Here is a 41148-nt window from a genome sequence, read left to right on the forward strand (position 1 = left end):
ACGTCGAGCAGCGTCGGCAGGCCCGCATAGGGTGCGACGCGTGTGCCCTTCGGATCGAACAGGCGGTCGGCGACGGCGGCAAAGCCTTCGTCGTAGATCCTGCACTCGTTGTCGCCGGCAAAGCGCTGGCGGAGTGCGGTGAGCTTGTCGTCATCCATCGGTCGAAACCTCCTTGGCGGGGGCTGTCTGGTCGCTCGCGCCGCCGAGCGCCAGCCGCCGCATGACCTCCCGGATGCCGTCCTCCGGCACGTTGGCGAAGGCGATCCGCAGATGTCCGTCCTGATCCGGCCCGAAGAACGAGCCGGGCAGGGCGAGGATGCCGAAATCGCGGGCGAGTTCGGCCGCCACGGTCGCGGCCGGGCGGTCGGGGAAGGGATGGCGGACATAGGCGAAATAGGCGCCGATCTGGTCGAGCGTCCAGCCGGGAACTTCGCCGATCATCGCCGCGAAGAGGCGAGCCCGGGAAGCGATCGCGGCGGCGTTCTCGGTGCGCCAGTCGGCGAGCGCGTCGATCGCCCATGGCAGGGCCGCCTGGGGCGGGCGCGGGGCGCAGATCTGCAGGTTGTCGACCACCTTCTCGATTTCGCCGACGATGGCCCCGCCGCCGATCAGCGCGCCGAGCCGGTGACCGGGGATCGCATAGGCCTTGGAGAAGGAGTACAGCCCCACGAGATTGGTCTCGGCGCGCGGATCGGCGAAGAGCGCGTGCGGCGTGCCGGCCGATGGCGGGAGAAAGTCGCGGTAGGTCTCGTCGAGCACGAGATAGAGCCCGCGGCGCACGCAGACCCGGAAGAGCTCGGCGATCAGCGTCGGCGGATAGACGGCCCCGGTCGGATTGTTCGGGCTGACGAGAACCAGCGCCCGGGTCCGCCCGTCGATCAGCGCCTCGAAGTCCTCCGGATCGGGCAGGAAGCCGTTCTCGGCCTTCGTCGCCAGCGCCCGCTTCTCGATGCCGAGCATGTCCAGCGTCATCTGGTGGTTGAAATACCAGGGCGTCGGCAGGACGACCGCGTCGCCCGCGCCGGCGACGGCGATCATCGCCGCGAAGAAGGCCTGGTTGCAGCCCGCGGTGATGGCGATCTGGCGGGCCTCGATCGGCGCCCCGTAGATCTTCGAGACGTGTCCGGCATAGGCCGCCCGAAGCGCCGCGTCGCCGAGAATCTCTCCGTAGCGCGCAGCGGCCGGGCTGCCCGCCGCCTCCGCGAGGCGCGCCGAGAACGCTGCCGGCGGCGCATGGTTCGGCACCGCCTGGCTGCAGTTGATCAGCGGGCCATGGCGCCCGTCATAGGCGCCCGTCCATTTGTCGGCCTGCGCGATGGGCGGCGAGGAGACGGCCGTCAGCAGTGGATTTGGCCGAGGCGGGGTCATGGACGCTCCTTTGCATCGGGCATTGCCCGGACGAATGTCGGTGGCGTTCGGCGCCGGGCAGTCCGAACGGCCGCCAGGATCGAGGCGAACGGGCAGGGCCGGCGGTGGCAGGGTCGAGGCGATCTCGTCCCGACGTCGGTGCGCTCGCCGCTTTCCATCAGCGCGCCCTCTTAGACGATGCCGCCGCAAAACAGAATGCCGACCGACCCGTCGACCGGCGCTCCAGCGCAGGGGATGGGCGACGAGCACCTCGCCGGTCGAAGAGATTCGGGTCCGCGCCGACGATCGACCGGAAAAGACGTGCGATTCGAAGCGGCTCCGGCGACGCGATTCGATCGTGCCCGTCGTCTCGAAGTCTGCGAAAACCGCCTCCGGAGCCCGCTCGTGACGCTTTCGTGTCGGCTCGCGGGGCGGCCGCGAAACGTTTGGCCCATGTCGCTTGACAGCGCCCCCGCTTCTCCGTAAACGACCGCCTCACAAGCCGCGGCGAGCGGCGAAGCGCGGGTGTAGCTCAGTCGGTTAGAGTGCCGGCCTGTCACGCCGGAGGTCGCGGGTTCGAGCCCCGTCACTCGCGCCATTTCTTCTCTCGATTTCCGCAAATCAGATCGGGCGATACCGGCCGCAAGCCGCCATTCGCGAATGCGGCGGATCGCACCCGGCCTCGATCTTGCCCGTCGACCGCTCCGCGCGCACTTCATGGTGTGCACTCCATGTCGCGGCGGCGTGCGCGAGGATGCTCCCGGGCCTCCGGCGCTCAGATTCCCGACCCCGAATCCTCGAAGTCCGCCATGTCGGCCGGGGCGGGGAGATCGAGGGCGGGAGAATGCGCCGTCGGCTGCGGCCAGGGCATCCAGGCGACGAGTTCGTCCTCGTCATAGGTGACCAGCAGGTCGTGCCCGGTATCCGTCGCCACCCAGCCGCGCTCGGCCGATCCGCGGACGGTCTGGTAGCGCACGGTGTCGACCTCCGCCGGTCCCTGTTCGCCGCCACGCACCGTGACCAGGATGCGCTCGCCGTCTCGCCGCGCCGTCGCCATCGGCAGCCACCCGCCTCTCGCCGAATCCGCCATCGGATCGTCTCCCGTGCGTCGCCCGGCACCCGTGGCCGGGAGGGAGGTGATCTTGCGGCGATCGGCCGCGACTGGCAAGCCTCGCAAACGGGGCGTAAACGTCTGGCGGTCATCGCAAATCATCGGCCGGGCTGGATAAAACCGATTGCTCTCAGATCCTTGCGCCAGAGAACGCCTTGCACACATTCTAAGAAGGGGATAACCCTCGCCGCAATGCGGCATGGCGGTTCGCCCTCCGGCCGCCGATCCTTGCGGCGCGGACGTCTCGTCCGCCGCCTCGACCGTCACCGGGGATGAAATGGTCCGATGAGCGCACTCCTCGCATCCTATCTGCCGATCGTGATCTTCGTCGGCGTCGCGCTGGTCATCGGCCTGGCGCTTCTCGTCACGCCGTTCCTCGTCGCCTTCAAGGCGCCGGACGACGAGAAGCTCTCGGCTTACGAATGCGGCTTCGACGCCTTCGACGATTCCCGCATGAAGTTCGACGTGCGCTTCTACCTGGTGTCGATCCTGTTCATCATCTTCGACCTCGAGGTCGCCTTCCTGTTTCCCTGGGCGGCGAGTTTCGGAACCCTCGGCTGGTTCGGCTTCTGGTCGATGATGGTGTTTCTCGGCGTCCTGACGGTCGGCTTCGTCTACGAATGGAAGAAAGGCGCACTGGAATGGGACTGATCATCGGCGACAAGCCGTTCGCTTCGTTCGCCCCCGAGGCGGGGACGGGTGCGGCCGCAGCCGCGCCGGGCCTGCCCATCGCGCAGCGGCAGGATCCGTTCGTCACCGAGGTCAACGAGGAGCTGGCCGACAAGGGCTTCCTCGTCACCTCGACCGACGAACTGATCCAGTGGGCGCGCACCGGCTCGCTCATGTGGATGACCTTCGGCCTCGCCTGCTGCGCGGTCGAGATGATGCAGGTCTCGATGCCGCGCTACGACGTCGAGCGATTCGGCTTCGCGCCGCGCGCCAGCCCGCGTCAGTCGGACGTGATGATCGTCGCGGGAACGCTGACCAACAAGATGGCGCCGGCGCTGCGCAAGGTCTACGACCAGATGCCGGAGCCGCGCTACGTCATCTCCATGGGCTCCTGCGCCAATGGCGGCGGCTATTATCACTATTCCTATTCGGTGGTGCGCGGCTGCGACCGCGTCGTGCCGGTCGACATCTACGTGCCGGGCTGCCCGCCGAGCGCCGAGGCGCTGCTCTACGGCATTCTTCTCCTGCAGAAGAAGATCCGCCGCACCGGCACGATCGAACGGTAGGAAGGCCGCGTCATGCGTGAATTCGCCACCACCGACATGGCCGACTATCTGGCCGAGGCCCTCGGCGAGAGGCTCGATTCCAGCGAGCATCGCTTCGGCGAGCTGACCATCGTCGTCGCACCTCAGGACATCGTCCGGGTCATGACCGTCCTGCGCGACGATCCGCAGACCCAGTTCGTCAATCTGATCGACATTTGCGGCGTCGACTATCCCGGGCGGGTCAAACGCTTCGAGGTGGTCTACCATCTGCTGTCGCCCCGGCAGAACCAGCGCATCCGCGTCAAGGTCCGCACCGCCGAGGACGATCCGGTTCCCTCGGTCTCCGAAGTCTTTCCCGCCGCCGACTGGTTCGAGCGCGAGGCCTACGACTTCTACGGCATCCTGTTCACCGGCCATCCGGATCTCCGCCGCATCCTGACGGACTACGGTTTCGAGGGCCACCCGATGCGCAAGGATTTCCCGCTGACAGGCTTCGTCGAAGTCCATTACGACGAGGAAAAGAAGCAGGTGGTCTACGAGCCCGTGGAACTCAGACAGGAGTTTCGCAACTTCGACTTCCTGTCGCCGTGGGAAGGCACCGAATACGTGCTGCCGGGCGACGAGAAGGCGAAGCGACAGTAAAGAGCGGAGAGCCCCATGGCTGGCAAGCAACTCCAGGCCAAGTGCCTTTGCGGCGGCGTCCGCATCGATGCCGACATCGAAAACCAGGAAGTCGGCGCCTGCCACTGCGACATTTGCCGGCGCTGGGCCGGCGGGCCGTTCATGGCGGTCGAGGCCTCGGAGAACGTCGTCCTCGCGGGGACCGATCTTCTCGGCATCTACGAGTCGTCCGGCTGGGGCGAACGGGGCTTTTGCACGGCCTGCGGCTCGACGCTGTTCTGGCGCTCCAAGGACGCGGCGCATTACGCCATCTCGGCGATGGCTTTCGACGATCTGAGCGAGGCGGTGCTGACGAAACAGATCTTCATCGACTCCAAGCCCGACTGGTATGCCTTCGCCAACGAGACGAAGTCGATGACCGGGGCGGAGTTCCTCGCGCAGTTCTCCTCCGAAGAGGACAAGCCGAATGGCTGAGATCGACGTCCGCAACTTCAACATCAACTTCGGTCCGCAGCACCCCGCCGCGCATGGCGTTCTGCGCCTCGTGCTGGAACTCGACGGCGAGATCGTCGAGCGGGTGGATCCGCATATCGGCCTGCTCCACCGCGGCACCGAAAAGCTGATCGAGCACAAGACCTATCTCCAGGCGATCCCCTATTTCGACCGACTCGACTACGTCGCGCCGATGAACCAGGAGCATTCCTTCTGCCTCGCGATCGAGCGGCTGGCGGGGGTGACCGTGCCGCGGCGCGCCCAGTTGATCCGGGTGCTGTACAGCGAGATCGGCCGGATTCTGTCGCACCTTCTGAACGTCACCACGCAGGCGATGGACGTCGGCGCCCTGACGCCGCCTCTGTGGGGGTTCGAGGAGCGCGAGAAGCTGATGGTGTTCTACGAGCGCGCATCGGGCTCGCGTCTCCATGCCGCCTATTTCCGGCCGGGCGGCGTCCATCAGGACATTCCGCAGGCGCTCGTCGACGACATCGGGGCGTGGTGCGATCCGTTCCTCAAGGTCTGCGACGATCTCGAGGAGCTTCTCACCGACAATCGCATCTTCAAGCAGCGCAACGTCGACATCGGCGTCGTCCCGCTGGAAGACGTGTGGGCATTGGGCTTTTCCGGCGTCATGGTCCGCGGTTCGGGCGCCGCGTGGGACCTGCGCAAGTCGCAGCCCTACGAGTGCTACGACGAAATGGAATTCGACATTCCCGTCGGCAAGAACGGCGACTGCTACGACCGCTACCTGATCCGCATGGTCGAGATGCGCGAAGCCGCCCGGATCATGAAGCAATGCGTGGAAAAGCTCTCGAGCGCGGACGGGCAGGGTCCCGTCGCCGCGACCGACGGCAAGCTGGTGCCGCCCAAGCGGGGCCAGATGAAGCGGTCGATGGAAGCCCTCATCCACCACTTCAAACTCTACACCGAGGGCTTCCACCTGCCGGAAGGCGAGGTCTACGCCGCGGTCGAGGCGCCGAAGGGCGAATTCGGCGTCTATGTCGTGTCGGATGGAACGAACAAGCCGTATCGCTGCAAGATCCGGGCGCCGGGATTTGCCCATCTCCAGGCAATGGACGGCCTGTGCAAGGGCCACCTGCTGGCGGACGTTTCGGCCATTCTCGGCACGCTCGACATCGTCTTCGGCGAGGTCGACCGCTGACGTTGCGGCCGACCCGACGAAGTGTCAGGTTGGAAAGATGAACACCCGAGCCCTGCCGACGGCCCTGATGAGCGTTGACGAATTTCTGGTCTGGTCGCAGGACCTGCCGGAGGGCGAGCGCTACGAACTGGTCGACGGCAGGTTGTCGCGAATGCAGTCCGAGCGGATCATCCACGCCGAGACGAAGGCCAACGTCTGGCTGGCGTTGCGCGGTGCTCTTCGCAGCGCCGGCAAAAGCGACTGCCACGCCTTCATCGACGGCGTCAGCGTCCGCATCGACGAAACGACCCTGCGCGAGCCCGACGCGCTGATTCACTGCGGGACCTACGACCCGAACGCGCTCCTCGCCGACAACCCGGTGGTCGTGGTCGAGGTCGCATCTCCGCAGCGCCCCGAGATCAAGAAGACGCTCGACTACTTCTCGCTGGAATCGGTCGAACACTACCTCGTCCTGTTTCCGGCCGAGGGGAGGGTGCTTCACCAGTTTCGCTCCTCGACGCCGGGCGAGATCGTCAGCCGCATTCTCGGCAAGGATGCGCGGATCGACCTCACGCCACCCGGTATCACCGTCGCCGTCGAGGCGCTTTTCGCCGGCTGAACCCCCGCCTTTTCCGGCATGGGAGCCAATCTTCAACTGCGGTCATCGGCCACTGGCCTTTTGTCCGTCTTGTGATAGAACGCGCCGCAACATCGCGTGTTGAAGCGCTCTAAGATCGAGGTCCGATGTCTGTCAGACGTCTCGCGGAAGAGGCCGTGCAACCAGCCGGCTTCGCGTTTAGCGAAGAGAACGCCGCTTGGGCTGAAGCGACGATCAGAAAGTATCCCGAAGGTCGACAGCAGTCCGCCGTCATCCCGCTGCTCATGCGGGCGCAGGATCAGGACGGCTGGGTGACCAAGGCGGCGATCGAGCATGTCGCCGAGATGCTCGACATGCCGCTGATCCGCGTTCTCGAAGTCGCGACGTTCTATACGCAGTTCCAGCTCAATCCGGTCGGCACCAAAGCTCACGTTCAGGTCTGCGGGACGACGCCCTGCATGCTGCGGGGCGCCGAGGATCTGAAGTCCGTCTGCCGCAAGAAGATCCATTCCGAGCAGTTCCATCGCAACGAGGCCGGAACGCTGTCGTGGGAAGAGGTGGAGTGCCTCGGTGCCTGCGTCAACGCGCCGATGGTGATGATCTTCGAGGATACCTACGAGGATCTGACTCCCGAGCGGCTGGAGGAGATCATCGACCTCTTCGAGGCGGGGCGCCGTGACGAGGTGAATCCCGGCCCACAGAACGGGCGCCACCTGTCGGCGCCGCTCGGCGGCCTGACCTCGCTGACCGGGGACTACGACGATCTGGCCGCCGAGCAGAAGCGGGAGGGCGCGCACGGACCGGCCAACGGCTCCGCGCCGCAGGGCGAGGGCGCCGGGCGATCGGTCTCGACGCCGCCTTCGGAGGCCGGCCGTCCGGACACGGAGTCCGAGCAGACCGACCCGACGCTTCCGACCCCCGGCGCCGCCACGGACGCCAAGGTGGACGAAAGCGTCGAAGACCGCGAGAGCGACGAACTGGCCGCCGAGGGCCACAAGCCCGGTGCCGGACAGGAAGGCGGCACGCGCCAGGGTTCGACCGACGCCGAGGAAGGCAACGTTCCCGACGAGGTCGACACCAAGACGAGCGGGAATTTCCGCCGCGCCGAGGCGGCCGCCGAGGATGCGGTGATCCCGTCCGGGAAGCATCTCGACGATGCCGGCGGCGGGCAGCCGTCGCGGCTCGGCGAAGGCGAGACGCCGACCGAGGTTCTGACCGGTCGGCGCGAAGGCGATCTCACGGAAGGTGAGCGGACCGAAACGTCCGACGTGAGGACCGGCCCCGGCCATGCCGATCATTTCGAGAGCGAAGCCGAAGAGGCAACGCCGGAACGGCGGCCGGGTGACAAGCCGGCCGACCTGCTCGACGCGCCGCGAGGCGAAAAGGACGATCTGAAGCAGATTCGTGGCATCGGCCCGGTGATCGAGGGCAAGCTCAACGACCTCGGCGTCTATCATTTCTGGCAGATCGCCGAGTGGCGCGAGACCGAGCTGATCTGGATCGACGACTATCTGAATTTCCGCGGCCGGGCCGTTCGCGAACAGTGGATCGAGCAGGCGAGGGGTATGCGGTCCGGGTCGGCCGCAAGGCCCGGCGAGGGTGAAGGAGAGGCGTGATGCTTCAGGACAAGGACCGGATCTTCACCAACATCTACGGCCTGCGCGACAAGAGCCTGAAGGCTGCGCTCAAGCGTGGCCATTTCGACGGCACGGCCGACATCATCGGCAAGGGCCGCGACTGGATCATCAACGAGATGAAGGCCTCCGGCCTTCGCGGGCGTGGCGGCGCGGGCTTCCCGACCGGTCTCAAATGGTCCTTCATGCCGAAGGAAGTCGGCGAGCGGCCGCATTACCTCGTCATCAATGCCGACGAATCCGAACCCGGGACCTGCAAGGACCGGGAGATCATGCGCAACGATCCGTTCACGCTGATCGAGGGCTGCATCATCGCCGGTTTCTCGATGCTGGCGCACACCTGCTACATCTACGTGCGCGGTGAATATGTCCGCGAGCGTCAGGCGCTGCAGCGGGCGATCGACGAGTGCTACGAGCAGGGCTATCTCGGCAAGGACAACAAGTGCGGCTGGGACTATGACATCGTCGTCCATCACGGTGCCGGCGCCTACATCTGCGGCGAGGAAACCGCGCTGCTCGAAAGCCTCGAGGGCAAGAAGGGCCAGCCGCGGCTGAAGCCGCCGTTCCCGGCGAATGTCGGCCTCTACGGCTGCCCGACGACCGTCAACAACGTCGAGTCGATCGCCGTCGCGCCGACCATTCTGCGCCGCGGCGGCTCCTGGTTCGCCGGCATCGGCCGCCAGAACAACACCGGCACCAAGCTCTTCTGCGTCTCGGGTCATGTCGAGCGGCCGTGCACCGTCGAGGAGGCGATGGGCATCTCCTTCCGCGAGCTGATCGAGAAGCACTGCGGCGGCATTCGCGGCGGCTGGGACAACCTTCTCGCGGTGATCCCCGGCGGCTCCTCGGTGCCGCTGGTGCCGGGCGCCGACATCGTCGACGCGCCGATGGATTTCGACGGGCTGCGCGAGATCAAGACCTCGCTCGGCACCGCCGCCGTCATCGTCATGGACAAGTCCACCGACATCGTGAAGGCGATCGCCCGCATCTCCTATTTCTACAAGCACGAGAGTTGCGGCCAGTGCACGCCCTGCCGCGAGGGCACCGGCTGGATGTGGCGCGTCATGGAGCGGATGGCCACCGGCCACGCCCAGAAGCGCGAGATCGACATGCTGCTCGACGTCACCAAGCAGGTCGAGGGCCACACGATCTGCGCCCTCGGGGATGCGGCGGCCTGGCCGATCCAGGGCCTCGTCCGCCACTTCCGTGCGGAGATCGAGCGACGCATCGACGAATATTCGCACAACGCCCACGAGGTGCGGCCGGTGCTCGAGGCGGCGGAGTAGGAGCGGGAGCGATGGCGGACGAGCCGGACAATCTGGTGCTGCAGCTGCTTCGGGAAATCCGGACGGATGTCGGAGACGTCAAGGCCACACTGGCAAAGCACGGTGAGCGCCTCGACCACATCGACCAGCGGCTCGAGGAAGTCCACGAGACGCTCTACACCGTCGCCGGCGCCGCGGTGCACGCCAATGTCCGTCACGACACCGTGGCGGAGCGGTTGAAGACGCTGGAAGAGCGCGTCTCCCGGCTGGAAGAGAAAGCCTGATCATGACGAAGCTGAAAGTCGACGGCAACGAGATCGAGGTTCCGGATCACTACACGCTGCTCCAGGCGTGCGAGGAGGCCGGCGCCGAGATCCCGCGGTTCTGTTTCCACGAGCGCCTGTCGATCGCCGGCAATTGCCGCATGTGCCTGATCGAGGTGAAGGGCGGGCCGCCGAAGCCGGTGGCGTCCTGCGCCATGGGCGTGCGTGACCTTCGCCCGGGGCCGGAAGGCCAGTTGCCGGAAATGTTCACCAACACGCCGATGGTGAAGAAGGCCCGCGAGGGCGTGATGGAATTCCTGCTGATCAACCATCCGCTCGATTGCCCGATCTGCGACCAGGGCGGCGAGTGCGACCTGCAGGACCAGGCCATGGCCTACGGCGTCGACTCCTCCCGCTACCGGGAGAACAAGCGCGCCGTCGAGGACAAATATATCGGCCCGCTGGTCAAGACGATCATGACGCGCTGCATCCACTGCACGCGCTGCGTCCGCTTCACGACGGAAGTCGCCGGCATTTCCGAGCTCGGCCTCGTCGGCCGAGGCGAGGACGCCGAGATCACCACCTTCCTCGAACAGGCGATGACCTCCGAGTTGCAGGGCAACGTCATCGACCTCTGCCCGGTCGGTGCGCTGACCTCGCGGCCTTATGCCTTCCAGGCGCGTCCGTGGGAGCTGACCAAGACCGAATCGATCGACGTGATGGACGCCGTCGGCTCGGCGATCCGCGTCGACACCCGCGGCCGCGAGGTTCTGCGCATCCTGCCGCGCGTGAACGAGGCTGTGAACGAGGAGTGGATCTCCGACAAGACCCGCTTCGTCTGGGACGGCCTGCGCACCCAGCGCCTCGACAAGCCCTATGTGCGCCGCGACGGCAGGCTGCAGCCGGCGAGCTGGCAGGAGGCCTTTGCCGCCATCAAGGCGAAGGTCGACCAGACCGCGCCCGAGAGGATCGGCGCCGTCGCCGGCGATCTCGCCGCCGTCGAGGAGATGTACGCGCTGAAGCAGCTTATGGCCGGCCTCGGCGCGACCTCGCTCGACTGCCGCCAGGACGGCGTCATGCTCGACCCGGCCGCCGGCCGCGACAGCTACCTCTTCAACACCACCATCGCCGGCATCGAGGATGCCGACGCGCTGCTGATCGTCGGTGCCAATCCCCGCTTCGAGGCGGCGGTCCTCAACGCCCGCATCCGCAAGCGCTGGCGGCTCGGCGGCTTCCCGATCGGCGTCATCGGCGAGAACGCCAATCTGCGCTACGACTACACCTATCTCGGCGCCGGCACGGACACGCTCTCGGACGTCGCCAAGGCGAGCCAGGGCTTCTTCGACGCGCTGAAGAACGCCGCCCGGCCGATGATCATCGTCGGCTCCGGCGCGCTAACCGGCGAGAACGGCGCCGGCATCCTCTCCGCCGCCGCGGCGCTCGCCCGCGAGATCGGCGCCTTCGCAGACGGCTGGAACGGCTTCAACGTCCTCCACACGGCGGCCTCGCGCGTCGGCGGGCTCGACGTCGGCTTCACGCCGGGCGAGGGCGGCAAGACCTTCGCCGAAATGGCGTCCGGCGGCGTCGACGTCCTGTTCAATCTCGGCGCCGACGAGGTCGACATCGCCGCCGGGCCGTTCGTCGTCTATGTCGGAACCCACGGCGATCGCGGCGCTCACCGGGCGGACGTCATCCTGCCGGGTGCGGCCTATACGGAGAAGGACGGCACCTTCGTCAATCTCGAGGGGAGGGCGCAGGTCGCCTCCAGAGCCGCGTTCCCTCCCGGCGATGCCCGCGAGGACTGGGCGATCGTCCGGGCTCTGTCTGCCGTTCTCGGCCGGACGCTGCCCTTCGACTCGCTTGCCGCGCTGCAGCGTGAGCTGTATCAGGCGCATCCGTGGATGCGCAGCGACCGCGTCGAGCCGGCCGGCCACGACGGCATTCTGGCGCTGGCGGATCGGGCGGGCACCCTTGGTGCGGCCCATCTCGGCTCGAAGCTCGGCGACTTCTATCTGACCAATCCGATCGCCCGGGCCTCGAAGGTCATGGCCGAGTGCTCGCGGCTCGCCGCCGGCGAAAAACTTCAAGCAGCGGAATAAGGACGGGCGAACGTGACGGACTTCTTCTCCATCTATGTCTGGCCGGGGCTGATCATTCTCGCCCAGAGCGTCCTGTTTCTCGTCGTTCTGCTCGTCCTGATCGCCTACATCCTGCTCGCCGACCGCAAGATCTGGGCGGCGGTGCAACTGCGGCGCGGGCCGAACGTGGTGGGGCCCTTCGGCCTTTTCCAGTCCTTCGCCGATCTGTTGAAGTTCATGCTGAAGGAGCCGGTCGTCCCGGCGAGCTCGGACAAGGTGGTGTTCCTGCTCGCGCCGCTGGTCGCCGTGACGCTGGCGCTCGCCACCTTCGCCGTGGTCCCGGTTTCGAACGGCTGGGTGATCGCCAACATCAACATCGGCATTCTCTACGTCTTCGCCATCTCCTCGCTCGAGGTCTATGGCGTGATCATGGGCGGCTGGGCGTCGAACTCGAAATACGCCTTTCTCGGGGCGCTGCGCTCGGCGGCGCAGATGGTGTCCTACGAGGTCTCGATCGGCTTCGTCATCGTCACCGTGCTGCTCTGCGTCGGCTCGCTCAACCTCACCGACATCGTCATCGCCCAGTCGGCCGGGGTCGGCACCATGGTCGGCCTGCCGAACACTTTCCTCGACTGGCATTGGCTGAGCCTCTTCCCGATGTTCATCGTGTTCTTCATCTCGGCGCTCGCCGAGACGAACCGGCCGCCCTTCGACCTGCCGGAAGCCGAATCCGAACTCGTGGCGGGCTTCATGGTCGAATACGGCTCGACCCCGTACATGATGTTCATGCTCGGCGAATATGCCGCCATCACGCTGATGTGCTGCCTGACCACCATCCTGTTCCTGGGCGGCTGGCTGCCGCCGTTCAACTTCGTGCCCTTCACCTGGGTCCCGGGCGTCATCTGGTTCCTGGCCAAGGTCGCGCTGGTGTTCTTCATGTTCGCCATGGTGAAGGCCTTCGTGCCGCGCTACCGCTACGATCAGCTGATGCGCCTCGGCTGGAAGGTGTTCCTGCCGCTGTCGCTGGCGATGGTCGTCATCGTCGCTTTCGTTCTCCAGCTTACCGGCTGGGCCAGCGTCGCCGCATGACGATCGATCCGGCGATCATCGGGGCTCTCCTCGGTCTCGTCATCGGCGTTGCCGACTACTTCGTCATCGGCGCCGTGATGGAGCGGATGGCGCGGGAGCGGCCGTCGGAACGGCTCGGGGCGAAGACGGCCCTGAACGTCGCGCGGATCTCGCAACTGGTACTGTTTCCGGTGTTGGGCTGGTTCGTCGGCCAGACCTTCGCCGCCTGAGAAGAAAAAGAAAGGGCAGAGCTCATGTCCCAGATTGCCCAGACCGTCCGCTCGCTGTTCCTGATGGAGTTCGCGAAGGCGTTCGCACTGTCGATGCGCTACTTCTTCAAGCCCAAGGCGACGGTGAACTATCCGTTCGAGAAGGGGCCGGTGTCGCCGCGCTTCCGGGGCGAGCACGCGCTGCGCCGCTATCCGAACGGCCAGGAGCGCTGCATCGCCTGCAAGCTCTGCGAGGCGATCTGCCCGGCCCAGGCGATCACCATCGAGGCCGGCCCCCGCCGTAACGACGGGACCCGTCGGACGATCCGCTACGACATCGACATGGTGAAGTGCATCTATTGCGGCTTCTGCCAGGAAGCCTGCCCGGTGGACGCGATCGTCGAGGGACCGAACTTCGAGTTCGCCACCGAGACGCGGGAAGAACTCTACTACGACAAGGCGAAGCTCCTTGCGAACGGCGATCGCTGGGAGCGGGAGCTTGCACGCAACATTGCGCTCGACGCGCCCTACCGCTAATCGGTCGGCCGTCCGGAAACGGGCCGTCCGAGAGTCGGGCAGATAGACTGAACGAGGCGGCATCTGCCGCGGACCGGAACATGAGGGGAGCCCGAGAATGCTCGGCCTTCAGGCATTCTTTTTCTACATCTTCGCCTTCATCGCCGTCGGCGGCGCGCTGATGGTCGTCTTCGCGCGAAACCCGGTCCACTCGGTCCTGTTCCTCATCCTGACCTTCGTCGCCGCGGCGGGGCTGTTCCTCCTGGCGGGTGCCGAGTTCCTGGCACTGATCCTCATCGTCGTTTATGTCGGCGCCGTGGCGATCCTCTTCCTCTTCGTCGTCATGATGCTGGATCTCGATCTCGCCCAGGCCAAGAAGGGGGCGCTGAAATACGCGCCCTTCGGCCTGATCATCGGCCTCGTCCTCCTGGCCGAGCTGGTCGTCGCGGGAACCGGCAGCGTCTATCAGCCCGAACTCGCCGAATCGACGGCGCTGCCGATGCAGCCGCTCTACGAGATGTCGAACATCGGGGCGCTCGGGAGCGTGCTCTATACCCGCTACATCCTGTTCTTCCAGCTCGCCGGCCTCATCCTCTTCGTCGCGATGGTCGGCGCGATCGTCCTCACGCTCCGCCACAAGCAAGGCCTCAAGCGCCAGTCCATTCCCGCCCAGGTGGGCCGGACGCCGGCCACCGCCATCGAGATCCGCAAGGTCGAGAGCGGCCGGGGCATCTGAGGGACAAGGAACGTAAAGCCATGGAAATCGGTCTCGGCCATTACCTGACAGTCGCCGCGATCCTCTTCGTCACGGGGGTCTTCGGCATCTTCATGAACCGCAAGAACATCATCACCATCCTGATGTCGGTGGAGTTGATCCTGCTCGCGGTGAACATCAACATGGTGGCCTTCTCGGCCTTCCTCGGCGATCTCGTCGGTCAGGTCTTCGCGCTCTTCATCCTGACCGTGGCGGCGGCAGAGGCCGCCATCGGCCTCGCCATCCTGGTCGTCTTCTTCCGCAATCGCGGCTCGATCGCCGTCGACGACGTCAACACGATGAAAGGCTGATCCGCGGTGTACACGATCATCGTCCTCCTGCCGCTCGCGGGCTTCCTGATCGCCGGGCTGTTCGGCAAGTCGATCGGCGCGAAGGCTTGCGAATACACCTTGTCGGGCTTCATGGTGGTGGCCGCGATCCTCTCCTGGATCGCCTTCATCTCCTTCGGCTTCGGCGAGGGCGAGACGCTCCGGGTGCCGCTTCTCCACTGGATGCAGTCGGGTACGCTCGACGTCGCCTGGTCGCTCCGCATCGACCGGCTGACCCTGGTGATGCTGGTCGTCGTCAACACCGTTTCCTGCCTGGTGCACGTCTATTCGATCGGCTACATGCACCACGATCCGCATCGGCCGCGCTTCTTCGCCTATCTCTCGCTGTTCACCTTCGCCATGCTGATGCTGGTGACGTCGAACAATCTCGTCCAGATGTTCTTCGGCTGGGAGGGCGTCGGTCTCGCCTCCTATCTGCTGATCGGTTTCTGGTACAAGAAGCCTTCCGCCAACGCGGCGGCGATGAAGGCGTTCATCGTCAACCGCGTCGGCGACTTCGGCTTCGCCCTCGGCATCTTCGGCGTCTTCGCGCTGTTCGGTTCGGTGAACTTCGACACCATCTTCGCCGGAGCCGCCGACGTCGCGGCGACGCTCGGCAACGGGGCGGGCCACGAAGCCGCCGCGGCGGGCTCGCAAGCCGCCGCCCACGGGGCCGGCGACGTCGTGATGAGCTTCGCCGGCTACGCGCTCACCATGGGCAGCGCGCTGACCGTCGTCTGCCTGCTTCTCTTCATGGGCGCCATGGGCAAATCCGCGCAGCTCGGTCTGCACACCTGGCTGCCGGACGCGATGGAAGGCCCCACCCCGGTTTCGGCGCTCATTCACGCCGCCACCATGGTGACCGCCGGCGTCTTCATGCTGGCGCGGATGTCGCCGCTCTTCGAGCTCAGCCCCTCGGCGCTGACCTTCGTCACCTTCATCGGCGCCACGACCGCGTTCTTTGCGGCCACGATCGGTCTCGTCCAGAACGACATCAAGCGCGTCATCGCCTATTCGACCTGTTCGCAGCTCGGCTATATGTTCGTCGCGCTCGGCGTCGGCGCCTACGGCCCGGCGATCTTCCATCTCTTCACCCACGCCTTCTTCAAGGCGCTGCTGTTCCTCGGCGCCGGTTCGGTCATCCACGCCGTTTCCGACGAGCAGGACATGCGCCGCATGGGCGGCCTCAGGACCCATATCCCGAAGACCTACTGGATGATGGTCATCGGTACGCTGGCGCTGACCGGCTTCCCCTTCACCGCCGGCTACTTCTCCAAGGACGCCATCATCGAGGCGGCCTTCGTCGGCCACAATTCCTTCGCCCTCTACGGCTGGGGACTGACGGTGATCGCCGCGGCGCTGACCAGCTTCTACTCCTGGCGGCTGATCTTCCTGACCTTCCACGGCAAGCCGCGCGCTTCCGCCGACGTGATGCATCACGTCCACGAGTCGCCCTGGGTCATGCTGGTGCCGCTGTTCGTCCTCGCCGCGGGCGCGCTGTTTGCCGGTATCCTGTTCGAGGGCGCCTTCATCGGCGAGGGCTATGGCGAGTTCTGGCACGCCGCCCTGTTCACCGGCAGCGAGAACCACGTGCTCCACGACATGCACGAGATCTCGTTCTGGATCGCGTTCCTGCCGACCATCTGCATGGTCGTCGGCTTCGTGACCGCGTATTTCTTCTACATCGCCAGGCCGAGCCTCGCGAAGCAGACGGCGGAGCGCAATCGCGGCCTCTATCTGTTCCTGCTCAACAAATGGTACTTCGACGAACTCTACGAATTCCTGTTCGTCCAGCCCGCCCAGCGGCTCGGCCGCTTCCTCTGGAAGACCGGTGACGGCAAGGTCATCGACGGCTTCGGCCCCGACGGCGTGTCGGCGCGCGTCATGGACGTCACCGGCCGGGTGGTCCGCCTGCAGAGCGGCTATCTCTACCACTATGCCTTCGCAATGCTGATCGGCGTTGCCGCGCTGGTCACCTGGATCATGCTCGGGGGAGCAAGCTGATGACCGACTGGCCGATCCTTTCGACAGTCACGTTCCTGCCTCTCGTCGGGGCGCTGCTCATCCTGTTCATCAAGGACGACAACGAGCTCGCCCGGCGCAACGTGCGCAACGTCGCGCTGCTGACGACGGTCTTCACCTTCATCGTGTCGCTGTGGGTGTGGATCGACTTCGATGCCTCCGATCCGGGCTTCCAGATGGTCGAACGGTCCGAGTGGATCGGCGGCTCCATCACCTACCACATGGGCGTCGACGGCATCTCGATGCTGTTCGTCATCCTGACGACGTTCCTGATGCCCCTCTGCATCCTGGCGAGCTTCGAGAGCGTCAAGATGCGGGTGAAGGACTACATGATCGCCTTCCTCGTGCTGGAAACGCTCGTCGTCGGCGTCTTCTGCTCGCTCGATCTCGTCCTCTTCTACATCTTCTTCGAGGGCGGCCTGATCCCGATGTTCCTGATCATCGGCGTGTGGGGCGGCAAGCGCCGCATCTATGCGAGCTACAAGTTCTTCCTCTACACTTTCCTCGGCTCGGTGCTGATGCTGATCGCCATCATGGCGATGTACTGGAACGCCGGCACCACCTCGATCCCGGACCTGCTCCAGCACCCGTTCCCGGCCGGAATGCAGACCTGGCTGTGGCTCGCCTTCTTCGCTTCCTTCGCGGTGAAGATGCCGATGTGGCCGGTCCACACCTGGCTGCCCGACGCCCACGTCGAGGCGCCGACGGCGGGTTCGGTGATCCTCGCCGGCATCCTCCTGAAGCTCGGCGGCTACGGCTTCCTGCGCTTCTCGCTGCCGATGTTCCCGCTCGCCTCGGCCGACTTCGCGCCCTTCGTCTTCACCCTGTCGGTCGTCGCGATCATCTACACGTCGCTGGTCGCGCTGATGCAGGAGGACATCAAGAAGCTGATCGCCTATTCCTCCGTCGCCCACATGGGCTTCGTGACCATGGGCATCTTCGCCGCCAACGAGCAGGGCGTGCAGGGCGCGATCTTCCAGATGCTCTCCCACGGCCTCGTCTCCGGCGCGCTGTTCCTCTGCGTCGGCGTCGTCTACGACCGCATGCACACCCGCGAGATCGCGGCCTATGGCGGCCTCGTCAACCGGATGCCGCACTATGCGGCGGTGATGCTGATCTTCACCATGGCGAATGTCGGCCTGCCGGGCACCTCGGGCTTCGTCGGCGAGTTCCTGACGCTCCTCGGCGTCTTCCAGGTGAACAGCTGGGTGGCGATCTTCGCCACGACGGGCGTCATCCTCTCCGCGGGCTATGCGCTGTGGCTCTATCGCCGGGTCATCTTCGGTGCGCTGGAGAAGGAGAGCCTGCGCTCGATCCTCGATCTGTCCGGCCGCGAGAAGCTGCTGCTCTATCCGCTGATCGTGCTGGTGATCTTCTTCGGCGTCTATCCGATGCCGGTCTTCGACGTGACGGCGGCCTCGGTCGAGAGCCTCGTCAACGGCTACACCGCGGCCCTCGACGCGGCCGCATCCGGCGGCGTCGCGGCGCTGCATTGATCGACGGCGGGGCGGCTCCGGTCGCCCCGCCGGCCAAATTTACGACCGACGCCGGCGGGCGGGCCAGACTGCCCGCCGGGCGCGCCAAGTCCAAGCTTTGAGGCCAACCGCCCATGATGCCCGATATGCTGACGAGCAGCCTTTCGATCGCCGCACCGGAACTGATCCTCTCGGTCGGTGCGATGATCCTTCTGATGATCGGCGTCTTCATGGGTGAGAAGAGCTCGCAGACGGTCACCGGCCTGTCGGTCGCGGTGATCATCATCGCGGCGCTCTGGCTGATCCTGATCACCCCGCTCGGCATCGCCTTCGGCGGCTCCTTCGTGCTCGATCCCTTCGCCCGCTTCATGAAGATCCTCGTCCTCGTCGGCTCGGCCGCCGCGGTGGTGATGTCGGTCGGCTTTGCCGAGAGCGAGCGCTTCAACCGCTTCGAGTTTCCGGTGCTGGTGCTCCTGTCGACCGCCGGCATGATGATGATGGTTTCCGCCGGCGACATGATCGCGCTCTATCTCGGCCTCGAACTGCAGTCGCTGGCGATCTACGTGCTCGCCGCCATCAACCGCGACAGCGTCCGTTCGACCGAAGCGGGCCTGAAATACTTCGTCCTCGGCGCGCTGTCCTCGGGCATGCTGCTCTACGGCGCGTCGATGGTCTACGGCTTCACCGGCCACATTGCATTCACCGAGATCGCCCGCGTCGCCGCCGAAAGCGGCAGCTCTCTCGGCCTCGTCGTCGGCATCGTCTTCGTCCTCGCGGGCCTCGCCTTCAAGATCTCGGCCGTGCCGTTCCACATGTGGACGCCGGACGTCTACGAGGGCGCGCCGACGCCGATCACCGCCTTTCTCGCCGGCGCGCCGAAGGTTGCGGCCATGGCGCTGCTGACCCGCTTCACCGTCCAGGGCTTCGAGCCGCTTTCGGATCAGTGGCAGCAGGTGATCGTCTTCATCTCCATCGCGTCCATGGTGTTCGGCGCCTTCGCGGCGATCGGCCAGCACAACATCAAGCGGCTGATGGCCTACTCCTCGATCGCCCATATGGGCTACGCGCTGGTCGGCCTCGCCCCGGCGAGCGTCGAGGGCGTGCGCGGCGTCATCCTCTACATGACCATCTATCTGGTGATGACGCTCGGCACCTTCGCCGTCATCCTCGCCATGCGCCGCCGCGACGGCATGGTCGAGGAGATCGACGACCTCGCCGGCCTGTCGCAGACCAACCCGGTGATGGCGGTGTTCCTGTCGGTGATGATGCTGTCGCTCGCCGGCCTGCCGCCGCTCGCCGGCTTCATCGCCAAGTACTTCGTCTTCATGGCGGCGGTGCAGGCCGGTCTCTGGCCGCTGGCGATCATCGGCGTCCTCGCTTCCGTCGTCGGCCTCTACTACTATCTGCGCCTCGTGAAGGTGATGTGGTTCGACGAGCCGGCCGAGGCCTTCGTGCCGATGGCGATCGAACTGCGTGCCGTCCTCTGGGTCACCGGGCTGATCGTCTTCCCGCTCTACATCTTCGTCGGCGGGCCGGTCTTCGCGGCGGCCGAGGCTGCGGCCAAGACCTTCTTCTGACGGTGGCACCGGGATTCAACCTCTCTCCTACGGCGCTCGGCGACGGTTTCCGCCTCGAATCCTTTCCCGAGATCGGATCGACCAACGCGCTGGCGCTCCAACGCGCGGCGGAGGGTGACCCCGGAAAGCTCTGGCTCGTGACGGGTCATCAGACCGGCGGGCGCGGTCGACGCGGCAGGCCCTGGGAGGGGCGTCCCGGCAACCTCGCCGCGACGCTGCTTCTCAGGCCGAAGGTGGAACTCGCCAGGGCCGCATCGCTCGGCTTCGTCGCCGCGCTGGCGCTTCACGATGCCCTCGAGGCGGTGATGCCCCGCAGCCGCTTCGCCATCGCTCCCGATGGGGGGAACCTCGCCGGCGGCGGACGCTTCGCGCTGAAGTGGCCGAACGACGTTCTCGGCGACGGGGCGAAACTCTCGGGAATTCTGCTCGAAACCTCCGGTGCCGGCACGGGCGACCTCGCAGTCGCGATCGGCATCGGCGTCAACGTCGTCGACCATCCGCGCGAGACGCCCTATCCGGCGACGGATCTGGCAGCCCTAGGCGTCGCTTGCTCGGCAGCCGACCTCTTCTTCGCGCTCTCCGACGCATTCGTCGACAATCTCCGGCTCTGGCGAGGCGGCGACGATCTCGCGGCGGTGCGCGACAAATGGCTCGGCTCGGCTGCCGGGCTGGGGTCCGACATCGCCGTCGATACGGGTGGCAGGATCGTGCGCGGGGTCTTCGAGACCATCGATGCCGACTGCCATCTCGTCATCCGCGAGGCGAATGGGCATATGACGAAGGTTGCGGCGGGAGACGTACATTTCGGCGCTGTCGCGTCGGTGAAGAATTTGAAGGCAAACGTTTGATGAACAACGATAAAAGCGGCGAGCTGGTGTTTTGCCCCCTGGGCGGCGTCGGCGAGATCGGCATGAATTTCGCCCTCTACGGCTTCGGTCCGGAAGAGGCGCGCGAGTGGATCGTCGTCGATTGCGGCGTTTCCTTTGCCGGCCCGGAGATGCCGGGCGTCGATCTCGTTCTGCCGGACATCCGCTTCATCAAGGAGCAGCGTCTCGCGCTGAAGGGCATCGTGATCACCCATGCCCATGAGGATCACTACGGCGCACTCCTCGATCTCTGGCCGCGGCTGAAGGCCCCGGTCTACGCCACGGCCTTCACCGCATCCCTCCTGGCGGCCAAGCGCGAGGGCGAGCCGGGTGCGCCGGACATCCCCGTGACGGTGTTCAAGGCCGGCGACCGGTTCCGGATCGGTGCTTTCGAGATCGAAGCGGTCAACGTCACCCACTCGATCCCCGAGCCCGTGGCGCTGGCCATCCGCACACCGGCGGGCACGGTGCTCCACACCGGCGACTGGAAAATCGACGCGACGCCGGTGCTCGGCGCGCCCACCGACGAGGCGCGTCTGAGGGCGATCGGCGAGGAGGGGGTCCTGGCGATGATCGCCGATTCCACCAACGCCATGCGCGACGGCATCAGCCCGTCCGAGCGCGAGGTCTCGGCCTCGCTCGCCAAGGTCATCGCCGAGGCGCCCGGCCGCGTCGCCATCACCACCTTTTCGTCCAATGTCGGCCGCATCCGCGCGGTCGCGGAGGCCGCGCGCGATGCAGGCCGCCAGGCACTTCTGATGGGCCGGTCGATGCGCCGCGTCGTCGAGGTCTCCGACGAGCTCGGCTATCTGGAAGGCCTGCCGCCGTTTCTGACCGAACAGGACTTCGGCTACATCCCGCGCGAGAAGGCGGTGATCATCCTCACCGGCAGCCAGGGCGAGCCGCGTGCCGCGCTCGCCCGCCTGTCGCGTGACGAGCATCCGGCCGTCAGCCTGTCGAAGGGCGACATGGTGATCTTTTCGTCCCGCTCGATTCCGGGCAACGAGAAGGGCATCATCGAGATCAAGAACGCGCTGATCGACCGGGGCATCACCGTCCTGGAAGATGGCGAGACCCTCGTTCACGTCTCGGGCCATCCGCGGCGCCACGAGATGAGGCAGATGTACGACTGGGTGCGGCCGCAGATCGCGATTCCGGCCCATGGCGAGGCCGCCCATCTCGTCGCGCACGAGAAGCTGGCGCGGGAGGCCGGCGTCAAGACGGTGCTGTCCGTGCGCAACGGGGCGATGGTGCAGCTCGCGCCCGGGCCGGCCATGGTGATCGACGAGGTCCCGGTCGGGCGGCTCTACAAGGACGGGCGGCTGATCGGAACGCCCGAGGAGATGGGCATCGTCGAGCGCCGGCGCCTGTCCTTCGTCGGCCATGTCGCCGTCCATGTCGAGATGACCGCGAAGCTCGCCTTGCGCGACGATCCCGACGTCGTCGTCCTCGGCCTGCCGAAGGAGGACGAGGAGGGCGACACGATGGAGGACATCCTCATCGACGCGGCGGTCGACGCCTTCGAGAGCATTCCGCCGAAGCGCCGTGGCGACGTGGAGACGGTGCGCGAGGCGGTTCGCCGCTCGGTCCGCTTCGCGGCGGCCGATGCATGGGGCAAGAAGCCGATCGTCACGGTGTTCGTCTCGAAGCCGTGAGTTCGGCGCGGTCCGCCTGAACGCTGAGGTCGTGAGGCAATCCTCGGCGCGCCTCGCCCCGGCGGCGCCGGAAAAATGGGGAGGTTCTTCGATGCTGCAGCGTCTCAATCACGTCGCCCTGGCGGTGCCCGATCTCGAAGCCGCCACCGCGACCTATCGCGCGATGCTGGGGGCGCGGGTGTCGGCGCCCCAGCCGCTGCCGGATCACGGTGTGACCGTGGTCTTCGTGGAACTGGAAAACACCAAGATCGAGCTTCTCGAACCGCTGGGGGAAAACTCGCCCCTCGCAGCCTTCCTGGCCAAGAACCCGAAAGGCGGGATGCATCATCTCTGCTACGAGGTGGACGACATCGCCGCCGCACGCGATCGTCTGGTCGCATCCGGGGCGAGGGTGCTCGGCGACGGCGAGCCGAAGATCGGCGCCCATGGCAAGCCGGTGCTGTTCCTTCATCCCGGCGACGTTCACGGCACCCTGACGGAACTCGAACAGGTCTGAGACGCATCGCGCGGCCAATCCGCCAGCCATGACTGGCAATCGAAGCCGGACGATCGGCCCTTTCCGACCTGTGGCGATCGGGCCGCCTTCGCCATCTTCAAATCTCCGCATCCCATCGTTACGAGGGGCGGACGACGAAAAGCACCCGACGCGCTCCGGTGATATGGAGCGGCCGTCGGCGAGGGAGGCATCGATGGGAATCGTTTCGGCTCTGGCGATCTATTTCATCATCTGGTGGACGACGCTCTTCGTGGTCCTGCCGATCGGCAACCAGTCGCAGCACGAGGCCGGGGAGCGGGCTCTCGGCACTGCCGACAGCGCGCCGGTCAACGCCCGGATGGGCTTCAAGGTGCTCCTGACCACCATCCTGGCGACGGCGGCCTTCGCCGTCTTCTATCTGGTGACACAGGTCTGGGGTCTCGGACCCGACGATCTGCCGCATGTCATTCCCGGGACCTGATCCCGCTGGAAATCACCGCCGAGCGCCGGATGGGTGGCATCGATCTTCGCCGATTGCGCCGCGTGGCGCCCAGTCGGCCGGCCGCCGGAGTCTGGCGAAAAAGGTCGCGCCGCCAAATTTTGCACAAAAAAAATGCAAGGCTTCCGCCTTGCATTTCAATTCGCGCGCCTGGATTTCACACCGGACTTCGCCGGGGCTGCGGCTGATGAACCGCGCCGGAAATCACGTCCTCCCGAGACTAGACCGCTTGATTTCGCGCCGCTGACGGCGCGTTTTTTATGCAGCGGGACGTTACCTGCGGCCATCGGACTTGTCACGTGAATTTTTCAATTGTGATCGAAAGTGATGACGATTGCGATCTGCGCTTGATCGTCCGTGCACGTTGCGGGGATCGCGGACCTCGGCCCCTCGCAGCACCGGCCTTGCGCTCTCGGCCGCGTCGAGGCGGGGGCAACGCCGTGCCGGCGGTGTGGTGCCTCATGTTCCGTCCCGGAGATCGTATGCGCCGCCCCGCCGCCGACGCCGCCGTGGTGGCGCCCGCGAGGGTCGGTCGCCGAGCCGACCCGGCGCGGCTTTTGCGGCGGCTTCGCGACGGATGGGTCACTGCGCGGAAATCCCGCCTTTTCATTGCCGTGGCGACCGGTTAAGAGCCGATCCGGCGCGGATTGCGCGTCATAAACTCTCGATCTGATCGGATCACGCATGCGTCTGTCGCGGTTCTTTCTGCCAATCCTCAAGGAAAACCCGAAAGAGGCGGAGATCGTCTCTCATCGGCTGATGCTGCGGGCCGGCATGATCCGCCAGCAGGCGGCGGGATCCTACACCTTCCTGCCGCTCGGCAAGCGTGTGCTGGACAAGGTCTGCGCGATCATCCGCGAAGAACAGAACCGCGCCGGTGCGAACGAGATCCTGATGCCGACGATCCAGTCGGCCGACCTGTGGCGCGAGAGCGGGCGCTACGACAGCTATGGCAAGGAGATGCTGCGGATCGAGGATCGGCACGGCCGCGACATGCTGTACGGCCCCACCAACGAAGAGGTGGTGACCGACATCTTCCGGTCCTATGTGCGCTCCTACAAGGACCTGCCGCTCAACCTCTACCACATCCAGTGGAAGTTCCGCGACGAGGTGCGGCCCCGCTTCGGCGTCATGCGCTCGCGCGAATTCCTGATGAAGGACGCCTATTCCTTCGACATCGACCGGGCGTCGGCCGAGACGGCCTATCACCGCATGTTCGTTTCCTATCTCAGAACGTTCGAGCGCTGCGGCCTGCAGGCGATCCCGATGCGGGCCGATACCGGTCCGATCGGCGGCGATCTCTCGCACGAATTCATCATCCTGGCTTCGACCGGCGAGAGCGAGGTCTTCTGCCATCGCGACTTTCTCGGCCTGAAGGTGCCGGACGCCTCGGTCGACTTTTCCGACGCCGCGGGCCTCGCCGAGATCGTGAAGACCTGGACGACGCCATACGCCGCGACCGACGAAATGCACGACGAAGCGACCTGGAACGCGGTTCCGGCCGAGGACCGGGTCGCGGCGCGCGGCATCGAGGTCGGTCACATCTTCTATTTCGGCACCAAATATTCCGAACCCCTGAAGGCGATGGTCACCGGACCGGACGGCAAGGAGACCCCGATCCACGGCGGCTCCTACGGCATCGGGCCGAGCCGGCTCATCGCGGCCATCATCGAGGCCTCCCACGACGAGGCCGGCATCGTCTGGCCGAAGTCTGTCGCGCCCTTCGACGTCGGTCTCGTCAGCATGAAGCCGGGCGATGCCGACTGCGACGCGGCCTGCGAGACGATCTACCGCGAACTTGAGGCGGCCGGGTTCGACGTTCTCTACGACGATCAGGACACGCGGGCCGGCGCCAAGTTCGCGACCATGGATCTCATCGGCCTGCCGCTGCAGGTGGTCGTCGGACCGCGCGGCGCCAAGGCGGGCGAGGCGGAGATCAAGGTCCGCGCCACCGGCGAGCGGGAGACGATCCCGCTCGCCTCGGTCGTCGCCAGGGTGTCGGCATGAGCCTGCCGGAAAGCCCGACCGCCGCGGAGGCCTCCCGCAGCAGCCGGCCGTTTTCGCGTTTCGAGTGGATGATCGCCGGGCGCTATCTGCGCTCGCGACGCCGGGACGCCGGCGTTTCGGTCATCGCCGGCTTCTCCTTCGTCGGGATCATGCTCGGCGTCGCGGCGCTGATCATCGTCATGTCGGTGATGAACGGGTTCCGCGGCGAACTCATGATGCGCATCCTCGGCGTCAACGGCCATGTCATCCTCTACCCGATCGACCGGCCGCTGACCGACTACGAGCAGGTCGCCGACCGGATCGGTCAGGTCGACGGCGTCGAATTCGTCATGCCGATGGTGCAGGGCCAGGTGCTCGCCCAGGGGCCGAATTCGGGCTCGACGGGCGCGCTCGTCCGCGGCGTCCGGCTCGCTGACCTGACGAAGCTCGCGCCGGTCTCCGAGAACGTCAAGCTCGGCAGTCTCGAAGGCTTCGACACGGGCGACGGCGTCGCCGTCGGCAGCCGGCTCGCCTCCTCGCTCGGCATCGGGCTCGGCGACATGATCACGCTGATCTCGCCCGACGGGGACGTCACCGCTTTCGGCACCAGCCCGCGGGTGAAGGCCTATCCGGTGACGGCGATCTTCGAGATCGGCATGTCGGAATACGACGCGGCCTACGTCTACATGCCGCTGTCGGAGGCGCAGCTCTACTTCAACCAAGAGAACCAGGTGCAGTCGATCGAGGTCTTCGTCGACCGCCCCGATGAGGTGAAAGCCCTGCAGCCCGCCATCGAGGCGGCCGCCGGGCGGCCGGTCTACACGGTCACCTGGGAGACCCAGAACCAGAGCTTCTTCTCGGCGCTCAACGTCGAGCGCAACGTCATGTTCATCATCCTCACCCTGATCGTCCTCGTCGCCGCGCTCAACATCATCTCCGGCCTGTTCATGCTGGTGAAGGACAAGGGCCGCGACATCGCCATCCTGCGCACCATGGGCGCGACGAAAGGCTCGGTGATGCGGGTGTTCTTCATCACCGGCGCGTCGATCGGCTTTGCCGGCACGCTGGCGGGCTTCGTCCTCGGCCTCCTGTTCTGCATCAACATCGAGTCCATCCGCCAGTTCTTCTCCTGGGTGACCGGCGTCGTCCTGTTCAACCCGGAATTCTACTTCCTCAGCCAGCTCCCCGCCGAGGTCGATCCGAGCGAGGTCGTCCTCGTCGTCGCCATGGCGATCGGCCTGTCCTTCCTGGCGACGATCCTTCCCTCCTGGCGGGCCTCGCGGCTCGATCCCGTCGATGCGTTGCGTTACGAATGATGGCAGAAAACCACGCGCTGCGGCTCGATGCCGTCGGCAAGGAATATCATCAGGGCGAGAACCGTCTGGTGATTCTCAGGGACGCGGAGATGACCATCGCTCCCGGTGAGATGGTGGCGCTCGTCGCGCCCTCCGGCGCCGGCAAGTCGACGCTCCTCCACATCGCCGGCCTGCTCGATCGGCCGGGCACCGGCGAGGTCTATGTCGGCGGCGTCGCCTGCGGCACGCTCGGCGACGAGGCCCGCACGGCCATGCGCCGGCAGGCGATCGGCTTCGTCTACCAGTTCCACCATCTCCTGCCGGAGTTCTCGGCGCTCGAAAACGTCATGCTGCCGCAGATGATCGACGGTCTGCCGCGCAAGGCGGCCGCCGCGCGCGCGCAGGAGCTGCTCGACTACATGCGCATCGGCGCGCGGTCCGAGCATCGCCCGGCCGAGCTTTCCGGCGGCGAGCAGCAGCGCGTCGCCATCGCCCGGGCCGTGGCCAACTCGCCCCACGTCCTCCTCGCCGACGAGCCCACCGGCAATCTCGACCCGACCACCTCGGGCTACGTCTTCGACGCCCTGACGGCCCTGGTGCGTCAGGCCGGCGTCGCCGCGCTCATCGCCACCCACAATCACGACCTCGCCCGGCGGATGGATCACGCGATCACCCTGGAAGAGGGCCGGATCGTGCCGCTCGCGATGCACTGACCGCCTCGCGGCGGCAGCCTTCGACGACAGGTTCGAAGCCGACGCTCCGCGCCCGAGCAGTCGTGCCGGGCTCGGTGCGCCCGTGTCGCCGCACGGCCGCTCCGTCTCGCCCGCGCGGGATGGTCGAGCGATCAGTGGGTTAGCAAAGGATTGGATAGCCGGCTACATTATAGGGAGTTCCTGCCGCGAATCCCGGCTTGACGATCAGAACAAAAAGAGAACAAATAGGGACACAAACAAAAACGGAGGCCTCGCCATGCTCACCGTCGCCAAGGACGTCCTGTCTCTCCTTGCCATCTCGAGCTTTCTCTTCGCGCTCAGCCTGATCGTCCACGCCGTCTGATCCGGTCCTGCCGATCGGCCTCGTGTCGGAGCGGGCCGAATTCCCGGTGGAGGAGGGCGGTTTCCTGGGGATCGGGCGCGCTTCGTCCTTTTCTCTGCCGGAGCGGCGTCCTACCCCTAGCGGACGGCCGGATGCGGGCCGACATTGCCGATGCCCCGGCCGCGGAGGATGGCGGTCCGGGTAGCCCGGCGGATGATGCAGATCGAGGTCTCGCCATGACGCACACACCCAGCGTTCCGGGGTCGGCACCGGCCACCTTGCCCTTCGTTCATCTGCGGGTGCACAGCTCCTACTCGCTGCTCGAAGGCGCGCTGAAGCTCGACCAGATCATCAAGTTCGCCGTCGCCGACGAGGCCCCGGCGATCGGCATCGCCGACACCAACAATCTCTTCGGCGCCCTGGAATTTTCCGAAAAGGCCTCCAAGGCCGGCATCCAGCCGATCGTCGGCTGCCAGCTCGACGTGGACTTCGCCGATTGCGAGGTTGACAACCGCCCCGGCCGGGGCGAGCGCGGGCTGTCTCCGGTCGGCCAGCTCGCCCTGATCGCGACGAGCGAGGAGGGCTACGCCAATCTCGTCGAGATCGTCTCCCTGGCCTATCTCGGCGACCCGGAAAACGATCGCCCCCTGGTGAAATGGGAGTGGGTGGAGGCGCGCGCGGCCGGTGTCGTCGCGCTGTCGGGTGGCCCCCTCGGCGCCATCGGTGCGGCGGTTGCGGCGGATCGCGGGCAGGTGGCGCGGGGCCGGCTGGAACGGCTCGCCGCGACCTTCGGAGACCGGCTTTACGTCGAACTGCAGCGCCAGGGCGACTTCAATCGGCGGGTCGAGGCGGATACGGTCGCGCTCGCCTACGAATACGCCCTCCCGCTCGTCGCCACCAACGAACCCTATTTCGCCTGCCCGGACGATTTCGAGGCGCATGACGCCTTGCTCGCGGTCGCCGGGAACCGGCTGGTCAGCCAGGAGGACCGACGCCGTCTGTCGCGCGATCACTGTCTGAAGACCAAGGCCGAGATGGCGGCTTTGTTCGCCGACCTGCCGGAGGCGCTTCAGAACACCGTCGAGATCGCCCGGCGCTGTTCCTATCGGCCGCGGACGCGGGCACCGATCCTGCCGCGCTTCGCCGGTGCCGATGCCGAGCCCGTCGCCGCCGAGGCAGCCGAGGCGGCCGAACTCCGCCGCCAGGCCTTCGAGGGGCTCGAACAGCGGCTCGTCAAGCTCGGCTGCGCACCCGGCGTCCCGCCGGAAGCCTATCGCGAGCGGCTGGAATTCGAGCTCGGCATCATCGAGCGGATGAAGTTTCCCGGCTACTTCCTGATCGTCTCGGACTTCATCAAGTGGGCCAAGGCGCAGGACATCCCGGTCGGGCCGGGCCGCGGTTCGGGTGCCGGCTCGCTGGTCGCCTATTCGCTGACGATCACCGATCTCGATCCGTTGCGCTTCTCGCTGCTGTTCGAGCGCTTCCTCAATCCCGAGCGCGTCTCGATGCCGGATTTCGACATCGACTTCTGCCAGGATCGGCGCGAGGAGGTGATCCGCTACGTTCAGGAGAAATACGGCCGCGAGCAAGTCGGGCAGATCATCACCTTCGGGACGCTGCAGGCGCGCGCCGTGCTGCGCGACGTCGGCCGGGTGCTCGAAATGTCCTATGGCCAGGTCGACAAGCTGTGCAAGCTGGTGCCGCAGAACCCGGCCAATCCGGTGACGCTCGCCCAGGCGCTCGAGGAGGAGCCGAGGCTTGCCGAGGCGCGCCGGGCCGAGGACGTCGTCGACCGGCTGATCTCGATCGCGTTGAAGCTCGAGGGCCTCTATCGCCACGCATCGACCCACGCGGCGGGTATCGTCATCGGCGATCGGCCGCTGTCGAAGCTCGTCCCGATGTATCGCGATCCGCGGTCCGACATGCCGGTCACCCAGTACAACATGAAATGGGTGGAGCCGGCGGGCCTGGTGAAGTTCGACTTCCTCGGGCTGAAGACGCTGACGACGCTGAAGACGGCGGTCGATCTCATCGCCCGCAAGGGGATCGACATCGATCTCTCGGCGATGCCCCTCGACGACAAGCCGACTTACGAGATGCTGACCCGGGGCGAGACGGTCGGCGTGTTCCAGGTGGAATCGGTCGGTATGCGCAAGGCGCTGATCGGCATGCGGCCCGACTGTCTGGAAGACATCATCGCGCTCGTCGCGCTCTATCGGCCGGGCCCGATGGAGAACATCCCGACCTACAACGCGCGCAAGCACGGCGAGGAAGATCCCGACTTCCTCCACCCGATGATCGAGCCGATCCTGAAGGAGACGCAAGGCGTCATCATCTATCAGGAGCAGGTGATGCAGATCGCCCAGGTCCTGTCCGGCTACTCCCTCGGCGAGGCCGATCTCCTGCGCCGCGCCATGGGCAAGAAGATCCGCGCCGAGATGGACAAGCAGCGGGTGCGCTTCGTCGAGGGCGCGGTGAAGAACGGCATCGCCAAGGGACAGGCGAACACGATCTTCGACCTCCTCGCCAAATTCGCCGACTATGGCTTCAACAAGTCGCATGCCGCCTGCTACGCTCTCGTCGCCTATCAGACGGCCTATCTGAAGGCCAACCACCCGGTCGAGTTCCTCGCCGCGTCGATGACGCTCGATACCGGCAACACCGACAAGCTCAACGATTTCCGCTCCGATGCGCGGCGCCTCGGCATCGAAGTCGTGCCGCCCTCGGTGCAGACCTCCTACAAGGCGTTCGAGGTCGGCGAGAACAAGATCTTCTATGCGCTTGCGGCCATCAAGGGCGTCGGCGAACAGGCCGTCGAGCACGTCGTCGAGCGCCGCGGCGACAAGCCCTTTGCTTCGCTCGAGGATTTCTGCGCCAGGATCGATCCGAAGATCGTCAACAAGCGGACGCTCGAATTTCTCGTCGCGGCGGGCGCGCTCGACTGTTTCGGCCAGGACCGCGCGCTTCTCTACGCCAATGTCGAACGGATGATGGGCTACGCGCTGCGGATGTCCCAAGGGCGCGCCATGGGGCAGGACGACATGTTCGGTGCGGCCCTCGGCGGCGCGCCGGAGCCGCTGGCCCTCAATGCGGCGCCGCTCTGGACGGCGTCGGAAAAGCTGATGAAGGAGTTCCAGGCGGTCGGCTTCTATCTCTCGGCCCATCCGCTCGACGAGTATCGGGACGTTCTGAAGCGGCTGAGGGTCCAGTCGCATACCGAGGTGGTGGCTGCCGTGAAGCGTGGCGCGACGGCCGGGCGGCTCGCCGGAACCGTGACCTCGCGCCAGGAACGCAAGACCCGCAATGGCGGCAAGATCGGCATCGTGCAGCTTTCCGACGCGAGTGGCCAGTACGAGGTCGTGCTCTTTTCGGAGGCGCTCGTTGCGTTCCGCGACACGCTCGAACAGGGAGCGTCGGTGATCGTGACGGTCTCTGCCGAAGAGCGGCCGGAGGGCATCTCGCTGCGGGCCCAGCAGGTCCAGTCGCTCGAAGACGAGGCGGTGCGCACCCAGAAGGCGCTGCGCGTCTTCATGCGCGACGCAAAGCCCCTGGCGGCCTTCCGCAGCCAGCTGTCGAGCGAGGGAGACAGCGAGGTGTCGTTCGTTCTCGTCCGGGATGGCGGCGAGCGCGAGGTGGAGATCACCCTGCCGGGCCGCTACCGCGTCTCCCCGCAGATGGCGAGCGCGGTCAAGGCCGCGCCGGGGGTCATCGAGGTGGAGCTGCTGTAATTGCCATTACCAATCCATCAGAACGGGAACATTTCATCGAGAGACTTTAGTATCTCGTCAAGCGCGCGATCTGCTCCTGACGCTTTCCGTTTGGCAGCGTGAAATGTTTCTCTCATCATCCCATAAAAATTTTGAGCGTATAAATCATCTTTATCGATATCCTCATCGTTGAATGAATCAATTATATCTCCGTCTTTGTTAAAAATATCGACTGTATATATCGACCCCCGGTCCCCGTCTGACTCGCTAAGTTGTAGTGTGTATCCACTTATATTGCTCTGCAATACGGATTGATCACCCGCTAATGACCATGACAGACTCCCATCCTCTGTTTTGTTTTTTAACAAAGCAGCCAGTCTACGATACCGATCGAGCGACATTGTCAGCTTTCTCCTCTCCTCGAAGCGCGTATAAGAGTTCAACGAGTTGGTCGATGTCGTCGGAAATGATAGAATTTGCCTTACTTACATTGATTTTCCCCGGGTCATTAATGTAGCGGTCAAGCTGACGCTCTAGCGCAGCAAAATTCCCAATACATTCATTCACAAGTTGTATTTGCTCTGTCGATAGCTTTTTGCTAGTGGATCGAACTTGTATTAGTAGGCGTCGGGCCTCTGAGTACCGCTCGCTCAATCTATTCCAAGCCTGCTCCCGATGGAGCGCTTTGATCGTTTCCATTGCCGTTATTACTGCAGACAAATCGATAAATGATTCGATCCTCAAAAGCTCTTCTCGGGCGGCGTTCGCAGCTTTCTCCGCTCGTAGCGCGGCATCGCCTGATTTCCTCACAGAGGCGATTGTAAACCAGAAGCCAATCAACGCGACAATGAAACCCAGAATGCTCGTCAGTTCCAAAAGACCTGACGCTTTTAGCCAGTTCACAGCTTCATCGTACAACCTTAGGCCTCTTGTCTAATGGGATGCAACTATAGGGCTCATTGCGAGCCTAGTTTCGCAGTAGTTCTGGCCGTCCCATCTACTCGTTCGATAAGTCGGTCGCACAGGGCAAACTTTCTAGCGTTGGGTATCCGCTATCACTACTCCACGTCATTTTTGATGTTTGTGGAGCGGGAAGGTTGTGGACGAAATTGGCGGAAGGTGAGACCAGTTTCAATGGCTTTATCGCCGAACTTGCCGCGCAGCCTGTCGAGCGCGGCTTCCGCCTTGGCGCGTTTCAAGGCGCCCGGATCGACGAGATCGACCGGGTCGGCGCCGGCTGCGGCGGAAAAATCCGCGCAGCCGATGCCGAGCAGCCTAAAGCGTGTTCCGTCGGTCTCCTTCTTCAGAAGTGCCCGTCCCGCGGCGAAGATGCGATCGGCGAGCCGCGTCGGATCCGTCAGCTTGCGATTGCGGGTTCTGAGCCGGAAATCCGCGGTCTTGAGCTTCAGGACCACCGTCGAGGCCGCAAGATCGGTCTTCTTCAGTCTCGCCGCGACCTTTTCCGACAGATCGCGCAGGATGGGCGTCAATTCTTCCAGCGAGGCGATGTCGGCGTTGAAGGTCGTTTCGGCCGAGATGCTCTTGGCTTCCGAGCGCGGGCTGACCGAACGATCGTCGATGCCGCGGGACAGGCGCCAGAGCCGGCGACCGGTCTCGCCGTAGCGCTTCATCAGGTCGGTTTCTTCCATCGTCTGCAGCTGGCCGATCCGATGCAGGCCGTCGCGGGCGAGTTTCTGCTCCATCGCCTGGCCGACACCCCAGATCAGGCTGATCGGCCTTTCCGCCAGAAACGCAGTCGTCTCCGCCCGGCCGATCACGGAAAAGCCGCGTGGCTTGGCGAGATCGCTGGCGATCTTGGCGAGAAACTTGTTGTGGGAAAGACCGATCGAGACGGTGATGCCGAGTTCCGTCTCGATCCGCTTGGCGAGCCGGGCCAGCGTCATCGAGCCCGGCTCGCGATGCAGCGCTTCGGTGCCGGACAGGTCGAGAAAGGCTTCATCGATCGACAGTGGCTCGACGAGGGGGGTGGTCTCGCCCATCAGCACCCTGATGGATCGTGCGACGCCGACATATTTGGCCATGTCCGGCCGCAGCACGACCGCGTCCGGGCAGAGCTTCAGCGCCTTGAACATCGGCATCGCCGACTTCACGCCGCGGATGCGGGCGATGTAGCAGGCAGTCGACACGACGCCGCGCCGACCGCCGCCGATGATCAGCGGCTTGTCGGCGAGGTCGGGTCGGTCCCGCTTTTCGATGCTGGCATAGAAGGCGTCGCAGTCGATATGGGCGATCGACAGAGCCGCGGCCTCGGGATGGTCGAGAAGGCGAGGGCTGCCGCAGGCACGGCAGCGCTTCGCGCCCGGCGTGGCGGGCGTGAAGCAGTCGCGGCAGAAGATCGAGGGGACTAAGATGGCCATCATGCCCGCCGACGGTGAAATCCGATCATAGTCGGGTTGCCTCGAGGCGGCGAGAGGCCGTGGGCCCGAGCCCTGCCGTATTTCGTCCGGCCATTTCGCTTTCGCCAGAATCTCAGCTTTCGAGCCACGTCCGGATCTTTGCCGCCGCCGTCGGCCAGTCGGTCGCGCTCTCCGCCCCCTGCGGCAAGGGCGGCAGGTGCGGCCGGAACACGTCGTTCGCCATGAAATGCAGAAGCCGAACCTGCGGGGCGCTGCGTCGCACGGCGGCGAGGTTGGGCGGCAGGTCGTCGACGAAGACGACGGGGCCGTCCCAGCGCTCGCACAGCTCCGCCACGACGGCGCCCTTCGAGCGTTCGGTCGCAATCATCGGATAGAGGAGGCCACTGCGGTCGAGGGTCCGCCGCCGACGCTCGTAGTGGCTCGGCGTCATCGCCGTCAGGAAGACGATGTCGGCGAGGTCGGCAAAGCCGCCGAGCGTCTCCTGGGCGCAATCGACCGGGCGCTGGCGCGCCTCCTGCTCGCGATAGAGTTGCTCGGTGATGTCGTCCAGCCGATGGCCCGACAGTGCGGCGCCCGTGGCGATCTCCCGGACGTTGCCCGTCAGTCGAAAGCTCTCGGCATGTAGTTTCGCCCCATGATCTTCGAGAAGCTCGCAGAACGGCGTGATGAATTGCAGGACCACTTCATCGACATCGAGGACGAGAAGTGCATTATGACGCTGCGACAGATCCGCGATCGCCGGGCCTCTCGTTTCGGGCGATTTCGTCATGATGGTCCGAGATTGCGGCGTGACCCGGGGCAGATGGCATCGTCTTTCGCCCCTGTCCGCGGCAAAGCGGCGGTCTCGCCGACAAACGCCTTTGCCGGCGATGGCATACGAGGCGGCGAGGTCGGGCGCATCAGTCGTTTAGGTCTTCGGGGCCGGCCAGAAGACGTCGCGCGGTGACGACCGACTGCGGGGGGACGTCTTGTGCAGCGCAGAACGCTTCGAGCGTCGGCTCGTGGGCGAGAATGAAATCGAGGACGCCGGGCAGAAATCCAGCGGCGCGGGCGGCATCCCGAAGTTGTGATTGCTCGATCCCGGTCAGGGCCAGAAAGCGCGGCCACAGAACCGGATCCGCCGCGATGAAGGTCAGGCCCTCGACTGCGATGGCTTCGGCCTCGTCGCGTCCCATCGCGTTGCGGCCCGCGGCCTGTAGCCGAACGCTGCGGGGATCGTTAACGAAATTCAATCTGGCGATTCCCGATTCTTAATGAAATCCGCTTACATACGGATGGGGTAATCGAATTTCGTGGCCCGGTCGAGGCAAGGAGAATCGACGATGGCGAAGAAAGTCATGATCGTCGAAGACAATGAGCTGAACATGAAGCTGTTCCGCGATCTCCTCGTCGCGCACGGCTACGACACCGTTCAGACGCGCAACGGACTGGACGCGATGGACCTCGCCCGGGCCGAGCGGCCGGACCTGATTCTGATGGACATCCAGCTCCCGGAGATCTCGGGGCTCGACGTCACCCGGCAGTTGAAGGCCGACCCGGAACTCTTCAAGATTCCGATCATCGCCGTCACGGCCTTTGCCATGAAGGGCGACGAGGAGCGCATCCGCCAGGGCGGCTGCGAAGCCTACATCTCCAAGCCGATTTCGGTGAACCGCTTCATGGAAGTGATCCGCTCCTTCCTCGACGACGCCTGAGCGGCGCGATGACCGCGCGCATTCTCGTCGTCGACGACATCGAGGTGAATCTGCGGCTTCTGACGGCAAGGCTGGCGGCGGAATATTACGAGGTCGCCGGCGCCGAGAGCGGCGAGGCGGCGCTGAAGCTGCTCGACGCCCAGCCCTTCGACCTCGTGCTGCTCGACGTGATGATGCCGGGTCTCGACGGCTTCGAGGTCTGCCGCCGCATCAAGGCCTCGCCGCGGCTGATGCACGTGCCCGTGGTGCTGATCACGGCGCTGGACCAGCCCGAGGACCGGCTGACGGGCCTCGAGGCCGGCGCCGACGACTTCCTCACCAAGCCGGTCGGCGATCTCGCTTTGATGTCCCGCGTCCGCAGCCTGACGCGGCTGAAGCGGATCACCGACGAGCTGCGGAGCCGGGCGGAGACGGCGATGCGGCTGGTCGGCGGCGAGATGGAAATGCTGCGCCGCCTCGCCACCACCACGGGATCGCGGACGCTCGCCTATGTCGAGACCGAAGCGGAGGGCCGCGCGATCGCGAGGCGCCTGAGGACCGAGACGACGCTGACCGTCGTTACCGAGCCGGCGGCGCTGATCGAGGCGGCGGGCGGCGCCGACGTCCTCGTCATCGACCTTGCGGCCGAACGCCACGATCCGCTGCGGCTGATCTCGCAGCTGCGCTCGGCAGAAGTGACGCGGCTCCTGCCGATCCTGGCGCTGGCCGAAGCCGGCGACGAGACGCGGGCGGCGCGGGCGCTGGAACTCGGCGCCAACGACTACGTCTCCCGGCCGATCGACCGCAACGAGCTCGCCGCGCGCCTCAGGACGCAGCTGCGGCGCCGGCGATACGACGAGGGCCTGCGCCAGTCGCTGCAGCAGACCATCGAACTCGCCGTCACCGACCCGCTGACGGGCCTGCACAACCGCCGCTTCCTCGACATCCATCTGGAGCGCGCCGCAGCCGGCGAGGGCGGCTTCGCCCTGGCGCTGTTCGACATCGACCATTTCAAGCGGATCAACGACGGCTTCGGCCACGATGCCGGCGACGCCGTTCTGACCGAATTCGGCCGGCGCCTGAAGGCGGCGATCCGGGCGAGCGATCTCGCCTGCCGCTTCGGCGGCGAGGAATTCGCCGTGCTGATGCCCGGCGCCGACGTCGAGACCGCCGCGGCGGTGGCCGAGCGGATCCGCGAGGGGGTCGCGGGCGAACCCTTCGCCGCCGCCGCCGAGATGCTGGCGGTGACGGTCAGCGCCGGCGTCGCGGTGGTCTCGGCCGGCCGCGGCGAGACGCGCGAGGCGCTCGTCAAACGCGCCGACGCCGCGCTCTACGAGGCCAAGCGCGCCGGCCGCAACCGCATCGGCATGGCCCGCGCCGCCTGACCGGCGGCGTCCGCGCCTCCGAGCGGGACGAGACGAGCTGCGCTCACCCTTCCGCTCCATCTTCCTGTCGGAGCATGATCTGTCCCGAAAACCGGGTCCCGCTTTTCGGGATCATGCTCACGCAGCCGCGACGGCAACGATCTGTGGACAAGCCGGCCGGGGCGGCGAACGCGGTTGGCGCCGTCTTAACCCTGTTGCTAAAACTTTGCCCTTCCGGGCCGGGGCGAAGTTGCATTCGGCCCGGTTCTGGGCAAGTGTTCGGCCAGGGAATTGCAGGGCCCGCCGACGATTTCGGGCCCTCGGACAACCCCATGGAATGCTCAGGTCCGCCGCATCTCCTGGGTCCCGTGGGGGGCCGGTCGGCACCGCGCAAGGGTGGTTTCCTCGTACCGCCGCGCGGAGGCCGGCCGGCCACTGTTTTCGGGCCGGCCCTCACGACAGTCCGCTCTTTTCCGCCGCCATGTCCCGCACCTCGGCCGCGCGCCGGCGGATTTCGCTCTGCTCGAACTTGAAAAGCTGCGGGTCGCGAAACGCCTCCGGCGACCGGAGGCGCATCGCGCCGAGCCGCAGCGCCATCACCGCATCCTTCGGCAGTCGCTTCAGGCAGGGCGGCGCGACGGCGGTCGATTCGCCCCGCCGCGCGCCGAAGCGGCAGGTGAAGCTCCGCCGGCAGTCGCCGCGCCGGCAATTGCGGGTGAGCCCCTGGGCGATCGCCGCCAGCGCCCGCTCGTCGTCGGCCGGGCCGGGCGCCCCGTCGCCCGCGTCCTCGGCCGGACGTTCGTCCTTGCAATGTCTGCGCCTTGGCGGCTTGCGGCCGGCGCCCGCGGCGATCAGCGCCAGGCGGCAGGCGCTGATATGGCGCCGCGCGATGGCCACGCTCTCCGCCCGCTCCTCGGCGGTGACGGGCCGTTCCTCGCCCTCGTCCTTCGCGCCGCGTCTTGCCATGGTGTCCTCCGCGCACGGCTTCCCGTTCCCGCGCCGCCTTTTCGCGGGCGGGTGGGTGCCCGATCCGTTCTGCCGCCCTTCGTGCCAAAAGCACTCGGGCGGAGTCTCTGTCCCGTCCTCAAGCTTCGCCTTTCGGCTCGCTGACGGGCCCCTGATCGCCGCCCTCGCGAAAGGCTCGGGCGGCGGTGCACCGGAGGCAAGCCCTCCGTTCAATCAACAATCCGGCTCGCCTCCGGCGCACCGCGCGGCTCTGATGCGACCTCCCATGGACCGTCGCCCGCCTGATCGACGGGTTCCGGTGGCGGCTGGCGCTTCACCCGCCGCGCCTTTTCAGCGCGGCGACCTCAAGCGGACCGATCCGCACCCGCGCCGTATTACGCGAGGGGCCAGCGGCGCCGGAAGGCCGTCCGGGACGCCCGCCCTCCGGAAGGGCAGACGGCGCGGAGACCGCATCGCCGGCCCGCAGACGCTCCCGGCGAGCGCCCGTGCCCGGTTCCCGTCGACTGGTGTCGGGTGGACCGGCGATGGGGGGAGTATGGGGGCGTGGGGAGGGGCGGGGATAAGGTTTTTGGGGAGGATGAGGGGAATCAGGGGGTTGGGGGGGAATCGGGGGAGAGATATTGGCGGGAGTGGAGGCAGGGCGCCCTCTGGCCTGATTGTGGGAGAGAGGGCGATCTCACCGTTTCGGCAAATCCAAGTGATAGAGATAGCAAGAGAGGGCTACACTCGGACAGTGTGACCTCAACAGCATCCTGCACGAAGCGTAATTGTCTAAGGAAAATCAGCATTAGCAAATAATGTTTTATAAATCAGCGTTAGCAAATAATTTTGTATCCTGAGAATAAGATGACAGGGATGGACCTATTGTACCCAGTCGCATTCATTCTTCTGTTGCTTTCGAGTCTTCTTGAAGAGATTTTGCAATATCATTTCGTATAAAATTGAGATATGCAGACCATAAACCGTCGACATACGACGTAATAAGATCCACTCTTTTAGCCGAAAACACCTCATAGTGCCACTTGTTGCGGATATCGACACGAAAATCTCCAAAACCATGGTCAATATAAGTATTACTCTTCGTGAATATAACGATATTTATCCGACTAGGTATTACAGAAAAATAAAGATTATATTTTTTAAGTGCGGGATAGCGCGGTATGAACTCACAAACAGTTGTTGGTTGTTCGTACGTGTCAAGGTTCGATCTGAAGCCAGTAACAACCGATATTTCCCTTTCTATCGGTTCCGCCGACGGCCGCGATGTAATACTCTCTATTTTAGAGAAACTTGAAGAAAATGGCAATATATTTAAACGCTCCGTGCGCTTTTCCTTAACGGGTGAAGCCAGATAAGGAGGGGTTGCCGACTGTCGCCCCAACCAATCGCCTATTTCAGATCGATTTGGTGTCGAATCGGGAGTTAATGACCCCAAACTTAAATTGAATAGACTATTCAAATCCCCATTTATTGTCTTTTCGCCCAAATAACGATGTACGCTATCAATATATTCCAGAATCTCATCTTTACTGCAATATATTTCCGACTTTTCACCAACTATTTTTAGTAAGTTTTTGTCTTCAGTGGCTAAAGCGCCTTTATTTTCTGGCTCAATATCGACGACAATTTTTGATACATCCTTTACAAGATGGTCATCAACTTGAACGAAAACGTCTGTAAAGCTTCCTTGTATGACGAAATATGGCGTTTGTGAATCCGATTTTTCAAAATCGTCTGAGATAAAATCGATAAGGGCTTTGTATCTGATCGGGCCGACTTCTGAATTCTTAATCGCTTTGCCGATACAATTCGTAAAATCGCTTAAAATAGTTTGAAATGAATTCTGATCTCTTTGTGAAGAAAATAAAAAATAGCAGGAGTTGTAAAGTCCTGCCGAAGCTTTAACGTACTTTTCCGTGGTTTCTGGATCTTTGATATACTGAGCACCCGACTCGCAAGCATCGACAATTTTCACGGTGAGAGCTGGAGACGTCGATCGAATAAGACCGTCAAGCTCCGAATTTGATAGAGATGTTTGGCGAGATCTTGATGACTTATAGCCAGGTAGGACGTAATTAAACTCATCGTTGTGAAAGCGGCCATGACCAGAAAAGTAGAATAAAAAGGTCTCTATCTCCTGGTTACATATTTCGTCAATAAACTCAGCAATCTCAAGCTTTATCTTCTCTCCCGATTTGCCAAAAGAGCCGGATATAACCTTTGTTGTGGAAAAATCGCCATTCTCGCATATACGCTGCATCAGCTGGAGGTCGGCCTCACAACCCGGCAAGTCAGACGCTTCATCGGAATGATAATCCGAAAAGCTTATTAGTAGCGCAATTTTCAAATTCACGACCTTCGTATACATCTACAGAAGTTGGCCGGCACTGTCGCCAAGCGTAACACCGGGCTTCTAAGTATATTAAAACTCTAGATGGCTCTTTGCAATAGGACGCGTGCGTGGCAGGTGGCCACCAGCAGATTAACGACCCCTACTGACAGGTGGCGGCAGTTGATGCGCCGGGGAAGCAAGTGAAGTCCGCCAGGGCGTTTGTCCTCGGCATTGGGCCGATCCGCCGTCGTCACCACAGGCCACGGTAGAGTTCCTGCCAGTCGGGGTTCATCGTCTCGATGAGCGCGACTTTTCGCGCGCGGGACCACTTCTTCAGGGACTTTTCGCGGGCGATGGCGTCGCGGATGTCGAAGTGCTCTTCGTACCAGACGAGGCGCTTGCAGCCGTAGCGGCTGGTGAAGCCCTTCGTCGCTTCCGACTTGTGTTCGAAGACGCGGCGGGCGAGGTCGGACGTCACGCCGATATAGAGCGTGCCGCCCCGCTGCGACGCCATGATGTAGACGTGTCCCGCCATGAGGGGATGGTGCTGGGAGGCGGGGGCGGCGTCAAGGCGCTGGCGGGCGCTGCGGGGCCGAGGCTGGGGCACTTGCAAGGCTGCGCGAGGCTTCTGCGGTTGCGGGACGCGGCAGGGCGGGGCGCCGCCACCAACGCTTCGTCATCCTCGGCCCGATAGGGTCGGGGATCCACGCCTCTGCATCGCCGCTGGTGATCGGGTGCGGGAAGGGCGGTGCGTGGCGGAGGGTGCGGTTCTGCCACGGAGCGGCGGTGGAGCGGTCCCGGCATGGATCCCCGACCCTGCGGGCCGAGGATGACGAAGTGGAGGGGTGGGCGGCCGCCGTTCTGATCCGGAGCGGCGGTGGTGCGGCTCCGGCATGGATCCCCGACCCTGCGGGTCGAGGATGACGAGGCGGTGGGGTGGCGGCCGGCGTTCTGACGCGGAGCGGCGGTGGCGCGGCTCCGGCATGGATCGCCGACCCTGCGGGTCGAGGATGAGGAAGTGGAGGGGTGGGTGCCGCCGTTCTGATCCGGAGCGGCGGTGGCGTGGCTCCGGCATGGCAACTGTGTTCATGCAAAGGCCTTTTTGTCCCTCTGCATGGCATTGAGGACGGTGAGAAGCTTTCTGGCGACGGCGATGATCGCGACCTTCTTGGATCCCGATCTTTCGGTGACGGCGTTGAA

40 protein-coding genes and 1 tRNA gene (1 of these 41 cut by a window edge) are annotated in these 41148 nt (G+C 64.9%); 30 read left to right on the forward strand and 11 right to left on the reverse strand.

The genetic code is table 11. The annotated features are described in order from the left end of the window. Both speB and LZD57_RS19015 read right to left on the reverse strand, forming a co-directional pair. Positions 1-158, reverse strand: partial view of an agmatinase gene (gene speB / locus LZD57_RS19010; protein WP_233721158.1) — the beginning only. 895 nt of this gene lie to the left of the window's left edge; only the first 158 of its 1053 coding nucleotides appear in the window; its start codon is at positions 156-158; its stop codon lies off the left edge, out of view. Then, positions 151-1368 (reverse strand): aminotransferase, encoded by a 1218-nt coding sequence (locus LZD57_RS19015; RefSeq protein ID WP_233721159.1) that lies wholly within the window; start codon positions 1366-1368, stop codon positions 151-153. Before LZD57_RS19015 ends, speB begins: the two co-directional genes overlap by 8 nt. 500 nt (positions 1369-1868) lie before the next feature. On the opposite strand from LZD57_RS19015, the gene LZD57_RS19020 reads away from it, so the two are divergent. Next, a tRNA-Asp gene (locus tag LZD57_RS19020) sits at positions 1869-1945 on the forward strand. A 177-nt stretch (positions 1946-2122) separates the two neighbouring features. On the opposite strand, the gene LZD57_RS19025 is transcribed toward LZD57_RS19020, so the two are convergent. Beyond that, the gene (locus LZD57_RS19025; protein ID WP_233721160.1) at positions 2123-2437 is read right to left on the reverse strand and encodes a hypothetical protein; all 315 of its coding nucleotides are present in this window, start codon (positions 2435-2437) and stop codon (positions 2123-2125) included. Between the two features lie 306 nt (positions 2438-2743). On the opposite strand from LZD57_RS19025, the gene LZD57_RS19030 reads away from it, so the two are divergent. From LZD57_RS19030 to dnaE, 27 genes are all read left to right on the forward strand, one after another. Continuing rightward, the gene (locus LZD57_RS19030; protein ID WP_163465049.1) at positions 2744-3109 is read left to right on the forward strand and encodes an NADH-quinone oxidoreductase subunit A; all 366 of its coding nucleotides are present in this window, start codon (positions 2744-2746) and stop codon (positions 3107-3109) included. Further along, positions 3100-3693 carry a NuoB/complex I 20 kDa subunit family protein gene (locus LZD57_RS19035; protein ID WP_233721161.1) on the forward strand — a complete coding sequence of 198 codons (594 nt, stop codon included), beginning with the start codon at positions 3100-3102 and terminating at the stop codon, positions 3691-3693. Before LZD57_RS19030 ends, LZD57_RS19035 begins: the two co-directional genes overlap by 10 nt. Positions 3694-3705: 12 nt before the next feature. Continuing rightward, positions 3706-4314 carry an NADH-quinone oxidoreductase subunit C gene (locus LZD57_RS19040; protein WP_233721162.1) on the forward strand — a complete coding sequence of 203 codons (609 nt, stop codon included), beginning with the start codon at positions 3706-3708 and terminating at the stop codon, positions 4312-4314. A 15-nt stretch (positions 4315-4329) separates the two neighbouring features. Further along, the gene (locus LZD57_RS19045) at positions 4330-4767 is read left to right on the forward strand and encodes a GFA family protein (RefSeq protein ID WP_233721163.1); all 438 of its coding nucleotides are present in this window, start codon (positions 4330-4332) and stop codon (positions 4765-4767) included. Beyond that, on the forward strand, positions 4760-5950 hold the full coding sequence (locus tag LZD57_RS19050; RefSeq protein WP_233721164.1) for an NADH-quinone oxidoreductase subunit D: 1191 nt from the start codon (positions 4760-4762) through the stop codon (positions 5948-5950). Before LZD57_RS19045 ends, LZD57_RS19050 begins: the two co-directional genes overlap by 8 nt. Positions 5951-6017: 67 nt before the next feature. Then, the gene (locus LZD57_RS19055; protein ID WP_233721165.1) at positions 6018-6548 is read left to right on the forward strand and encodes a Uma2 family endonuclease; all 531 of its coding nucleotides are present in this window, start codon (positions 6018-6020) and stop codon (positions 6546-6548) included. A gap of 125 nt (positions 6549-6673) precedes the next feature. Beyond that, the gene (gene nuoE / locus LZD57_RS19060) at positions 6674-8143 is read left to right on the forward strand and encodes an NADH-quinone oxidoreductase subunit NuoE (RefSeq protein WP_233721166.1); all 1470 of its coding nucleotides are present in this window, start codon (positions 6674-6676) and stop codon (positions 8141-8143) included. Further along, positions 8143-9447: an NADH-quinone oxidoreductase subunit NuoF gene (nuoF, locus tag LZD57_RS19065; RefSeq protein ID WP_233721167.1), complete on the forward strand. Its 1305-nt coding sequence runs from the start codon at positions 8143-8145 to the stop codon at positions 9445-9447. The genes nuoE and nuoF overlap by 1 nt, the downstream gene beginning before the upstream one ends. Positions 9448-9458: 11 nt before the next feature. Beyond that, positions 9459-9710, forward strand: coding sequence for a hypothetical protein (locus LZD57_RS19070; RefSeq protein ID WP_233721168.1), 252 nt, complete (start codon positions 9459-9461; stop codon positions 9708-9710). 2 nt (positions 9711-9712) lie between these two features. Beyond that, complete coding sequence (gene nuoG, locus LZD57_RS19075; protein ID WP_233721169.1) at positions 9713-11788, forward strand: NADH-quinone oxidoreductase subunit NuoG; 2076 nt, start codon at positions 9713-9715, stop codon at positions 11786-11788. Between the two features lie 12 nt (positions 11789-11800). Next, entirely contained in the window at positions 11801-12856 is a 1056-nt protein-coding gene (gene nuoH / locus LZD57_RS19080; RefSeq protein WP_233721170.1) for an NADH-quinone oxidoreductase subunit NuoH, read from the forward strand. Next, positions 12853-13065 carry a hypothetical protein gene (locus LZD57_RS19085; RefSeq protein ID WP_233721171.1) on the forward strand — a complete coding sequence of 71 codons (213 nt, stop codon included), beginning with the start codon at positions 12853-12855 and terminating at the stop codon, positions 13063-13065. Before nuoH ends, LZD57_RS19085 begins: the two co-directional genes overlap by 4 nt. A gap of 24 nt (positions 13066-13089) precedes the next feature. After that, on the forward strand, positions 13090-13581 hold the full coding sequence (gene nuoI / locus LZD57_RS19090) for an NADH-quinone oxidoreductase subunit NuoI (RefSeq protein WP_233721172.1): 492 nt from the start codon (positions 13090-13092) through the stop codon (positions 13579-13581). Between the two features lie 97 nt (positions 13582-13678). Beyond that, entirely contained in the window at positions 13679-14296 is a 618-nt protein-coding gene (locus tag LZD57_RS19095) for an NADH-quinone oxidoreductase subunit J (protein ID WP_233721173.1), read from the forward strand. A gap of 20 nt (positions 14297-14316) precedes the next feature. Continuing rightward, on the forward strand, positions 14317-14625 hold the full coding sequence (gene nuoK, locus LZD57_RS19100; RefSeq protein ID WP_134760481.1) for an NADH-quinone oxidoreductase subunit NuoK: 309 nt from the start codon (positions 14317-14319) through the stop codon (positions 14623-14625). Positions 14626-14631: 6 nt separating this feature from the next. Further along, on the forward strand, positions 14632-16647 hold the full coding sequence (gene nuoL, locus LZD57_RS19105) for an NADH-quinone oxidoreductase subunit L (protein WP_233721174.1): 2016 nt from the start codon (positions 14632-14634) through the stop codon (positions 16645-16647). Continuing rightward, positions 16647-18161: an NADH-quinone oxidoreductase subunit M gene (locus tag LZD57_RS19110; protein ID WP_233721175.1), complete on the forward strand. Its 1515-nt coding sequence runs from the start codon at positions 16647-16649 to the stop codon at positions 18159-18161. The genes nuoL and LZD57_RS19110 overlap by 1 nt, the downstream gene beginning before the upstream one ends. Before the next feature lie 113 nt (positions 18162-18274). Continuing rightward, complete coding sequence (gene nuoN / locus LZD57_RS19115) at positions 18275-19717, forward strand: NADH-quinone oxidoreductase subunit NuoN (RefSeq protein ID WP_233721176.1); 1443 nt, start codon at positions 18275-18277, stop codon at positions 19715-19717. A 2-nt stretch (positions 19718-19719) separates the two neighbouring features. After that, the gene (locus LZD57_RS19120; RefSeq protein WP_233721177.1) at positions 19720-20565 is read left to right on the forward strand and encodes a biotin--[acetyl-CoA-carboxylase] ligase; all 846 of its coding nucleotides are present in this window, start codon (positions 19720-19722) and stop codon (positions 20563-20565) included. Next, positions 20565-22238 carry a ribonuclease J gene (locus LZD57_RS19125; protein WP_233721178.1) on the forward strand — a complete coding sequence of 558 codons (1674 nt, stop codon included), beginning with the start codon at positions 20565-20567 and terminating at the stop codon, positions 22236-22238. The genes LZD57_RS19120 and LZD57_RS19125 overlap by 1 nt, the downstream gene beginning before the upstream one ends. A 91-nt stretch (positions 22239-22329) precedes the next feature. Then, on the forward strand, positions 22330-22734 hold the full coding sequence (gene mce / locus LZD57_RS19130; RefSeq protein ID WP_233721179.1) for a methylmalonyl-CoA epimerase: 405 nt from the start codon (positions 22330-22332) through the stop codon (positions 22732-22734). 193 nt (positions 22735-22927) lie between these two features. Then, positions 22928-23194, forward strand: a complete 267-nt coding sequence (locus LZD57_RS19135) for a DUF1467 family protein (protein ID WP_233721180.1) — start codon at positions 22928-22930, stop codon at positions 23192-23194. A gap of 33 nt (positions 23195-23227) precedes the next feature. After that, positions 23228-23515, forward strand: a complete 288-nt coding sequence (locus tag LZD57_RS19140; RefSeq protein ID WP_233721181.1) for a hypothetical protein — start codon at positions 23228-23230, stop codon at positions 23513-23515. 381 nt (positions 23516-23896) lie between these two features. After that, a complete protein-coding gene (proS, locus tag LZD57_RS19145) occupies positions 23897-25219 on the forward strand; it encodes a proline--tRNA ligase (RefSeq protein ID WP_233721182.1) in 1323 nt (440 codons plus the stop codon). After that, positions 25216-26514: a lipoprotein-releasing ABC transporter permease subunit gene (locus LZD57_RS19150; protein WP_233721183.1), complete on the forward strand. Its 1299-nt coding sequence runs from the start codon at positions 25216-25218 to the stop codon at positions 26512-26514. Before proS ends, LZD57_RS19150 begins: the two co-directional genes overlap by 4 nt. After that, positions 26514-27206 (forward strand): ABC transporter ATP-binding protein, encoded by a 693-nt coding sequence (locus tag LZD57_RS19155; protein ID WP_233721184.1) that lies wholly within the window; start codon positions 26514-26516, stop codon positions 27204-27206. The genes LZD57_RS19150 and LZD57_RS19155 overlap by 1 nt, the downstream gene beginning before the upstream one ends. 558 nt (positions 27207-27764) lie before the next feature. After that, positions 27765-31256 (forward strand): DNA polymerase III subunit alpha, encoded by a 3492-nt coding sequence (dnaE, locus tag LZD57_RS19160; protein ID WP_233721185.1) that lies wholly within the window; start codon positions 27765-27767, stop codon positions 31254-31256. A 17-nt stretch (positions 31257-31273) separates the two neighbouring features. Here the strand turns inward: dnaE and LZD57_RS19165 are convergent, their stop codons facing one another. The 5 genes from LZD57_RS19165 to LZD57_RS19185 all read right to left on the reverse strand — a co-directional run bounded on the left by LZD57_RS19165 (position 31274) and on the right by LZD57_RS19185 (position 34788). Continuing rightward, positions 31274-31636: a hypothetical protein gene (locus LZD57_RS19165; protein WP_233721186.1), complete on the reverse strand. Its 363-nt coding sequence runs from the start codon at positions 31634-31636 to the stop codon at positions 31274-31276. Further along, complete coding sequence (locus LZD57_RS19170) at positions 31614-32153, reverse strand: hypothetical protein (RefSeq protein WP_233721187.1); 540 nt, start codon at positions 32151-32153, stop codon at positions 31614-31616. The genes LZD57_RS19165 and LZD57_RS19170 overlap by 23 nt, the downstream gene beginning before the upstream one ends. Positions 32154-32293: 140 nt before the next feature. Further along, positions 32294-33613: a DNA polymerase IV gene (locus LZD57_RS19175; protein ID WP_233721188.1), complete on the reverse strand. Its 1320-nt coding sequence runs from the start codon at positions 33611-33613 to the stop codon at positions 32294-32296. A gap of 112 nt (positions 33614-33725) precedes the next feature. Further along, positions 33726-34382, reverse strand: a complete 657-nt coding sequence (locus tag LZD57_RS19180) for a hypothetical protein (protein ID WP_233721189.1) — start codon at positions 34380-34382, stop codon at positions 33726-33728. 130 nt (positions 34383-34512) lie between these two features. Continuing rightward, positions 34513-34788 carry a DUF3572 domain-containing protein gene (locus LZD57_RS19185; protein ID WP_233721201.1) on the reverse strand — a complete coding sequence of 92 codons (276 nt, stop codon included), beginning with the start codon at positions 34786-34788 and terminating at the stop codon, positions 34513-34515. A 147-nt stretch (positions 34789-34935) separates the two neighbouring features. On the opposite strand from LZD57_RS19185, the gene LZD57_RS19190 reads away from it, so the two are divergent. Together LZD57_RS19190 and LZD57_RS19195 are read left to right on the forward strand one after the other, a co-directional pair. Beyond that, positions 34936-35307, forward strand: a complete 372-nt coding sequence (locus LZD57_RS19190; RefSeq protein ID WP_163465024.1) for a response regulator — start codon at positions 34936-34938, stop codon at positions 35305-35307. An 8-nt stretch (positions 35308-35315) separates the two neighbouring features. Next, a complete protein-coding gene (locus LZD57_RS19195) occupies positions 35316-36671 on the forward strand; it encodes a PleD family two-component system response regulator (protein WP_233721190.1) in 1356 nt (451 codons plus the stop codon). Between the two features lie 432 nt (positions 36672-37103). On the opposite strand, the gene LZD57_RS19200 is transcribed toward LZD57_RS19195, so the two are convergent. The 3 genes from LZD57_RS19200 to LZD57_RS19210 form a co-directional block, all read right to left on the reverse strand. Continuing rightward, the gene (locus LZD57_RS19200) at positions 37104-37616 is read right to left on the reverse strand and encodes a hypothetical protein (protein ID WP_233721191.1); all 513 of its coding nucleotides are present in this window, start codon (positions 37614-37616) and stop codon (positions 37104-37106) included. A gap of 880 nt (positions 37617-38496) precedes the next feature. Next, a complete protein-coding gene (locus tag LZD57_RS19205) occupies positions 38497-39969 on the reverse strand; it encodes a caspase family protein (RefSeq protein WP_233721192.1) in 1473 nt (490 codons plus the stop codon). A gap of 229 nt (positions 39970-40198) precedes the next feature. After that, complete coding sequence (locus LZD57_RS19210) at positions 40199-40483, reverse strand: GIY-YIG nuclease family protein (protein WP_233721193.1); 285 nt, start codon at positions 40481-40483, stop codon at positions 40199-40201. Positions 40484-41148 lie beyond the last annotated feature (665 nt).

Origin of the sequence: Jiella avicenniae (assembly GCF_021390325.1) — a bacterium.
GTDB lineage: Bacteria > Pseudomonadota > Alphaproteobacteria > Rhizobiales > Rhizobiaceae > Jiella > Jiella avicenniae.

Excerpts from the sequence above, each read along its gene's own strand:
- LZD57_RS19035 (WP_233721161.1), top strand. The coding sequence starts at position 3,100 with ATGGGACTGATCATCGGCGACAAGCCGTTCGCTTCGTTCGCCCCCGAG.
- LZD57_RS19030 (WP_163465049.1), top strand. The coding sequence starts at position 2,744 with ATGAGCGCACTCCTCGCATCCTATCTGCCGATCGTGATCTTCGTCGGC.
- proS (WP_233721182.1), top strand. The coding sequence starts at position 23,897 with ATGCGTCTGTCGCGGTTCTTTCTGCCAATCCTCAAGGAAAACCCGAAA.
- LZD57_RS19095 (WP_233721173.1), top strand. The coding sequence starts at position 13,679 with ATGCTCGGCCTTCAGGCATTCTTTTTCTACATCTTCGCCTTCATCGCC.
- LZD57_RS19175 (WP_233721188.1), bottom strand. The coding sequence starts at position 33,613 with ATGGCCATCTTAGTCCCCTCGATCTTCTGCCGCGACTGCTTCACGCCC.
- LZD57_RS19150 (WP_233721183.1), top strand. The coding sequence starts at position 25,216 with ATGAGCCTGCCGGAAAGCCCGACCGCCGCGGAGGCCTCCCGCAGCAGC.
- LZD57_RS19135 (WP_233721180.1), top strand. The coding sequence starts at position 22,928 with ATGGGAATCGTTTCGGCTCTGGCGATCTATTTCATCATCTGGTGGACG.
- LZD57_RS19210 (WP_233721193.1), bottom strand. The coding sequence starts at position 40,483 with ATGGCGGGACACGTCTACATCATGGCGTCGCAGCGGGGCGGCACGCTC.
- LZD57_RS19165 (WP_233721186.1), bottom strand. The coding sequence starts at position 31,636 with ATGTCGCTCGATCGGTATCGTAGACTGGCTGCTTTGTTAAAAAACAAA.
- LZD57_RS19155 (WP_233721184.1), top strand. The coding sequence starts at position 26,514 with ATGGCAGAAAACCACGCGCTGCGGCTCGATGCCGTCGGCAAGGAATAT.
- LZD57_RS19110 (WP_233721175.1), top strand. The coding sequence starts at position 16,647 with ATGACCGACTGGCCGATCCTTTCGACAGTCACGTTCCTGCCTCTCGTC.
- LZD57_RS19025 (WP_233721160.1), bottom strand. The coding sequence starts at position 2,437 with ATGGCGGATTCGGCGAGAGGCGGGTGGCTGCCGATGGCGACGGCGCGG.
- nuoE (WP_233721166.1), top strand. The coding sequence starts at position 6,674 with ATGTCTGTCAGACGTCTCGCGGAAGAGGCCGTGCAACCAGCCGGCTTC.
- LZD57_RS19125 (WP_233721178.1), top strand. The coding sequence starts at position 20,565 with ATGAACAACGATAAAAGCGGCGAGCTGGTGTTTTGCCCCCTGGGCGGC.
- LZD57_RS19070 (WP_233721168.1), top strand. The coding sequence starts at position 9,459 with ATGGCGGACGAGCCGGACAATCTGGTGCTGCAGCTGCTTCGGGAAATC.
- LZD57_RS19015 (WP_233721159.1), bottom strand. The coding sequence starts at position 1,368 with ATGACCCCGCCTCGGCCAAATCCACTGCTGACGGCCGTCTCCTCGCCG.
- LZD57_RS19180 (WP_233721189.1), bottom strand. The coding sequence starts at position 34,382 with ATGACGAAATCGCCCGAAACGAGAGGCCCGGCGATCGCGGATCTGTCG.
- LZD57_RS19185 (WP_233721201.1), bottom strand. The coding sequence starts at position 34,788 with ATGGGACGCGACGAGGCCGAAGCCATCGCAGTCGAGGGCCTGACCTTC.
- LZD57_RS19045 (WP_233721163.1), top strand. The coding sequence starts at position 4,330 with ATGGCTGGCAAGCAACTCCAGGCCAAGTGCCTTTGCGGCGGCGTCCGC.
- LZD57_RS19195 (WP_233721190.1), top strand. The coding sequence starts at position 35,316 with ATGACCGCGCGCATTCTCGTCGTCGACGACATCGAGGTGAATCTGCGG.
- LZD57_RS19200 (WP_233721191.1), bottom strand. The coding sequence starts at position 37,616 with ATGGCAAGACGCGGCGCGAAGGACGAGGGCGAGGAACGGCCCGTCACC.
- nuoF (WP_233721167.1), top strand. The coding sequence starts at position 8,143 with ATGCTTCAGGACAAGGACCGGATCTTCACCAACATCTACGGCCTGCGC.
- nuoK (WP_134760481.1), top strand. The coding sequence starts at position 14,317 with ATGGAAATCGGTCTCGGCCATTACCTGACAGTCGCCGCGATCCTCTTC.
- nuoI (WP_233721172.1), top strand. The coding sequence starts at position 13,090 with ATGTCCCAGATTGCCCAGACCGTCCGCTCGCTGTTCCTGATGGAGTTC.
- LZD57_RS19055 (WP_233721165.1), top strand. The coding sequence starts at position 6,018 with ATGAGCGTTGACGAATTTCTGGTCTGGTCGCAGGACCTGCCGGAGGGC.
- dnaE (WP_233721185.1), top strand. The coding sequence starts at position 27,765 with ATGACGCACACACCCAGCGTTCCGGGGTCGGCACCGGCCACCTTGCCC.
- nuoG (WP_233721169.1), top strand. The coding sequence starts at position 9,713 with ATGACGAAGCTGAAAGTCGACGGCAACGAGATCGAGGTTCCGGATCAC.
- nuoN (WP_233721176.1), top strand. The coding sequence starts at position 18,275 with ATGATGCCCGATATGCTGACGAGCAGCCTTTCGATCGCCGCACCGGAA.
- LZD57_RS19040 (WP_233721162.1), top strand. The coding sequence starts at position 3,706 with ATGCGTGAATTCGCCACCACCGACATGGCCGACTATCTGGCCGAGGCC.
- LZD57_RS19050 (WP_233721164.1), top strand. The coding sequence starts at position 4,760 with ATGGCTGAGATCGACGTCCGCAACTTCAACATCAACTTCGGTCCGCAG.
- LZD57_RS19190 (WP_163465024.1), top strand. The coding sequence starts at position 34,936 with ATGGCGAAGAAAGTCATGATCGTCGAAGACAATGAGCTGAACATGAAG.
- LZD57_RS19085 (WP_233721171.1), top strand. The coding sequence starts at position 12,853 with ATGACGATCGATCCGGCGATCATCGGGGCTCTCCTCGGTCTCGTCATC.
- mce (WP_233721179.1), top strand. The coding sequence starts at position 22,330 with ATGCTGCAGCGTCTCAATCACGTCGCCCTGGCGGTGCCCGATCTCGAA.